The organism is Streptomyces sp. NRRL WC-3626 (genome assembly GCF_000718785.1).
Lineage (GTDB): Bacteria > Actinomycetota > Actinomycetes > Streptomycetales > Streptomycetaceae > Streptomyces > Streptomyces edwardsiae.
This window is the reverse complement of sequence record NZ_JOCA01000007.1, coordinates 172569-228818: the sequence shown is the minus strand read 5'-3', so window position 1 is coordinate 228818 and position 56250 is coordinate 172569. Positions and strand designations below refer to the sequence as shown.

Below are 56250 nucleotides of genomic sequence, written 5' to 3'. Positions count from 1 at the left end.
GGCGACCTCGACGCGCAGCCCGGCCAGCTCGACCGCCCGCTGCGGCAGCGGCAGCAGCGCGTTCTGCAGCCGGGCGACCAGGGTCCGCTCGGCCTGGAGCACGTCGTGCTGGGTGAGGATGGCCCGCTCGGACTCCACCAGGGCGAGTTCGGCCCGCCGTCGCGCGGTCAGGTCCTGGAGGAAGCCGTGCACCTCGAGCGGCGTGCCGTGCAGTTCGGCGGCCAGCCGCAGATGCCGGACACCGCGCGTGCCGCGTACCCGGAACGGGGCGTCCAGCGGCACTCCGTCGTCGAGCAGGGCTTCGACGGCCCGGCTCAGCGCGGGCCGGTCCTCGGGCACCGCGAGTCCGGGAAGGCCGGTGAGCCCCACCGGCCCGTCGGCGGGGTCCCGGCCGAGGATCGCGAAGACCTGGGGCGACCAGGACGCCTCGCGGCCGGCCAGGTTCCAGTTGGCCCAACCGAGATCGCCCAGTCGCTGCAGATCGGCGAGCCGCTGTTCCTGCCGGTCGAAGGAGGTGTGCCGGACCCAGATGAGGACCAGCGAGTCCTCCAGCCGGGTCACCTGTACGACGTAGGTGGTGGCCGGCTCGGTGACGCCGTCCACCATGTCCGGGAGGCCGAACGGCTCGCTCTCGTACGGTTCCCCGCCGGCGAGGGCGGCCAGACAGCCCCGCCACACGGGGGTGTCCGCGAGGTCGGGCCGTAGCTCGCGCAGCCGCCGCCCGGCCGGGTCGTCCCCGGTGCCGCCCAGGACGTCGGCCCCCTGCGCCGTCACGGCGTCGACCCGGAAGTCCTCGGTCGCGCCGGCCGGGCCGCGCACCGGGGTCAGCAGCATCGCCGGCACCGGCAGCGCGGCGAACAGCGCCCGCACGGCGTCCGGGAGCGTCCCGGCGGCCGGTTCCGGTGGCGCGGTGAAGCCGCACAGCCGCCCCGCGCACAGCAGGACGGCCTCGCGCAGCCGGTCGCGCTCGCGCGGGGTGAAGGGGCCGGGGCGGCCGCGCAGCACCCCGACGCGGATGTCGGGGCCGTCGCCGCCGGGCAGTGGCAGCCAGGCGTGGGACCACCGGCGCCCGGGCGGATCCCCGATCGGCGGCCGGCGCGGTTCACCGGCGGCGGGGGCGTCGGACACCTCGGCCCCGCCGAACGGCGGCCCATGGCGCCATTGGGCGGCGAGCCGGTCGTCGATCCCGGCGTGCCCGAGCAGTTCCAGGGTGCCGCCGTCCCGCCGGGCGTAGATCATCACCGCGTCCGCGGCCAGCTCCGGTCCGAGGTGGGCCAGCAGGCAGCGGGCCAGCTCCCGGGGCGAACGGCCGTGCGCGAGGGCCGGGGCGAGCCGGCGCGGGGCGTCGGGAAGCGGGTGCTCCGCCGGGGAATCGGCGGTGGTGTCCCCCTCGCCCAGGGTGATCCGGCATTCCTCGAGCAGGGTGCGGCGGCCCGCCTCGGCGCGCCGGAGCAGTTCCTCGCCGGCGGTGTCCGCGGAGCCGCCGGTCCGCGCCATCACGACGCCCTTGGCACGCTCCACGACGGCCGCCGTCGCGGCCTGCTCGCGCAACCGGTCCAGCTCGGCACGCTGCCGGGCGACGATCCCGGCGAGTTCCACCAGGTCCGGCGCGGCTCCGGACCCCACCGGGGCGACGGGCTCCCTCATCACGCCCTGAGCATCGCACACCTGCCGCGGTTCGTTGACCGGCTTGTTCGCATGATTGCGGTGAGCGGCCGTGGCCGGGGGAGGGGTGTGTGGCCCGGCCGGTGGGGGCTGCGGTCAGCGGCCGGACTCGGCCAGCGCCAGGGCGACCGCCCGTACGCTGCGGGCGATGTGCTGGAGCTGCGCGATCTCGGCCGCGTACAGCTTGATGGTGTGCTCGATGACCGTCTCGTGCAGTCCGGCCCGGGGCAGATCGGCGCGGGCGGTCTGCAGGGCGGTGCGGGCCACCCGGATCTCGTGCTCGACCTGGATCCGGGCGTGGCGGGCCAGCAGGACGGGATGCCGGATGAACGCCGGGTAGCCGGCGTAGCGCGCGGGAACCAGTTCGCGCAGCCACTTGGCGGCCGAGCGTTCCCAGTCGTAGCTGCCGGGGGTCTTGACCTGGCAGGGCCAGTCGGGGCCGAGGCGCGTGGTCGTCAGAGGCATGATCATCGCTCCGGGTGTACGGCGTCGCATGGGTGGACGACGGTGTGGGGCGGCCCCGGCCTAGGGGATGGCCGGAGCCGCCACGGGGTGGCCGGGCTGGAACGCCCGGCCGGAACACCCTCGCCGTCGGTGCGGGTAGGAGCCGACGGCCGCGGGTGCTCGCGGACGCCCGGTGCTGAGCGGCCGGGCTGTGATCCGTGAGCAGTATTTATATATGCCATCTGGTTTTCAAGACGTATGAAAACATTCATGCGTGCTTCGTAGGGGCGCACCCCGTGAGCCGGCCCCGGGCGCGGGTCAGTCCCGGAGGAAGAAGTGGTGCTCGTCGGCGACGCGCTCGTACTCGTCGAGCCGGGCCTGCGTACGCTCCGGGTCGGCGTCCGTCATGGCCTGCAGCAGCGCCGCGCACATCACGCCGGGGGCGGCGTAGGAGTCGAACACCAGCCGCGATCCGGTCCCGGTGGCGAAGGTGACGTCGGCCTCGTCCGCGAGCGGGCCCAGCGCCAGATCGGTGATCAGCGCGACCTTCAGCCCGGCACTGCGGGCGACCCGCACCGCCGTCAGGGTCTCCTGGGCGTGCCGCGGCATGGAGAACGCCAGCACCCAGGTGCCGCCCGCCTCCCGTGACTGCAGCAGCGCGTCGTAGGCGACACTGCCGCCCAGTGTCACGAGCCGTACGTCCGGATGGACGCGGCGCGCGGCGTAGGCGAAGTACTCGGCCAGCGAGACGGAGATGCGCAGACCGAGGACGGTGAGCGGAGTGGACGCGGCCAGCCGTCGGCCGGCCTCGATGAACCGGTCGGCGTCGGCGAAGTCCCGCCGCAGGTTCTCCAGGTTCTCGATCTCGGCGTCGACCGCCGCCTGCAGTTCGTTGCCCCGGACCTCCTCGGCGTCGCCGGCGGAGCGGGCGCCGAGCGTGATCGACTGCAGCCTCTCCCGCAGCGCCGGGTAACCGCTGAAGCCCACCGCCGAGGCGAACCGGGTCACCGAGGGCTGACTCACCCCGACCCGGTCCGCGAGATCCGTGATCGACAGGAACGCCGCCTCGGCGATGTGCTCGATCAGATACTGGGCGATGCGCCGCTGCCCGGGGGAGAGCCGGGGCCGGTCGAACAGCGTGCGGAGCTGGGCCGTGGGAGACACCTCCGGATCCCGGCCCGTCTTCCCCGAGGTGATGGTGGATGCCTGTGCGCGTGCCTGCTGCGGCGATCGCACCGGTGTGCCTCCTTCGTCTCCCACGAGGATTCAACATAGCCCACCCGCCCCGGTGACCGGTCCGCTCCGCGGAGCACACCGCACGCATCGGCGGGGATAGCCGCGCCGTCGGCGGGAACCCGTCGAACCGGCGAACACGAACCCATGACACACCAGGAGTCACCGGACATGACCGTCCCCGAGGAGAACCGGCCGAAGACCCGCGACACCGACCGCGTCGTCGGGCGGCACGACGGCAACGAGGCCCGCGCCCGCGGCGGCACCGGCCGCACCCTGCGCGAGGCGCTGGAGGAAGTGGAGATCAAGCCCGACGACTTCGAGGAACGCCGGACCGAATCGGACAGGTGACACATATGAGTGCCCTGAGCGCGCTGGAAGACGCTTTGGAGAACCGGTGGCAAGCGCTGCGGGCGCGGCTGTTCGACCGGGAACCGGTCGAACTCGTCGACGCCCTGCGCCGCGAGTGCGACAGCCACGCCGTGGTGTGCGGGGCCGGCCGGGTCATGGTCCCCAACGCCTACGACGTCGAACTCGCCGGGCCGGTGCACGACGAACTGTCGCGCCACGGCGCCGGGGTGGGGCAGGCCCTCACCGACCGCCTCGCCCGGCACGCCGCACGCCACGGCTACGAATGGGCGGGCCCGCTCGCGGTCCACGTCCGCCGTTCCGCCGAAGTCCCGGGCGGCCGCTACCGCGTGGCGAGCACCGTCATGCCGCACGTCAGCGCGGACGCCTTCCAGCGCGCGGGGGAGCGGACCCCGTAGCCCGCGATACGGCCGTCGCGGAGGCGGCCGCGGACGCGTCGCGGCGCCGGCATGACCAACACACGCGCCGCACCGCACAGTTCGCGGTCGGATGGGCAGACGGGCCCGGAACACCGGACGCCGCCCGGCCTGTGCAGCGACTGCCGCCTCGACGCGCCCCGACCGCCGTCGACTTCGGTATCGGGGTGCGCGTGCGGGTCCGGCGCAGGTCCGCCGTCGTGAGGTCCCTCGCCGACGTTTCTCAGCCCACCGCGGGAACCGCCCGTGCGGCGAGTGCCTCCAGCGGGGCGCCGGTCAGCCGGCACACCGTCCACTCCTTCAGCAGCTCCGCGCCGAGCGACTCGTAGAACGCGATCGCCGGCGCGTTCCAGTCCAGCACGACCCACTCGAAGCGCTCGAACCCCCGCTCCCGGCAGATCGCCGCGAGCCCGGCCAGCAGCGCCCTGCCGTGTCCGGCGCCCCGGGTGCCCGGGCGGACGTAGAGGTCCTCCAGATGCATCCCCCGCGTGCCGGTCCAGGTCGAGAAGCGCGGGAACCACAGCGCGAACCCCACGACGCCGCCGGTGCCGTCGTCCTCGGCGATCAGGACGGAGGCGGCGCGGTCCTCGCCGAACAGCGCCGCCCGCAACTGCTCCTCGGTGGCGCGGGCCTGGCCGGCAGCCTTCTCGTAGGCGGCGAGTTCACGGATCATCGCGCGGATCTCGGGGACGTCGTGCACGGTGGCTTCTCTGATCACGGTACGAGAGCCTGCGTCACCAGGCCGCACCCCGTCCACCCCGTTCCGGGGACCGGACCACCAGATCGGCCCGCTCCCGCGTCGACGCGACCAGCCCGGCGTTGCGCTGATCACTGCGCTCGACCCAGGACACCGCCTCCGCACGGCTCTTGCCGAACTCCACGTGCCGGGCGATCAGCCGCCGCAGCCGTTCCTCCTCGTCCAACTCGCAGAACCACACCTCGTCGAGCTGCGGCCGCACCCGCGCCCAGGCGCCGGACTCCAGCAGCAGGTAGTTGCCCTCCGTCACCACCAGCCGGGCCGCCGGCGGCACCGGCAGCGCGCCCGCGACCGGCTGCTCCAGCGCCCGCTCGAAACCGGGGGCGTACACGACGTCGCCGTACGCCTCCTCGCGCAGCCGCCGCAGCAGTGCCGTGTAGCCGGCCGCGTCGAAGGTGTCCGGGGCGCCCTTGCGGTCCCGGCGGCCGAGCCGGTCCAGTTCGGCGTCGGCGAGGTGGAAGCCGTCCATCGGGACGTGCGCGACCCACGGCTCCCCGCCGCCGTTCAGCTCCCGCACCAGCCGCTCCGCGAGCGTCGACTTGCCCGCGCCCGGACTGCCGGCGATACCGAGGATCGCGCGCCGGCCGCCTCGGGGGAGGGCACGGGCACGCCGGAGAAGCTCGTCGAAGGAGGGCGCCACAAGGGAGAGTGTGTCACCTGGGAAGCGGGCGTCCTGCCGCCATGTGGCCCGCGCCACCCACTGATCCGCGCCGTACGGGGAACGGTCTCCCCATGACGGATCTGGGTCTGCCCGATGACATCCTCGCCTGCCTCTTCGACCTCGACGGGGTCGTGACGAAGACGGCCGTCGTCCACGCGGCCGCCTGGAAGGAGATGTTCGACGACTTCCTCCGCGAACGGGACGGCGACGCCTTCCGGCCCTTCGGCGACGCCGACTACGGCCGGTACGTCGACGGCCGCCCCCGCGCCGACGGCGTCCGCACCTTCCTCGCCTCCCGCGACATCCGGCTGCCCGAGGGCGGCCCCGGCGACCCGCCCGACGCCCGCACCGTGCACGGCCTCGGCAACCGCAAGAACGAACTGCTGCTCGCGAGGATCCGCACCGACGGCGTGGCGGCCTACGACGGCACCCTGCGCTATCTGACGGCGGTCCGCGCCCGCGGACTGCGCACCGCGATCGTGTCCTCCAGCGCCAACTGCCGTGACGTCCTGCGCTCCATCGACGCCGAGGACCTCTTCGACGTACGGATCGACGGCGTCGTCGCCGCCGAACGCGGGCTGCCCGGGAAGCCGGAGCCCGACACCTTCCTCGCCGCCGCGGCCGACCTCGGCGTCGAACCGTCCCGGGCCGCCGTGTTCGAGGACGCGCTGGCCGGCATGGACGCGGGCCGCGCGGGGCACTTCGGATACGTCGTCGGTGTGGACCGGGTCGGACAGACCGACGCCCTGTACGCACACGGCGCCGACCGGGTCGTGACGGACCTGGCCGAACTCGGGGGAGCGAAGTGATCACACAGCGGGCGTACGCCGTCGAACCGTGGACCGTGCGCGAACACAGCCTGGACCTGGACGTCCTGGCCCAGAGCGAGTCGGTGTTCGCGCTGTCCAACGGCCATGTCGGCTGGCGCGGCAACCTCGACGAGGGCGAACCCCACGGCCTGCCCGGCGCCTACCTCAACGGCGTCCACGAACTGCACCCGCTGCCCTACGCCGAAGCCGGCTACGGCTACCCGGAGTCGGGCCAGACCGTCATCAACGTCACCAACGGCAAGGTGATCCGGCTGCTCGTCGACGACGAGCCGTTCGACCTGCGCTACGGACGCCTCGTCAGCCACGAACGGACCCTCGACCTGCGCCGGGGCGTCCTCGAGCGGGTGTGTGAGTGGACCTCCCCGGCCGGGTCCACGGTCCGGGTGCGCTCCACCCGGCTGGTCTCCCTCACCCAGCGGGCCGTCGCCGCCGTCGCCTACGAGGTCGAGCCCGTGGACGCCCGTACGCGTGTGGTGGTGCAGTCCGAACTCGTCACCAACGAGAGCCTGCCGGGACCCGACGGCGACCCGCGCGCCGCCCGCGCCCTCAAGTCCCCGCTGGAGGCCGAGGAGGACCTCGCCAAGGACCACCGGCTGCGCCTGGTGCACCGCACCCGCCGCAGCGGTCTGCGGGTCGCGGTCGCCGCCGACCACGTCATCGACGGCCCCGAGAGCACCACCACCGGCTGCGAGAGCAACGTCGACATGGCCAGGCTCACCATCACCTCCGTCCTGGAGCCGGGACAGCGGCTGCGCGTGGAGAAACTCGTCGCCCACGGCTGGTCCGGCGCACGCTCCCGGCCCGCGATGAGCGACCAGGTGGAGGCGGCGCTGGCCGCCGCCGCGCACAGCGGCTGGCAGGGCCTCCTCGACGAACAGCGCGCCCACCTCGACGACTTCTGGGCCCGCGCCGACGTCGAGGTCGACGGCGACGAGGAGATCCAGCAGGCCGTCCGCTTCGCCCTCTTCCACGTCCTCCAGGCCGGGGCCCGCGCCGAACGGCGCGCGATACCCGCCAAGGGACTGACCGGTTCCGGCTACGACGGTCACGCCTTCTGGGACACCGAGGTGTTCGTACTGCCCCTGCTGATCTGCACCGCGCCGGACGCCGCCGCCGAGGCCCTGCGCTGGCGGCAGACCACCCTGCCCGTCGCCCGCGAACGCGCCACCCAACTCGGCCTGCGCGGCGCCGCGTTCCCCTGGCGCACCATCGAGGGCTCGGAGGGCTCCGCCTACTGGCCGGCCGGTACCGCCGCCTTCCACGTCAACGCCGACATCGCCGACGCCGTGGTGCGCTACGTCCAGGCCACCGGCGACGAACGCTTCGAACACGACACCGGCGTGGAACTGCTGGTGGAGACCGCCCGCCTCTGGCGCTCCCTCGGCCACCACGACGACCGGGGCGTCTTCCACCTCGACGGGGTCACCGGACCCGACGAGTACAGCGCCGTCGCCGACGACAACACGTACACCAACCTCATGGCCCGGGCGAACCTGCTGGCCGCCGCCGACGCCTGCAAACGCCACCCCGACCGGGCGGCGGACCTCGGCGTCGACGAGGAGGAGAGCGCCGGCTGGCGGGACGCGGCCGAAGCCGTGCACCTGCCCTACAACGACGAACTCGGCGTGCACGAACAGCACGCCGGCTTCACCCGCTACCAGCGCTGGGACTTCGCCGGCACCCGCGCCGACCAGTACCCGCTGATGCTGCACTTCCCCTACTTCGACCTCTACCGCAAACAGGTGATCAAACAGGCGGACCTGGTGCTGGCGATGCACACCTGCGCCGGTTACTTCGAGGAGGTCTTCGGCGAGGAGCAGATCGCCCGCAACTTCACCTACTACGAGCCGCTGACCGTACGGGACTCCTCCCTGTCGGCCTGCGTCCAGGCCGTCCTCGCCGCCCGCACCGGCCACCTCGACCTCGCCCACGCCTACACCGCCGAAGCCGCCCTGATGGACCTCGCCGACCTGGAGCACAACACCCGCGACGGACTCCACATCGCCTCCCTGGCCGGTACCTGGACCGCCCTGGTCGCCGGGTTCGGCGGCATGCGCTGGGACGACGGCAGCCTCCGCTTCACCCCCCGGCTGCCGCCGCGGCTGCGCCGCCTCGCCTTCACCCTGCGGTTCCTCGGCCGGTGCCTGCGCGTGGAGGTCACCGCGGACCGGGCCACGTACACGCTCCGCTCCGGACCGCCGCTGACCATCCGTCACCACGGCGACGAGCTGACCGTGCGGGAGGACGCCCCCGCCGAACGCCCCGTCCCGCCGCTCGGGCCGCGGCCGGCCCCCGCGCAGCCACCGCACCGCCGCCCGCACGCACGCTGACCGGCGCGGTGGCCGGCTCCCGCCCTGCGGCCCCGGCGCACGCGGGTTAGTTTGTCGGTGATCTCCGGAACGCCGATTTCCTGGAACCCGTCCTCCACTGCAAGGACCCGTGGAACCCAGGGCCCCATGAGGGCGGAGTGAGGGACGGACGATGACCGACGGCACCGGTGCACTGCTCACCCGGACGCGGCGGCGCGTGCGGCGGCCGGGGCCGGGTCACCCGCCACGCGGCGACGCCCGCCCGCTCGCGGTGCTCGCCGCCGTCTTCACACTCGCCCAACTCGCCTTGGTCCGGCCCGGGCTGGGCCTGGGCTGGGACGAGATCGTCTACACCAGCCAGGTCACCTCCCACCACCCGGCCGCCTTCTTCAGCGCACCCCGCTCCCGGGGCGTCTCCCTGCTGGTGGCGCCCGTCGCCTCCTGGTCCGACTCCACCGCCCTGCTCCGCGTCCACCTGGCCGTCTGCTCCGGTCTCGGTCTCTTCCTGGCCCTGCGTGCCTGGCGCGGCCTGTTCCCCACCCGCGTCCTGGTCACCGCCGGCGCCTTCTTCGCCTCCCTGTGGGTGACGCTCTTCTACGGCCCCCAGGCCATGCCGAACTACTGGGTCGCCGTCGGCGCCCTGACCGCCGTCGGCTGCTTCCTGCGCCACCGCGCGGACCCCGCGTCCGGCGGACCGCTGTGGGGAGTGGTGGCCGGGGCCGCCCTGATGGCGTTGATGCGGCCCACCGACGCCGTCTGGACGACCGTCCCCCTGCTGGCCCTCACCCTCGCGGGCCGGCACTGGCGGGCCCTCCTGGCCCTCACCGGCGGTCTGCTGGCGGGCGCGGTCCCCTGGGTGGTCGAGGCGTACACCGCCTTCGGCGGACTGGGGGAGCGGTTGGAGGAGGCCTCCCGCATCCAGGGCGGCCTGGGCTGGCACATCGCCGTCGACGACCAGTTGCGCAGCCTCGGCGGACGCGCCCTGTGCCGCCCGTGCACCGGATCGATGCCCCACCCGGTGATCACCCTGTGGTGGTTCGCCCTGCCGCTGCTCGCCGTCCTCGCCCTGGCCGTCGCGGTGCGGGCCCGCCGTACCCTGCGCACCCTGCTGCCGCTGGCCTGCGCCACGACCGCCGCACTGCCGTACCTCTTCCTGATCGCCTACGCGGCACCCCGCTTCCTCCAGCCCGCCTACGCGCTGCTCGCGATCCCCGTCGCGGACGCGCTGTGGCACCTGGTCACCGCACCGCGCGGGAAGTGGCGGCCGGCGGTCAGGGCCCTGGCCGTACTCGCACTGGCCGGGCATCTGACGGCGCAGCTGACCGTCCTGGTGTACACCGTGGACCGCACCGCCGACAGCCGCCGCGACTGGGCCCGTACGGCCGACGCCCTGCACCGGCTCGGCGTCCGCCCGCCCTGCCTGGTCACCGGCTTCGAGGCGATTCCCATCGGCTACTACACCGGCTGCTCCTCCGGCGCGATCGCCGGGAACAACGAGAGCACCACGGCCGGCGAGATCCTGCGGACCGCGGACCGCGTCCCGGTCGCCGCCCTCACCGGGCCCGACGGCACCCCGCCCGGGTACGCCCGGCCCTGGCCGGTCCACCGGATCGGCGAGCTCGAGGCCCGTATCGCCCCGGCGCCAGGACCCGGAGCGCGAGGTTAGAGATCGCGTGACGGGAAACGCGGACCTGACACCGGACGAACGAGCCGACGCAGCGTGACAGGGAGGCAGCCCATGGGCACCGAACCGATGGGGGACGACGCGTACCAGCCCACCGGGAACAACGAGGAGCAGGCGGACGCCGCACCCCTCGACATGGAGGACGCGCTCGGCGAACGGACCTACGACGAGACCCTCGACGAGGGTTACTCCCCGCCGGAGAAGCCGCTCGGGGTGACCAAGTACGGCACCACGGCAGGTGAGCAGCACGACGGCGAGAGCCTCGACCAGCGGCTCGCCCAGGAGGTGCCGGACGCGGCCGGGCCCGCCGGGGACACGGTGGGCGACCTGCCCGGCGGTGAGGGCGAGCCGGTGGACCCGGAGGCCGGCACCGGCCGCGCCGGACGGCTGGTCGCCCCCGACGAGGGCGCCCGCGCCGACACCACGAAGGAGACCGTCGCCGAGGACGTCGGCGTCGACGGCGGGGCGGCCGGCGCGGAGGAGGCCGCGATGCACGTCGTCGAGGACGGCGACCGCGACGGAACCTGACCGTACGGGCCGGAGAACGGCGCCGCCGGGTCCGGTGCGCGAGCACCGGACCCGGCGGCGCCGGCCCGTACGAAGGCTCAGGGAAGGATCTTGTCCAGGGCGGAGGGTCCCTCCTCGTCCAGCTTCCGCCTGGCCCACTCGAGACTGTCCGGGGTGAGGTCCTTGCCGGAGGCGAGAACCAGGTCCTCCGGCGACACGTCGGTGCCGGTGCGGGCGTGCAGCAGGCTGTCCGGGGTGGCACGGTCCCCGGCCTGCCGGGACGCGTCGGGCTGGGACGCGTCGGGCTGGGACGTCGACATCTTCTGGCTCCTCGGGTCCGGATCGCTGTGGCGGCCCCGGTGCTGTCATCGGGTCCGATACTCACCATTCAACGCGGGAGCCCGCCGTGCATCCGGAACGCTCGCGGCACCGCGGTGAAGGGCCGCTCCTCCTGGCTGCCGGGGTACCTTCCCCGGCCCGGGGGAAACCTCCTCCCCGGGCCGCCGGACGGGCCCCGGCTAGAAGGCCCCGAGTGTCAGGCGCAGGCCCGTGGGGGCCGTGTCCTGGATGTACGAGGCGAAGTCGGCCACGTCGTCGAAGGCGAAGCCGTACGCCCTGCCGTCCTCGGTGGCCGTGTGGACGGCCTTCGCGTAGTGGTTGGTGAGCTCGGTGCCGTAGAAGTCCGGGGCGTTCGTCGTCGGCTGGTCGGGGTGGCTGAGCAGCGTCGAACGGTTGAAGCCCGCGCCCAGCACCGCGGCGACCGGGCCCGTCGTGCCGTCGTTGGGGGCGGCGAGGGCGCCGTCGCAGAAGAGGACGTCCCGGGTGGACGGCCTGCCGAAGGAGACCTGGGCGGGCCCGTCGAAGGTGAACCGCTCGCCGCGCACCCGGCCGGTGAAGGTACCGGCGTTCGTGGTGACCTTGAGGTCCCGGCCGGTGTACGTGCTCCACACCTCGTCGATGTACGGGGCGAGGTAGTCCTTCGCGAACAGTCCCGCGTCCAGACCGTGCCCGGGGGCGATGATCCGGGTGTCGTCCACGACGAGCCGGGAGAACGCCTCCACCTTCTCGACGGCGGCGAACGCGGCCGCCCGGCCGCCCTCGCGGACGGTGCCCGTGGTCTGGTCCTTGGAGCCGGTGAGCCGGATGCCCAGCGGCACGCTGAACATGTCGACCATCGTCGTGTTGCAGAACATGCCCGAGGAGTTGTACGTGAACTCCGCGCAGTCGTGCAGCACCCCGTAGTTGGGGTCCGAGGTGACCCAGCCGGCCGGGTACTGCAGCGCCGCGTTGCCGTTGCCGTCCTCGACGACCTTGAACTTGAGCTTCGCGCCGAGGGAGACGTAGATCCGGCCGGACATGTACGGCAGGGACAGCTTGGTCTCGCCGCTGCCGGCCAGGCCGATCGCGTAGTCGGTGAAGCCGTCGGAGCCGTTGTCGGAGGCCGCGACCGGGGCGACGGTGCCCTCCGGGGTGACCCGGACCTGACGGCCGTCCGCGTTGCCCACGATGTAGACGTGCACGTTGCCGTTGTCGAACGAGCCGCTGCCGTTGACGATCGTCAGCGGCAGGGCGCCCGCCGCGGCCGTGCCGGCCTTCCGCTCACCGGACTGGTCCGCGAGGGCGTGCGGGGCGATCGCCGCCGCCGCGGGGATCGCCACGGCGGCGCCGCCGAGGGCGAAGAGGAGCTTGCGGCGGCCGAGGTCGCGCTGGTGACGAGGAGTCATGTGGGGGGTCTCCCGGAGGCTCGTGCGGGTTCCTGACCACGCCGGCCGCCCGACGGGAGCAGCGCTGCTGAGAGCGCTCTCATGCGCTACGTCGGGACCGGCGCGCGGTAGTGATGCTAGGGACGGCCGGGGCTCCGGCCAACGGTCCGACTTGTCCGCACCACCACGCTGACCTGCGGATGTTCGAAGATCCGGCGCGGACCCGACGATCGCTTAACCGGCGTTTAAGGGCCGCTTAAGCCGGCCTGGGCCGGACGGCCACGGAGCGCGCCGGGAGTGCTCCGTTCCGCAGTCGTCCGGCGCGGCCGTCAGCGCGCCCCGCCGGAGGTCAGGGACTCCGCCGTGGCCAGGATCTCCGTCACCCGGAGGGCGAACGCCGCGTCACAGGGGTGGGGGACGCCGGTGCGGGCCGCGGTGAGCAGGGCGTCCGCGGCCCGGGCGAGGGCCGGCACCGCGCCCTCGGAGACCTCGGGGAGCGTCGTGACGCCCGCCGCGCCGCGCAGCTCGACCAGGGCACCGGACGCGGCCGGGGGTGCGGTCAGGCTCAGGGTGAGGCTGCTGGAGGCGCCGCCGGCGTGGTCGAGGACGAGATGGACGGTGTCGCCGGGGCCGTACGCCGCCGCCGTCACCCGGCGCGGATCGCCGAGCACCGGCAGCAGAACGGACAGGGCGTGCGGTCCGACGTCCCACAGGGCGCCCTTCTCCCGCCGCCACGGCGAGTCGGCGAAGGGACTGCCCTCGGAGGTGAACACCGCCCCCAGCCACTGCGCCCGCCCGGTGAACCAGCCGCCCGTACGTGCCTGCTCGGTGATCCACGCCTCCGGCTCCGGCTGGAAGCGGGTGGTGAAGAAGACGACGGAGGCGACGCTCGCCGCCCCGGCCGCCTCGACCACCGCCCGCCCCTGCGCGACGGTCGGGGCGAGCGGCTTGTCCAGCAGCAGATGGCACCCGGCCCGCGCCGCGCGCACCGCCAGGTCCGCCTGCACCGCCGGCGGCAGGGCCACGGCGACGGCGTCCACGTCGGCGAACAGCTCCTCGACGTCGTCGTACGCCCGGGTGCCGTGCAGCTCGGCCAGTTCCTTCGCCGCGTCGGGCCGGCGGCCCCACACGCCGGCGAAGTCGAGGTCCGGGTGCCCGCCGAGCGCGGGGGCGTGTGCCATCCGTGCCCAGGGGCCGGTACCGAGCAGTCCGATCCGCATGCCGCCGCCTCTCCAGGACCGGCGAGCGCCGCCGGACCGGTGTTCCGGCGCGCTCCGCGGGCGCGCCCCGGTCTGTACGGTGAGCCGCGCGCGAACGCCCTGTCAACGGACGCGGTGCTCAGTCCCCGGGCTGGTTGATGTTGACCATCCAGGGGACGCCGAAGCGGTCCGTGCACATCCCGAACACGTCGCCCCACATCTGCCTCTCCAGCGGTACGGACACCGAGCCCCCGGCGGACAGCTTGTCCCAGTAGCCGCGCAGTTCGGACTCGGTGTCGCCGCTGAGACTCACGGCGAAGGTGTTGCCCGGGGAGTACTCCGTGCCGGGCGGCATGTCGGCGCCCATGAGGGTGAGTCCGGAGGGACTCTCCAGCATGCCGTGCATGATCCTGTCGGCGTGGTCGCCGCCGGGCTGTCCGAACTCGCCGAAGGTGTTGAGGCGCAGCTCGCCGCCGAAGACGTCCTTGTAGAACTCCAGCGCCTGCCGTGCGTCCCCGTCGAAGCTCAGATAGGGGTTGAGGAGCGAGGCCATGATTCCTCCAGAAAAGTCCCGAAAGGGTCGGCTGCGCGCAGCGTAACGCCGCGCACCGGGCCTCGCGCGGCGGCGGGGATTCAGCACCCCGCCCACTGAATGCGTTCGCGTTCTTCTATTGGATTTCGGCCCGTTCGAGGACCAGGCTGGTACGCGCTTTCCGGGGCCGCCCGGCAGCGTCGACCCGCCCGTCTCAGGCGCTGGACGCCGGGGGCGGCCCTCCGTGCGCCCTGGTGTACTCCTGGCACACGGGTTTGGAAAGCGCTTGCTCAGGCGCTTGCGCCTGCTGATCAGAGCACACAGGGGAGGACCACCACCCATGGCGTCGTCGCCGGCACGACCGCTCGACCACCGCTACCGCGGCGAGCACCCGATCCGCACCCTCGCCTATCTGTTCCGCGCCGACCGCGGCCGGCTCGCCGCCGCGGTCGGCGTCTTCACGTTCAAGCACAGCCCGGTCTGGCTGCTGCCGCTGATCACCGCGTCCATCATCGACACCGTCGTACAGCACCGGCCGATAGCCGAGCTGTGGACCAGCACCGGCGTCATCATGTTCATCCTGCTGGTCAACTTTCCGCTGCACCTGCTCTACGTCCGGCTGCTCTACGGCAGCGTCCGCCGCATGGGCACCGCGCTGCGCTCCGCCCTGTGCACCCGGATGCAGCAGCTCTCCATCGGCTACCACTCCCGGGTCAGCGCCGGTGTGCTCCAGGCCAAGGTCGTACGGGACGTGGAGACCGTCGAGCAGATGGTGCAGCAGACCGCGGAGACCGGGCTCGGCGCGCTCACCGTCCTCACCGGCGGACTCGTCATCATCGGGATCCGCACCCCCGAGTTCCTGCCCGTCTTCCTGATCGTCGTGCCCGCCGCCGCCCTGCTGGTCGCCCGGCTCCGGTCCCGGCTGCGCACACACAACGAGCGCTTCCGCCACGAGGTGGAGACCCTGTCCTCCCGGGTGACGGAGATGACCCGGCTCATCCCCGTCACCCGCGCCCACGGACTGGAGGGCAAGGCGCTGCGGCGGATGGACGGCACCCTCAACCGGCTGCTCACCTCCGGAATGCGCCTGGACCTGGTCAACGGCCGGTTCGGCTCGCTGGCCTGGGTCGTCCTCAACGTCGTCGGCGTGTCCGTGCTGGCCGGCGCCGCGCTCATCTCGTACTACGGCGTCTGGAACGTCTCCGCCGGTGACGTGGTGATGCTCAGCGCCTTCCTGACCACGCTCACCAACTCCACGACCACCCTGGCGGGGCTGACGCCGGTCATCGCCAAGGGGCTGGAGTCCGTCCGCTCCGTCGGCGAGGTCCTCCAGGCTCCCGAGCTGGAGGACAACGAGGGCAAGGCGAAGGTCGACGGGCTGCGCGGCGCGATCACCTTCGAGGGCGTCGGGCTGGCGTACGAGAACGACGGGCGGCCCGCCGTCCGGGACTTCACCCTCGACGTCGCCCCGGGCGAGACCATCGCGCTCGTCGGCGCGTCCGGGGCGGGCAAGTCCACGGTGCTCAACCTGGTGATCGGCTTCATCCGTCCGACGTCCGGCCGGCTGCTGCTCGACGGGACCGACATGAACAGCCTCGACCTGCGTACCTACCGGCGCTTCCTGTCGGTGGTGCCCCAGGAGTCGATCCTGTTCGACGGCACCGTCCGGGAGAACGTCGCCTACGGCATGGACGACGCCGACGAGGAGACGGTACGGGCCGCACTGCGCGACGCCAACGCGCTGGAGTTCGTCGACCGGCTGCCCCAGGGCCTCGACACCCTCGTCGGCGAGCGCGGCGCACGCCTCTCCGGCGGCCAGCGCCAGCGGCTCGCCATCGCCCGCGCGCTGATCCGCGACCCCAAGGTCCTCGTCCTGGACGAGGCGACCTCCGCGCTGGACACCCGCTCGGAGGCCCTGGTCCAGCAGGCCCTGGCCCGCCTGCTGCGCGGCCGCACCACATTCGTCGTGGCCCACCGCCTCTCCACGGTGCGCGGCGCGGACCGCATCGTGGTCATGTCCGACGGCCGCATCCAGGAAACGGGCACCCACGAAGACCTCCTGCACCGCGGAGGCGCCTACACGGCCCTGCACACCGGCCAGGCGGCCTGACCGCCCGGTGAGGACGGGATCCGGCCAAGCCGTGTGGGCCGCGGGCCCGGGCCCGGGTGAGGTGCTCTGCCGTGCCCGGCCAGAGCCGCCGTCATGACGGAGTGCACTCCCGGGGGCGTGTCGGGGGTGTCCCGGCCTGCCCTCGGCTCCGGCCCCGGGCCTTCGCTCGGGGTCCGTACGGGGCCGGGGCGCAGCCCGGGGGCGGGACGGACGGGCTTCCGCGCCCACGCGGTCGGTGTGCGGGTGTTTTCGGTCAATTGTGGCTGCCGGGGCATACCGCGTGCGTGGTTTCGGCTGGTTCGGGCATACGGAGCGAAAACCAGAGAGGGGCGCTTCGTGCTCGTACCGGATCCGAAGGCCGTCAGACAGTTGCTGACGCTGTACGCGACGCTGCGGATAGCCCAGGCGGAGCGTTATTCGCCGGACGCGGCGCGTGAACTGGAAGCCGTCTGCGACACGCTCTGCGTGACGATGGGGGCGTCCGGCGTGCACGAGGCCATCGTCCTGGCCGACGCCCTGCTCGACCAGGCGCGGACCCCCGGCGCGGACGGGGAGGACGGTCTGTCCCTGGCCGTCTGAACCGGCCGGACGCTCACCGGGGCACCCGCTCCCCGTTCACCCGTCGTCCGTTGAACGTCGACCGGTACGCGTACGGCGTGGTCCCCACCACCTTGCGGAACCGCTCACGGAACGCCGTGGGCGAGCCGAACCCCGCCTGCTGGGCGATCCGTTCGACCGTGTAGTCGCTGTTCTCCAGCAGATACTGCGCCCGCCGCACCCGCGCCCGCAGCAGCCACTGCAACGGCGTGGTCCCCGTCTGCTCACGGAACCGGCGGCTGAACGTCCGCTCGCTCATGCTCACGCGCGCCGCCATCGCCCCGAGCGTGACCTCGTGCGCCAGATGGTCCTCGATCCAGTCCAGCAGCGGCTCCAGATCCGAGCCCCGGGGCACCGGCGGGTGCTCGTGCACGATGAACTGCGCCTGCCCGCCCTCCCGTTCCAGCGGCATCACCGACATCCGGGCGGCGTTCGCGGCCACGGCCGAGCCCAGGTCCCGGCGGATCATGTGCAGGCACATGTCCAGCGCGGCGGCGGCACCGGCCGAGGTGAGGATCTGCCCGTTGTCGACGTAGAGCACGTCCGGCCGCACATCCACGTCCGGGAACGCGCGGGCGAGCTGGTCGGCGGCCACCCAGTGCGTGGTGGCCCGCAGCCCGTCCAGCAGCCCGGCCTCCGCCAGCACGAACGCGCCCACGCACACCGAGGCGATCCGGGTGCCCGACCCGGCCGCCGCGCGCAGCGCCGCCAGCACGCCGGCGGACGGCGGGGGCGCGTCCTCGGCACGGCCCGGGACGATGACCGTGTCGGCGTCCGCCAGTGCCTCCAGCCCACGCTCGACCCGCAGGGTGAAACCGCCGTCCGCGAGCACCTCCGGCCGCTCGGCGCACAGCCGCACCCGGTACGCGCGCCGGCCGTCGGGCAGCCGCGTCCAGTCGAAGACCTGCATGGGCGCCGCCATGTCGAACGGCACGACCCCATCGAGAACCAGAATCGCCACGGAGTGCATGACCGCCACGATAGGCGGATTCCCGCCACCCGCCCGAACCGGGGGGAACAGCGGGACGACCGGGCGCCGGCCCAGGTGAGCGGTGTTGGCGGGAACCCGTTGGAAGCTGTCGTTCCAGCCCCTGGGTGATCACCGGGCGGGCTCCTAACGTGAGCCCGGCACCGCCGATCACACCATGGAAAGAGTTCCGGTGACCAAGCTCCTGCTGTCCCTCCACGTCCTGGCCGCCATCATCGCCGTAGGCCCCGTCACCGTCGCCGCGAGCATGTTCCCGCCCGCCGCGCGCCGCGCCGTCCCGGCGGGGGGCGACGGGCCCGTCGCGACGGCCGTGACCACCGTCACGCTGCTCCACCGCATCTGCGGGGTCTACGCCCGGATGGGGATCGCGGTGCCCGTCCTCGGTCTCGCCACCGCCCTGGCGATGGGCGTCCTGGGCGACGGCTGGCTCATCACCTCCATCGCCCTGACCGCGGCCGCCGCCGGCGTCCTGATCGCCTTCGTACTGCCCGCGCAGGAGGAGATCATCACAGAGCTGGACGAGCGCCGGCCCGTCGACCGGCGGAACACGGTACGACTCGCCATGTTCACCGGGGTGTTCAATCTGCTCTGGGCGACCGTCACCGTCCTGATGATCGTCCGCCCCGGCTCGACGACCGGAGCATGACCGTCCGGTTCCATCCGTGGCGTCCGAAGTGCGCCGCACTTCCGCGGCGTCCGTTCTGTATCCGCTTGTACCGGGGAATTCCCCCCTCGGGGGGTCCGGCCGCCTAGACTCTGCAATCGCGTCCCGCATCGGGGCCGACGAGCAGAAAGGCACGTTGACGGGTGTTCCAGGATTCCCCCATCTACGACCGACTCATCGCGGAGAAGGGCGACGTGCCCGCACAGGTGCGCCGCGAAGCCGAACGCGTGAGCAGGGAACTGGAGCTGGTCATGCGGCCCGCGCAGTCTCCCGGTTACGGCCCCGGCCTCGACCGCCCGCAGTCCCCGGGCAACGGCTGGCAGCGCACCGCCCTGCTGCCCGGACCGCGGCCGCACTGACCACCGGGCGGCCGACGGTCCCTCACCGGACCGTGCTGCCCGCCTCGTCCAGTTTCACGGGCTCCTCGGGAATGGGACGGGACAGCCAGTCGGCGATCGTCCGGGCGATCGGCTGTCCCGTCTCCACCTCCACGAACCCGAACTGCCCCGACTGGTTGCACTCCAGGAACCACCACGTCCCGTCGGCGTCCTCGGCGAAGTCGAAAGCGCCGTACGCCAGTTCGGCCCGGCGCAGATACGCGCGTACGGCGTCGGCGGTGCGCGCCGGGACCTCGACCGGCTCCCAGGGCGACCCGGGGGCGGCGAAACGCACATCCACCTCCTCCGGATCCGCGTCCGGCCGTACCGCCTTACGGGCCGCCAGCAGCGTCTCGCCCACCACGGTGAGCCGGATGTCGGCCCGCTTCGCGATCCGCCGCTGCAGCAGCGTCGGCCCGAAGGCGACGGCGGAGAAGTCGGTGTCCGGCGCCACCCTGCTGGTCGGCACCGCCCGCGGCGGGTCCTGCGGATGGGCTCCCGACACCGGCTTCACCACCAGGTCCGGGAAACGCTCCGCGAACTCCCGCGCCGCGCGCGGGAACGTGGTGATCACCGTGGCCGGCACGGGCAGGCCGCAGCGCTGGGCCAGCCGCAACTGCCACGGCTTGTGGCGGGCCTGCCGGGCAGCGTCCGGATGGTTCATCCAGCGCGCGTCACAGCCGCGCAGCATCCCGTAGAGCGCCTGCGACGCCTCCTCGGTCAGCCACGCGGACGGATGCGGCGCGTGCCCCGCCGGCGCACCCGGCCGGCGCACCCACACCGACCGCAGCCCGTTGATGCTCACCAGCCTGCCGCCGGCGGACAGATGGCCGCGGAAGCGGCCGTGGACATACTCGGCGGACAGTGAGACACCGTCCGTCAGATCGGCGGGATCGAGGCGCACCACCGGCACGCCGGAGCCGTTCAGATGGACGACCACCATGTCGGCGGTCACATCCTCCTCACCGGTGAGGATCAGCACGGTCATCGTCTACGGTCCGCGTTCAGTCGTCGAAGTGGGTCTTGGAGCCCGCGGTGGACGTCGTCGTCCCCACCTCGCGCAACAGCGCGTGGTCGCAGGCCGCGATCCGTCCGTCCCCGAGTACGTTCAACTGCAGTCCGGAGTCATACGCGTACGGAGTGGCAACGGCCAACTCCACCGCCGGACGTGCGTAGTTGAGCGCGAACGGTTGCATCGTCTCTCCCTCGTCGGTGCTGCGTCGAGCAGGCAACGGCCCTCTGTGCGCCGTCGCTTGGTCCGCCGACTTCATTTGGCTTTCAGAGACTTATACGAATCGAACGAGTGGTTGGTTTCCTCACGGAGCGTAATCATCGGCGGGGCGTCGGCCGCCCCGCCCGAGGTGCGTTCCGGGCGCCCGGGCGCCGGAGGAACCGCGCATGGTGCGCAGAGCGAGCAGAAGTACGCCCATGTCGTCCAAGTAGACGGGATCGGGCAGCAGATCGGCCGGCAGCACCAGATAGAAAACCGCCCCCCAGAACACCCAGCGGGGCCCCGTCGGCAGTCCGGCGTGACGCAACTCACGCCGGGTGCGCACCAGTCGGACCAGTACGGCGACCGCGCCGGCCAGCACCGCGGCCGCCAGGACCGCGGCGACGACGAGCACCACGGTGGTCGTCTCCATGGGACCGCCCTCCCTCCGTCGTCCGTGCCGCGGACCGCGGCGACGCAGCCCGCACAGACCGGATTCCCGTTCCCGGCGCCGGTATGACGTCCGGGACCAGCCATGCGCGCACGCCTCCGATGCCCGGCGCGATCCCCGTGCGACACCGGATCGCCGCAGGTCATCCCGGTGGCTCAACCAAGTGGCAGGGAAGGGTGGGGGCATCTAGTAATGGTCATCAGCCCTTCCCCTGGAGGCGATCATGACCACTTTCTCGTCCTCACGCACCCCGGCCGATTCGGAAATACCGGCCATACCGGCCGAGCCGCCCTCGCCGCCCCCCGCCACGACGGCCGCCGGGACCGGCACCCGCGGCTCGGACCGCACCGTCCTGACCACGACCCGACCGCTCGATCCGGGCCCTCCGTACGATCCCGTGGCCACCGTCGACCTCCTGGACCCGCTCGACCCCGCCCGTCCCCCCGCCCCGCCCGACCCTCCGGCCCCAGGAACGCCGTACCACGATCCGGTCGGCGACCTCGTGCGCACCGCCGTGGCGGACCGGCCCCTGGAGGAGGTCGTCGACCTCATCACCGCGCTGGAACGCTCGCCCGAGCACACGCGTGCCGTCGTCGACGCGCTGCGCGCCGCCGGGGTCGACCGTTCCGTGGAGGACGTCACCCGGCTCGTGGCCCTGCTGACCCGGCCGCCGCGCGACGCCACCAGCGCGGACGAGACGATCCGCGCGGCGGCGGCCCACCGTTCCGTCGACGACGTCACCCTCCTCGTCACGCTGCTGCACAGCGAACCGCTGGCGCCCCACTGCCGCGAAGAGGCGCTGCGGGCGGCGGCGATCGGCCGGACCGTCGACGAACTGGTCGAACTGATCGACCGTCTGGCCGCCCAGCGGCCGTTCACGGAGCCGCCCCGCACCGAGGGCGCCGACGCCGGCGTGAGCCGTCCGGTCAGGTCCGTGGTCCGATCTGGCCGGCTGGCCGCCGTGGCCCTCGCCGTGTGCGGGGTGACCCACTTCCCGCTGCGGCACGACGGTGTCTCACTGGGCCTGCACGCCTCCACCATCGGCCTGTCGGTCCTCTGCACGCTGCTGGCGCTGCTGCTGGTGGTGCGCCCCGGCGCGATGATCCTGGCGGGGGCGGTCGCGGTCTCGGCGTTCCTGACCACGGCCCACGCCTACCCGGGTTCCCTGCCGTCGTCGACCCTGTCCACCTTGATGGACCTCGCCCTGGCGCCGGCCTGGCTCGCGACGGCAGCCGCGGCGACAGCGGCGGTTCTCTCCCTGGCGGCGCTGATAACCCGCCTGGCCGCACCCCTCCCCACCCCGTGGCCGAACCCCCGAACACAGGCGCTATAACACCACGCCGCCCAACCGCGCGCCCCCGCCCCCGCGGCCAACCGAGGCCGCCCGCCCCCGCCCTCCGCGGCCAGCCGCGCGCCTCCGCGGCCGCGCGGGCAGTCGTGCCGCTGGGGCGGCACGGGTGGGCGCGACGGCACCCCGCAGGCGCCGGGCCGCGCGAACACCCCCCGCCCCACCCCCACCCGGGGCACCTCGCAGGACGCCGCGCCGCGGCCGCACCCGCTACTGGTCCGGCGCAGCCGGCGCAGGATCCTCGGGAGCGGAACGCCTCCCCCTGTTGCCGGCCTTCAGCCACTCCAACGTACGGGTGAGCCCCTGAAGGGGAGACGAGGGCGTCGAGACCTCCGCCGACACAGCAGGCTCCCCCGAACCCGCCCCCGCGGACTCCCGGAACACCGCCAACGCCTCATGCGCCCGCTCCGCCGCCTCCCGATACAGGTCCCGGGACTTGGTCATCGCATCCAGCGCCTCCGCATACCGCGCCACCAGCGCCCGTTCCCGATCGAGCTCCTCAACCAGAGTCAGCAGCCGCCACTCCTCCCGCAGCGCGGTCAGCGCGGCCTGCGCCCCCTCCGGCAGCGCACGCGGCAACGCGTCGTACCGAACCACCGCGTCCACGAGTTCAACGGGCTCCGTCCCGTCCAGATACACCGCGCGTACGGCGAAGGCGTCGGCCTCGTACCCCTCGGGAGCCGGAGCGCCCGGCAGCACCACCGCACCCCCGCGCGGAACCTCCACACCGAACTCCCGCAGCGCCCAGTTCGCCACGCGCGACTGCTGGGGCGCGGCCCGGTGCTCCACGACACGGTCCCGCAGCCCCGGCGGCAGCCAGCGCGTCAGCGGCAGCCGGCCGCGCTCGTCCGGCGTCATCGCCTCATGGACGACGACATGGATGTGCCACGCGTCGCGCGCGCAGTCCCGCAGCAGCCGCCGTACGGCCTTGTCGTCCTCGGGCAGCGGGTTGGCGGCGCCCGGCCGTACTCCCGTCACCGGGTCGGTGTTCCACTCGGCGTCCGGCGCCGGTTCCGCCGGCCAGAACATGGCGGCCGGGGACGGCCAGGAAGGGTCCCAGGGCTGCTCCGCCTCGGCGACCAGGATCCAGTCCCGGCCCGCGTCCGTGCCCGGCGCGAGGCTCAGCCGGGCGCGCACGGTGACCCCGTCGCCGACCCGGCTGCGGGCCTCGAACACCAGGTCGGGTTCCGTCTCGGGGGCGGGGAGTTCCAGGAAGTCGTCGATGTCCTGGCCGGCCTTGAGCCAGTGCAGGGTGTGCCGGAGCGCGGCGTCGGCTCTGCCGGTGTGGCGACCGCGGGCCAGCCGGACGGTGGGCGGGACGGTGGGGCGGCTTGAACGGGTGGTCGACATGGGTCCAGTCGTGAACGGGGGCGCGTGCTCCTGCCAGTATCGCCGCCGTCGCCCGACGGGGTGATCCCGGGCTCCACCGACGGCGTGTCGCACACGGGGTGTGCGCACCGCACACAAGCCGACCGCCCTCCACACGTGGTCCCACCCGCCCACGCCCACCACAATGTCCCCGGCGGGCGGGGGAGACCCACCATCCGCACCGGGGCCGCCCCCGCCCGCCCCGGGCCGGGCGGGCACGCACCCGCACCCGTCCCGAACGCTCACCCGCACCCCCGGCCCCTTCTCGAGCCACCGAGTCGGGTGGTGGGGTGGGCAGGGGCCGCCGACCGCGGGCCGGGAGGGACGGAGCCCCTTCACACCGGACAAAGGCCCGGACCCTACCAGCGCCGCACGGCCCACGTCGCATATTCCCCCGGAAAACGCCAAACCCCTCACCTCGCCCGTGCACACACCGTAGCGTCGACGTCACGTTCGCGGTACAGCCGTGCGAGAAGGGGGATCCGGCGTGCCCGGAATCGACGAGAGTCTGCTGGAAGCCATGCGACTGCCGGGTGCCCGCGGCGCCCTGGTCGTCGACTGGATCAGCGGACTCGCCCTGGGAGCGGTGGGCGAGGCCCCGGGCGAGGACGCGGAGGCCACCGCCGCGGAGACCGCCGAACTCGCCCGTCTGGCGATGGAGAGCGGCACGCTCGCCCCCGCCGACGGCGGCCACCCGAGAACCGGCAAGGAACCACCCGTCGACGACCTGATCCTCACCACCGCCGACGCCTACCACCTGATCCGCTTCGTCATCACCACGTTCGACAGCACCGTGTTCCTGTACCTCTGGCTCGACCGCGAAGCGGGCAACCTCGCCCTCGCCCGGATCCGGCTGGCCGAGATGGCGGACCGGCTGGTGCTCGGATGACCACGGCGTGCACCGACGGAACCGCGCCGGAACTGCTCGGCACCCTCGCGGCCGACCACGCCACCGGAGCGCTCTCCACGGAGTCCGGGATCTTCTACCTCTCGGCCGGACGCGTCGTCCACGTGGAGTCCGCGTACAGCCCCGACCTCGGAGACCTGCTCACCCGCAGCGGCGCCGTCGCCCCGGCCGGCTGGTGGGACGCGGTCGAACAGGCGGGGGCCGCGCACGGCGTCGGCCGCCGGCTGGTGGACAGCGGCCGCCTCACCACGGGCGCGCTGGAACTGTGCCATCTGGGCGCCCTGTTCGACGCCGCGTACTTCGCGCTCGTCCACGACGGCGCCACGCTCCGCTTCCGCCCCGGGGTCGCGCACTGGCTCGGCGCGGTCCGCCCCGTACCGGTGTCGACCGTCCTCGGCGAGTCACGGCGCCGCCGCGACCTGCTGCACCGCATCTGGCCCGACCCGTCCGTCGACACCGCCCCGCTCACCCGCGTGCCCGGCACCGGCCCCGCCGAACTGCCGCCCCGCCGCGCCCGCACCCTCGCCCAGGTCGACGGCGCCCGCACCGCCGCACAGATCGCCTCCGCCCTCGCCCACCGCACCTTCCACACCCTCGTCGAACTGCGCCGCCTGGCTGCCGGCGGACTGGTCACCCCCGCGCCGCCCCCGCCCGCCACGCCCGTCCACGCCGTCCCCGACACGGGCGGCGCGGCGTGGGACGAGCCCGACACAGCCCTGCTGAGACGGCTCCTGGACGCCTTGGAGGCCCTGTGATCCGCGCGCGCCGGCAGCGTGCCGAAAGGAGACTGCTCATGGCCGTCGAGACCGACGTGCTGGACGAACTGCGTCGGCTCCGTACCCGGATACCCAAACTGACGGGCTCCCTCGCCGCCACCGTCGACGGACTCGTCCTCGCCCACGACGTCCCCGACGCCGAACCGGAGGGGCTGGCCGCGCTCACCGCCGCCGCGCTCGGGGTCGCCCACCGGATGACGGACGCCGCCGCCCGCGGCGACTTCCGCGAACTGCTGGTGCGGGGCGGCAAGGGCTATATCGCGACCTACGCGGCCGGCACCACGGCCGTTCTCACCCTCCTCGCCGACGACAGGGTCAACGTGGGCCGGCTGCATCTGGAGGGACGGCGCAGCGGCGCCCGGATCGCGGAGCTGGTGGACACCCACAGCGGCCCGGGCGGCGGGCGGCACGCCGACCGGCTCGCGCTCCGCGAGCAGACCCCCGAGCCGGGGGAGATCCCGGCCCGGCCCATCGGCACCCTCCCGGTGCGGACCCCGCAGCGGCCCGCACACCGGCCCCGGCCCCAGCCCGGCGGCTGACGCCTGCTTCTCTCCCACGGCCGGACGCCCTCGCAGGACCCGGCGGCCGGCCCGGATCACCCATCACGACAGAAGGGACACCCACCCATGGCCAACACCGAGACCGCGCTCAAGGAATGCCTCAGCTCCATCGACGGCGCGACGGCGGCCGCACTCGTCGACTACACCAGCGGCATGGCCCTCGGCACGCTGGGCGGCGGCAAGGACTTCAACCTCGAGATCGCCGCCGCCGGCAACACCGACGTCGTACGGTCCAAGCTGCGCACCATGGAGCACCTGGGGCTGAACGACGAGATCGAGGACATCCTGATCACCCTGAGCAGCCAGTACCACCTCGTCCGCCTGCTCAAGGGACGGGGCGGGAACGGCCTCTTCCTGTATCTGGTGCTCGACAGCACCCGGGCCAACCTGGCGATGGCGCGGCACCAGCTGCGCCGTATCGAAGCCGACCTCGAGGTCTGACCCGGTGCCCGGGCCCTTCGCGCCCCCGGGTGCGAAGGGCCCGCCGGCGGCCGGGGCGTGTGTGCGGGGCACCCGCCAGGGGTACTCCGGTGGTCGACCGCCTGCCGTCGGCGGGAGGAGCGGCGCAGTGACGGGCTGGACCTGGGAGAACGAGGGGTACGACCCCGACGGGGCGCGGCTGAGGGAGTCACTGTGCACCCTCGGCAACGGATACTTCGCCACCCGCGGGGCGCTGCCGGAGTGCTCCGCCGACGAGGTGCACTATCCCGGCACGTACGCCGCCGGTATCTACAACCGGCTGGTCTCCGAGGTCGCCGGACGGCATGTCGAGAACGAGGACATGGTCAACCTGCCCAACTGGCTGCCGCTGCGCTTCCGGCTCCCCGGCGAGCCCTGGCTCACCCCCGACACCGCGGCCGTGCTCGACCACGGCGAGACGCTGCATCTGTCGTCCGGGCTGCTGGAGCGCCGGACCCGGTTCGGCCTCGGCGCGGGACGGACGCTGCTGGTGCGCCAGCACCGGTTCGTGCACATGGCCGCCCCTCATCTGGCGGGCCTGCGCACCGAGTTCACCGCCGAAGGCTTCTCCGGCCCGCTCGAGACCGAGGCCGCGCTCGACGGCGACGTCACCAACACCGGTGTGCCGCGCTACCGGGACCTGGACGGCCGTCACCTCACCCATGTGCTCACCGGGACGACCGCCGCGGACACCGTGTGGCTGCGCTGCCGCACCCGCACCTCGGACATCCGGATCGCGCTCGCCGCCCGGCTGACCTCGCCCGCGCCCGTCGTCAACCGGCACGACCGCCCGCGCGCCCTGCAGACCACCCGCCTGGAGCTCGCCGCCGGGGAGACGGTCACCGTCGACAAGATCGTCGCCCTGCACACCTCCCGCGACCCCGCGATCAGCGACCCGCTGCACGCCGCCGTGGACCGGGTGACCCGGGCGGGCGGCTTCGACGAGCTGCTGCCGCCGCATCTGACGGCCTGGGAGCAGCTGTGGCGCCGGGCCGAGCTGGACGTTCCGGGTGAGGCGGGCCGCATCCTGCGGCTGCACCTCTTCCACGTCCTGCAGACCCTCTCCCCGCACACCGCCGACCTGGACGTCGGGGTGCCGGCCAGGGGGCTGCACGGCGAGGCGTACCGGGGCCATGTCTTCTGGGACGAGCTGTTCGTCCTGCCGTACCTCAACCTGCACTTCCCCGAGGTGTCCCGCGCGCTGCTGCACCACCGTCACCGCCGTCTGGAGCGCGCCTGCACCGCCGCCCGGGACGCCGGGCACCGGGGCGCGATGTATCCGTGGCAGAGCGGCAGCGACGGCCGGGAGGAGACCCAGCAGCTGCACCTCAACCCCCGCTCCGGCCGCTGGCTGCCCGACCACTCCCGTCTCCAGCACCACGTCGGATCGGCGATCGCGTACAACGTGTGGCAGTACTGCGAGGCCACCGGCGACCAGGAGTTCCTGCAGACCAAGGGCGCCGAGACGCTGCTGCAGATCTCCCGCTTCTGGGCGGACACGGCCGCCTACGACGACCATCTGGGCCGGTACCGCGTCAAGGGCGTGGTCGGTCCCGACGAGTACCACGACGCCTACCCGGACGCCGCCGAGCCGGGCCTCGACGACAACGCGTACACCAACGTCACGGCCGCCTGGGTGCTCGCCCGCACCCTGGACGTACTGCGCGCTCTTCCCGAGCCGCGCCGCCGTGAACTCGCCGAGCGGACGGGACTGGACGCGGCGGAACTCGAGCGGTGGGAGGAGGTCTCACGCACCCTGTACGTCCCCTTCCACCACGGTGTCATCAGCCAGTTCGAGGGCTACGGCGAACTCGCCGAGCTGGACTGGCGGGGCTACCGGCACCGGTACGGAGACATCCGGCGCCTGGACCGGCTGCTGGAGGCCGAGGGCGACACCGTCAACCACTACCAGGCGTCCAAGCAGGCGGACGTCCTGATGCTGGGCTACCTCTTCTCGCCCGCCGAACTCCAGTCCGTCTTCCGCAGACTGGGGGTGAGCCTGGACGAACGGACCTGGCGGCGCACCGTCGACCACTATCTGCACCGCACCAGCCACGGCTCCACCCTCAGCGGTCTGGTCCACGGCTGGGTGCTGGCCCGGGCCCGGCGGGCGGACGCCTGGAAGTTCTGCCAGGAGGCCCTCCAGGCGGACATCGCCGACATCCAGGGCGGTACCACCGGGGAGGGCATCCACCTCGGCGCCATGGCCGGCACACTCGACCTCGTCCAGCGCGGGCTGACCGGCCTGGAGACCCGAGGCGGGGCCCTGTGGCTCGACCCCGTCCCCCTGCCCGAACTCTCCTCCTACGGCTTCACCCTGCGCTACCACGGACACTGGGGCGTCCGGCTCCGGCTGGAGCACGACCTGCTGGAGGTCGCCGTACCGGCCTCCGGCCGCACCCCGATCGAGGTCCACCTCCCGGACCGCACGGTCCGTCTCCGCCCGGGCGAGACGGACCGCCTGACCCTCCCGGACTGACCGCCGGCCGGCCCGCGGGCGGACCCGCCGTGGACGCCCGGGCGCCCGTCCGGTCCGCGTACGGACCGGACGGGCGCTCGGAACCGGGCCCTTCGGCGGGTCAGGCGCCGCTCTCGCGGAGCATGTCCTCACGTTCGACGAGCTTCACACGCTCGCGGCCCTGCGCTTCGCCCAGCGCCTTCTCCGCGGCGTCCAGGCGGTACCAGCCGTCCCAGGTGGTGAAGCGGATGCCGCGCTCGGCGAGGAACGCGTCGACGGCCTCCGGGGCGGGGGCGCCGGGAGCGGCGAGCCGGCCCGCCGCGTAGTCCTCCAGCAGGTTCGCCACCGTCTCGTTGGCGTCGCCCTTGGTGTGGCCGATCAGGCCCACCGGACCGCGCCGGATCCAGCCGGTGACGTACGTGGACTCCAGGTGCTCACCGGACTCCTGGAGGACGCGCCCGCCCCGGTCCGGGACCGTGCCCGAGTCGAGGTCCCAGGGCAGCTTGGGCAGCTTGTCGGACAGATAGCCCACGGCCCGGTAGACCGCGCTGACGTCCCAGTCCTTGAACTCGCCGGTGCCCTTCACATTGCCGGTGCCGTCGAGTTCGGTGCGCTCGGTGCGCAGGCCGACGACCCTGCCGTCCTCGCCGAGGATCTCCGTCGGCGACTCGAAGAAGTGCAGGAACAGCTTGTGCGGACGGTCGCCGGCGTCGCGGATCGCCCAGTTCTCCAGGGTCTTGGCGACCATGTCGGCCTGCTTGTTGCCGCGCCGGGTCGCGATGGAGCCGTCGTCGTAGTCGATGTCCTCGGGGTCGACGATGACCTCGATGTTGGGGGAGTGGTCCAGCTCCCGCAGTTCCATCGGGCTGAACTTCGCCTGCGCCGGGCCGCGGCGGCCGAAGACATGGATCTCCAGCGCCTTGTTGGCCTTCAGGCCCTCGTACACGTTCGCCGGGATCTCGGTCGGCAGCAGTTCGTCGGCCGTCTTGGCCAGCACACGGGCCACGTCGAGCGCGACGTTGCCGACGCCCAGCACGGCGACCTTCTCGGCCTCCAGGGGCCAGGTGCGCGGCACGTCCGGGTGGCCGTCGTACCAGGAGACGAAGTCCGCGGCGCCGTAGGAACCGTCCAGGTCGATGCCCGGGATCGAGAGCGCGCGGTCCGCGGTGGCGCCGGTGGCGAAGATCACACCGTCGTAGAAGGCGCGCAGATCGTCCAGGTGGACATCGGTGCCGTAGTCCACATTGCCGAACAGCCGGATCTGCGGCTTGTCGAGCACCTGGTGCAGGGCGGTGATGATGCCCTTGATCCGCGGGTGGTCGGGGGCGACACCGTAGCGGATCAGTCCGAACGGCGCCGGCATGCGCTCGAAGATGTCGATGGACACGCCGGGTTCGGCGGCCACGCTGGACTTGAGCAGGGCGTCGGCGGCGTAGATCCCGGCGGGGCCGGATCCGACGATGGCTACCCGCAGGGGGCGGGGCATGGTCAGGTTCCCTTCGAGCGATGACAGGCGACTCGATGGGAAGCCTAAACTGAGGCATGCCTTACCTGGTACGCGGGTCCGGTCTATGGGCTCATAAGCCTCACTTATGAGGTGCCCCTGCCTCGCCTTATGGCTCAGGGAACGGGCTGTGCGGCCCAGATGACCTTGCCGGCCGGCAGATAGCGGGTGCCCCAGCGCTCGGCGAGCTGGGCGACCAGGAACAGCCCGCGCCCGCCCTCGTCCGTCATCGTCGCGTACCGCAGATGCGGCGAGGTGCTGCTGCTGTCGTACACCTCGCAGATCAGATGGCGTTCGCACAGCATCCGCACCCGGATGGGGGAGCCGCCGTAGCGCAGCGCGTTGGTGACCAGCTCGCTCAGGATCAGCTCCGTGCTGAACGCCAGCTCGTCCAGCCCCCACTCGGCCAGCTTCCGGGTGACCGCGGCCCGCACCTCGCCGACGGCCGCCGGATCCGCCGGCACCGTCCACTCGGCGATCCGGTCGGCGGGCAGCGCCCGCGTCCGCGCCACCAGCAGCGCGATGTCGTCGACGGCCCGGGCCGGCCGCCGCGACTCCAGTACGACCCTGCACGTCTCCTCGGGGGAGTCGCCGGCCCGGGACAGCGCCTCGCGCAACTGCTCCAGGCCTACGTCGATGTCGTGCTCCCGGTCCTCGACCAGCCCGTCGGTGTACATGACGAGCCGGCTGCCCTCGGGAAGCTCCAGGTCGGCCGACTCGAACGGCAGACCGCCGAGCCCCAGCGGGGGACCGGCGGGCACGTCCACGAACTCCACACTGCCGTCCGGCCGCACCAGGGCGGGCGGGGGATGACCCGCGCGGGCGACGGTGCAGTGCCGGGAGACCGGGTCGTAGACCGCGTACAGACACGTCGCTCCCGTCACCGGGGCGCTCTCGTCGTCCTGTGCCTCGTCCTGGTCGATACGGCCGACCAGCTCGTCGAGCAGCGCGAGCAGCTCGTCGGGCGGAAGGTCGAGCGAGGAGAAGTTGTGCACCGCCGTACGCAGCCGCCCCATCGTGGCCGCGGCGTGCAGCCCGTGTCCGACGACATCGCCGACCACCAGCGCGACCCGGGCCCCGGACAGCGGCAGCACGTCGAACCAGTCCCCGCCGACACCGGCCTGCGCGGGAAGGTAGCGGTAGGCGATCTCCAGGGCGCTCTGGTCGGGCAGCGTGCGCGGCAGCAGGCTCTGCTGGAGCGTCACCGCCATGCCGTGCTCGCGCGTGTAACGCCGCGCGTTGTCGATGGAGACCGCGGCCCGCGCGACCAGTTCCTCCGCCAGCGCCAGCTCGTCGGTGTCGAACGGCTCGTCCTTGCGCGAACGCCAGAAGCTGACCACCCCCAGCACCAGCGCCCCGGCCCGCAGCGGCACGGTGATCAGCGAGTGGATGCCGTACTCCATGACCTGCCCGGAGCGCTCCACGTCCTGCGCGTGCCAGCCCGGAGCCTCGCTGAGCCGGGGCTCCAGGACGGGCCGGCCGGTGGCCAGGCTGACGCCCTGCGGGGACGACTCGACGAAGCGGATCTGCTGGTCGGTGGGGTAGAGCGGGGCGTCCTCGCCGCCCCCCGTCGACGCCGCACGCCGCAGGACGCCGCCCGCGTCCGGATGACCGCCCGCCAGTACCGCCTCGAAGAGGTCCACCGTGACGAAGTCGGCGAACCGCGGCACGGCCAGCTCGGCGAGCTCCTCGGCCGTGCGGGTGACGTCCAGGCTCGTACCGATGCCCACACCGGCGTCGTACAGCATGTTGAGCCGCTCGCGTGACTCCTCCGCCCGGCCGGACAGGGCGCGCAGCTCGGTGGAGTCGCGGACCGTGGCCACACTGCCGCGCGGACCGCCCACCCGGTCGGTGGGCCGCTGGTTGACGGCCAGCAGCCGGTCGGCGACCAGGTGCACCTCGTCCGTGGCGACCCGGCCCGAGGACAGCAGCTCGGCCGTGCCGGGATCCAGCCCCAGGTCCAGCACGTGCCGGCCCTCGGCGTCCTCGGGCAGGCCCAGCAGCCGGCGTGCCTCGTCGTTGGCGAGCATCAGCGTCCCGTCGCCGTCGACGATGATCACGCCCTCGCGCACCGCGTGCAGCACCGCGTCGTGATGTTCGTACATCCGGGTCATCTCGTGCGGACCCAGGCCGTGGGTCTGGCGCAGCAGCCGTCTGCTGACCAGGGCCGCGCCCCCGGTCGCCAGGGCCAGCGCGGCCAGTGCCGCGCCCAGTACGAGCGGCAGCTGGTCCTCCGCCGCCCCGCCGACGTGCTCGGTCGTGATGCCCGCCGACACCAGGCCCACCACCCGGCCGCCGGAATCCTTCACCGGCACCACGGCCTGCACCAGCTGCCCGATGGTGCCCTTGATCTCCTCCACCACCGGCTGCCCGGCCAGCGCGGGCCCGAGGGTGCCGACGAACTTCTTGCCGATGCGGTCCGGCTTGGGATGCGTGTAGCGGATGCCGTCGGTGTTCATGACCACGACGAAGTCGACCCGCGCCTGCTCGCGCACCGCCTCGGCATGCGGCTGGAGCACCGCCGTGGGATCGGGGGACTCCAGCGCCTCGACCATGCCCGGCGCGTTCGCGAAGGTCTCCGCGACGGCGAGGGAACGGTTGCGGGCCTCCTGGGTGCTGTCGCGCCGGACCTGGAGCACCAGCGCCACGACGGCGGCCACCACCAGCAGCAGCACGATCACCAGGTGCAGGACGAACACCTGGCCGGCGACGCTGCGCCCGCTCAGCACCGACCGCAGTCCCGCCGCCGGACGCCACCGGGAGCGGCCGTCTGCGTCCCGCCGGCGCCGTACGGACGCCGCGGCACCGGGCCGCAGGGACGACCGGGCCTGGGATCGACCCTTGAGTCGGACCATGTGCCATGTCTACACTGCCGCGCCGTGCGAGGCGAGAGGCGCCACCCGCCCGACCGGCGGGTCGTCACCGATCCGTCACAGGATTTCCGGGTCGCGCGCGGCCGTCCCCCCGTTGACCGCGCGCGACCCTCCCCCCAGCGCGCGGCTCGTCCCCCGAAGGGCCGCGCGCGTTCTTCGACCGGGCCACCCCGGCGGCCGTGCTCCGCGGCCTCAGTCGGCCAGGGCGCGGGCCAGCTCCGTGGTGGCGCGGGCGATCTCGGTGTCCGGCTCGGCCAGCAGCCGGTTCAGGTCGCCGCGCCGGGCGCGCACCGCCTGCCGGGCGGCCCGCTCCCACACCACCGGGTTCTCGCGGCGGTTGAGCAGCTTGGGGTAGGCGGCGGCGGTGCTCTCCCACTGCCGGGCGTCGGCGATGGCCTTGAGCAGCTGGATGATCCGGACCCGGCAGGTGATGTGCGGCAGCTGGGCCAGCTCCCAGAGGAAGGGGACCGTGGCGGCGGTCGCCTGTTCCGTGACGAAGCCGTACTGGCAGATCCGCTTGCGCAGATCCTCCAGGGCGGTGCGGGCCGTGCGGGCGTCCCCCCAGGCGATGCCGTTCAGCAGCAGCGGGATGGCGGCCGCCGATCCGGTGGAGTCCTGCATGTCCGCCCACGGCACGCGGGACACCGCGGTGAGGGGCGTGGTACGGGCCACTTTGGTGGGGGACGTGTGGCGCACAGGGCGCTCGCTGCTCGGTTGTTCCGTAGAAGCGCTGCGCATGGCGTGGATGCCTTTCCGCGGCAGTCGTGTCAGATGGGCGGGCGGGTCGACAACTGGACCCACACCGTCTTGCCCCGGCCCTCGGCCGGGGCGTCGACGATGCGCGGTCCCCGGCCGTGCTCCGCCGGGCCGGAGCCGGCGCCGGGGGTGCGGACGGGCGGGTGGTCGTCGGAGTCGGTGGCGCTGGGCAGCGGGTGCGTGGGCTCCCGGCAGGACCTCGGCCGGACGTCCGGCGCACCCGCGCGCCGCGGTGCCGTGTGGGTCACGGCGTCGGCGATGAGCTCGGTGATCAGCAGGGTGGCGTCGGCGCGGCGGTCGCCCGGCGGCCGGGCGCACAGGGTGTCCGGGGTGAAGGCCCGCGCCCGCGCGGGCCCCTCCCGGCCGCACCCGGTGCGCAGGCCGGCCGAGGGGGACACGGGGCGGGCCGTCTCCGGCACCGGGCGGGCGGGCGCCACGCGGGCGCCCGCCGTCCGGATCACCGTCCCGGCCGGTGGCCGGAGCGGTGGAAGCGCAGGTGATGACACGGCATCTCCCCGATGCGACGTCAGGACGGGGCGTCAACACGGGGGTTGACGCCACGGCTATTATCCACGCTGAGAGCGCTCGTGTGCAATTGCACGAGAAATTGCGCGAGATTTTTCGCCGATGCGCGTCCGGACCCCCGAACGGCGCGCACCGGCGGACCGGGACAGCAAGGAGACAGCGGTGGCAGGAGTGCGGAACGGAGTGCGGGCCGGCCAGTTGGGCGCCCGCTGGATCAAGAGCCGGCACAGCAACGCCGAGGGCAACTGTGTCGAGGTGGCCCCGCTGCCCGACGGGAGCGTCGCGATGCGCAACTCCCGGGACCCCGACGGCCCGGCACTCGTCTATACGGCGGCGGAGCTGGCGGCGTTCCTGGCCGGCGCCAAGGACGGCGAGTTCGACCACCTGGTCTGAACGCCCGCGGCGAACCGGCGCGGGCCTCCCGGGCCGGTGCCGGGAAGCGGAGCACCGTTCACTACTTCCGCTCGGCTTTCGCACGTGGATGCGGTGAGGGACAGTCAGATGCGATAGTGTGAATCGCCCTTGTGCCGGTCTGCTGGGAGTCAGGATGTCCGCCGCGTCGCCTCGAATCTCCCGTCTGGAACCCTATCTGGACAGGTCCGAGCCCGCTCCGACCCTGCTGAAGATGCTGGTCGGTGTGCAGCTGGCCGGTTTCCGTGACGATGCCGGACTGTCCCAGGAGCAGGCGGCCCGCTCCGTCGGCTTCAGCCCGGCGAAGCTCTCCCGCATCGAGTCCGGCAAGGGCCGGCGCCCGCCGACCGAGGCCGATGTCCTCGCACTCCTGACGCGGTACGGCACCGACGAGTACGAGGCCTCGGTGCTGCTGAAACTGCTCCGGCGGGCCGGTGAGCCGGGCTGGTGGCAGCGGTACGACAAGCGGCTGATGCCCGAGTGGTTCGACCGTCTGGTCGGCCTCCAGGAAGCCGCCGCCACCATCCGTACGTTCGAGATCCAGTACGTCCCCGGACTGCTGCAGACCGCCGCCTACACCCGCGCGGTCGTCGAGCGGGGCCTGCCGAACGTCCCGTCCGGCGAGGTGCGGCGCCGGGTCGAACTGCGGATGCGCCGTGCCGAACTGCTGCAGCGCGAGGACGCCCCGCAGATCTGGGCCGTCATCGACGAATCCGTTCTGCTGCGCGTCCTGGGCAGCCGCGCCGTGATGCGCGAGCAGCTCGAGCACCTGGTGACGCTGGCCGGGCGCACCAATGTGACGGTGCAGATCGTCCCGCTGGACGTGACGAACGCGTCCGCTCCCGCCATACCCGTCACCTATCTGCGCTTCGGCGGCCTCGACCTGCCCGACGTGGTCTACCTGGAGCACATCAGGAGCGCCAACTTCCTCGAGGACCGCGACGAGACGGAGGAGTACCGGATCGCGCTGGACCGCCTCGCCGACGAGGCCCTCAAGCCGCGCGAATCGGTGGATCTGCTGCACCGGACGATCAAGGAGCGCTACGCCACGGTGTAGCGGCGGGCCGACGCGCCGACGCCCCCGTGGGACCCGAACGGTCCGGCGGGGGCGTCGTGGCGTCGGCGGCTACAGCGGAAGCCGCCCCACACCGCCGAACTCGATCCACTCCTTGGTGAGCTGACGGGGCGCCACCTCCGTGTCGGGCCGCCAGGTGGAGACCTCCACCAGACCCGGCTCCAGCACCTCCAGGCCCTCGAAGTACGACACCACGTCCCGCTCCCTGCGTACGCGCCCCCAGTGCCCCTGGGTCGCCTGGTCCATGAAGTCGGTGACGGCCCTGCGGACCTCGGCGTCCTCGCTGACGAGCTGGCACATCACCATGAAGCTGCCCGGAGCCAGCCGTTCCCGCACCCGGCGGGCCAGGGCGAGCGGGCCGTCGGCGTCGTCGTCCGGGATGCAGTGGAAGACCGAGTTGAACAGCACGCAGACCGGCTCGGAGAAGTCGATCAGACGCTCGGTCTCCGGATGGCCGAATATCCCGTCGGTGTCGCGCAGGTCGGCCTGGATCACCACCGTGCGCTGGTCCTGCTCCAGCAGGGCGCGGCCGTGCACCAGCACCATCGGGTCGTTGTCGGCGTACACCACGTGGGCGGTCGGGTCGATGCGCTGGGCGACCTGGTGGACGTTGTCCTGGGTGGGCAGACCGGAACCGTGGTCGACGTACTGCCGTATCCCGTACTCCTCGCTGAGGGTGCGGACCACCCGCTGGAGGAATCGCCGGTTGTTCAGCGCCAGCCGTCGGGTGCTGGGGACCACCTTGTCGAGTTCCTCGACCGCCGCCCGGTCCGCCGCGTAGTTGTCCTTGCCGCCCAGGTAGTAGTCGTACATGCGCGCCGCCGTCGGCACGGACGCGTCGATCTCGGTGGACAGCTGCTTACCGGTGTGCATCGTTCCCCCTGCGGGCCGCGCCAACTGGACTGGCTGGACAGGGAGTACATCCTAGGGAGACGCGCGGTCCCCGTGCCAGCCCGTCGGCGAACCCGGCCCGGAACGGACCCGGCGGTGACGTAGGGTGTTCGTTCGGGCGCCCGGTGTGAGCGTAGGAGTGGCGGCCCCCTCAGGTTGCCTGCGCACGCGCTTGTGCCCCGCTATCGTCGGGTTCGTCCCCTACGGACGTTCGTCGCCGGCGTCACCCGCGGCCGGCCATCCGCTGCCCCGGGAGGCACGCATGGACGACTACTACGACCTCGGCGACCACCGCCGGCCCGTGACGACCGTCTCCGCCGAGGCGCAACTCTGGTTCGACCGCGGACTGATGTGGACGTACGCGTTCAACCACGAGGAGGCGGTCGCCTGTTTCGAGCGCGCCGCCGAGGCCGACCCCGACTGCGCCATGGCGCACTGGGGCATCGCCTACGCCCTCGGCCCCAACTACAACAAACCCTGGGAGGCCTTCGACGGCGACGAACTCGTCCACACCGTCGCCCGCACCCACACCGCCGTCGAGCGGGCGCACGACAGGGCCGCCCACGCCACTCCCGTCGAGCGGGCCCTCATCGAGGCCCTGCGCGCCCGCTACCCCCGCGCGCAGGCCGCCGAGGACTGCTCGGTCTGGAACGAGCCCTACGCGGACCGGATGCTCGAGGTGTACGAGGACGCCCCCGGCGACCCGGACGTGGCCACCCTCTGCGCCGACGCCCTGATGAACCTCACGCCCTGGCAGCTGTGGGACCTGCGCACCGGCCGTCCCGCCGACGGCGCCCGCACCCTGGAGGCCAAGGCGGTCCTCGACGGCGCGCTCGCCACCGAGGCGGGCGCCCGGCACCCCGGCGTCCTCCACCTGTACATCCACCTGATGGAGATGTCCCCCACGCCCGAGGCAGCCCTCACCGTCGCCGACCGGCTGCGCGGCGCCGTGCCCGACGCCGGGCATCTGCACCACATGCCCTCACATCTGGAAGTGCTCTGCGGCGACTACCGCCGGGTGGTGTCGGACAACACCCTCGCCGTCGCCGCCGACGAGAAGTACCTCCGGCGGGCCGGCGCCATGAACTTCTACACGCTCTACCGCGCCCACAACCACCACTTCAGGATCTACGGCGCCATGTTCGCCGGCCAGTCGGCGATCGCGCTGGACGCCGCCGCCCGGCTCGAGGCCGCCGTTCCCGAGGAACTGCTCCGTGTGCAGAGCCCGCCCATGGCCGACTGGCTCGAGGGGTTCCTCGCGATGCGCGTCCACGTCCTGATCCGCTTCGGCCGCTGGGGCGACATCCTGGACCTGCCGTTCCCCGCCGACCCGGAGTTCCACTGCGTGACCACGGCCATGCTGCACTACGCCCGTGGCGTCGCCCTGTCCGCGACCGGCGCCGTCGACCGGGCCGAGGCGGAACGGGACGGCTTCCGTGCGGCCGTCCGCCGCGTCCCCGGCACCCGGATGCTGTTCAACAACACCTGTCTGGACATCCTCGCCATCGCGTCGGCGATGCTCGACGGTGAACTCGCCTACCGCAAGGGCGAGTACGACACCGCGTTCGCCGCGCTGGAGCGGGCCGTCGCCCTCGACGACGGCCTGCCCTACGACGAACCCTGGGGCTGGATGCAGCCCACCCGGCACGCCTACGGGGCGCTGCTGCTGGAACAGGGCCGGGTCGAGGAGGCCGAAGCGGTGTACCGGGCCGACCTGGGCCTCGACTCCACCCTGCCCCGCCCGCTGCAGCACCCGAACAACGTCTGGGCACTGCACGGGTTCCACGAGTGCCTGCTGCGCACCGGGAGGACCGGGGAGGCCGCGATCGTCGCCCGCCAGCTCAGGCAGGCGGCCGCGCTGGCGGACGTACCCATCGAGGCGTCCTGCTACTGCCGGCTCGAGACGGACCCGGGGGCGGCCGTGCGGGCGGCTCCGGAGACGGGTCGCCCCTGCCACTGAACCGGCCCGGGACGGACCGGCTCGGCGGCAGGGACGGGGTACCGTCTCAGCTCGCCTCGACGACGGACTGGAACGTTCTCATGCAGGAGAAGCAGTGCCGGTCGGTCGCGTGCCGATGCGTCGACTCGTTCTGCTTCTCCACTCCGCAGAGCGTGGATGACTTGTCCGACGTGAGGACATGCCACACCAGCTCCCCCGAGGTGTCTGCACCGCACCACATCTCGTGCATTCCCAGCTCCCTCCGGGTAGGCATGGAGGCCGCTTCCATACGAGCACGGGCCGGGTCCGGACGGCTCGTCCGGCGCGGCAGTCGGGTGACGTACCGGGCCGGGATGCATGGCGGCGGCACCGGCCGGATCCTGGAGGGATGAGGAAACCGCCGATCGTGGTGCACCCCCCGCTCGGGTCGGGCGGCCGCCGGGTGACCGTGCGCGGTGAGATCGTCGGCCTCGCGAACTCCGACCGGGACGTGGTGGAGTTCCTGCGCCGGGCAGGACTGCCCGAGGCCGAACGGCTGCTGGACGATCCCGCCTGGGTGAAGTGGGCCGGCGGCCGGGCCCACGTCTACGACGCGGCGTGACGGTCCCCCTCTGACGCACCGCGGCCACCGTCGGCGCCGACTCCGACGGTGACCGCGTCTGTCCCCGTACCCCCGCGTCCCTGTCGCATGCCGGGCGCCCCGGCCCGTCCGCTCCGCACCCGGCGCCGTATACGAGACCGGTGAGATTGCCGGTCCGCACCGGCCCCCTCCTCTCCGACAGTGGCACCGCCAGTCCATCGGCGGCGCCCCCGGCCGGGGCACGGCCCCAACCGTGCCGTGAACCATGTGCACCGACCGGCCGGGCGGTCCGCCGCGACAGAGAGGACCACTCGTCGTGCAGCAGCACCCCCACACCCGCAGGCGCCGGACCGGCCGGCTCGCCGGACTGACCGCGGCCCTCGCCGCCGCCGTCGCGCTCACCACCCTCACCGGCCCCGGCGCCCAGGCGGCCGACAACCCGTACGAGCGCGGCCCGGCACCGACCGAATCGAGCATCGAGGCGCTGCGCGGCCCGTACGCCGTCTCGGAGATCTCCGTCTCCTCGCTGTCCGTCACCGGCTTCGGAGGAGGCACCGTCTACTACCCGACCAGCACCGCCGACGGCACCTTCGGGGCGATCGCCATCGCTCCCGGCTTCACCGCCTACCAGTCCTCCATCGCCTGGCTGGGCCCGCGCCTGGCCTCCCAGGGGTTCGTGGTGTTCACCATCGACACCAACACCACCCTCGACCAGCCCGCCTCCCGCGGCGACCAGCTGCTCGCCGCGCTGGACTACCTCACCCAGCGCAGCGCGGTCCGCGGCCGGATCGACAGCGGCCGGCTCGGCGTCATGGGCCACTCGATGGGCGGCGGCGGCACCCTCGAGGCCGCCAAGGACCGGCCCTCCCTCCAGGCCGCGATCCCCCTGACCCCCTGGAACCTCGACAAGACCTGGCCCGAGGTCAGGACCCCCACCCTCCTGTTCGGCGCCGACGGCGACACCGTCGCCCCGGTCTCCACCCACGCCGAACCCCTGTACACCGGCCTGCCGTCCTCCCTGGACCGGGCCTATCTGGAGCTGAACGGCGCCACCCACTTCACGCCCAACTCGTCGAACACGACGATCGCGAAGTACAGCGTTTCCTGGCTGAAGCGGTTCATCGACAACGACACCCGGTACGAGCAGTTCCTCTGCCCGCTGCCCCGGCCGAGCCTGACGATCGAGGAGTCCCGCGGCAACTGCCCGCACACCTCCTGATCCCCCGACCCGGTGGCGGTCCGCGAACGGCGCGGGCCGCCACCGGCGTTGTGCGCGCGCACCGCCGGGCGCCGGGCGCCCTGGGCCCCGGCACACTCGTGGACGCACCCCCTCCACCCGGCCTTACGCGTGAGTAACGTCGATGGAATGACCGGACAGACGACTCCGCGACGGCAGACGGACCACCGGCTGCCGGACCATGCCGCGCGCGCCCACCGCTACACCGCCGCCGCGGCACGGGCGCTCCTCGCCGGGCACTCGCCCGCGGCCCTGCGCCTCCTCGACGCCGCCCGCAGCCGGCCGGCCCCCGCGTCGGTACGCGGCGGCGCGGAACTCCTGCGCGGCTCGGTACTCCTCACCGACGGCCCGGTGGCGGACGCCCACGCGTCCCTCCTCCTCGCCGCGACGCTGCTGGCCGCCACGGACCGGACCGCCGCCGACACGGCGACCCTGGCAGCGGCGGAAGCGGCCTGGTCCGCCGGTGATCCGACGGCCTGCCTCCACGCCCTCGCCCTCCACACCGCCCCCACGCCGGCCACGCCCACGCCCGGCACCGTCCCCGGCCGTGGAGCACCGGCCACCGGGCCGCCGCCTCCCGGCACCGCCGTCCGCCCGACGGCCGAAGCCGGCACCGGGGCGGCGTCACCGTCCGGCGTCCCCCGGCCGCCGGGCCTTCCCTCCGGCTCGGGGCCGGACGTGCCGGTCGCGGCCGTCGGGCCCGAGCCGGAACCGTCGGCCGGCGGTCCCCGGCCGCCCTGCGCGTCCACCCGGTCGGGGGTGTTCGCGGGCCCCGGTGCCCGGTCGGTGGCCGGGGGCGGTTCCGGGGCGGACGTGCGGGCAGGGCTCTCGTCGCCTTCCGGCCCCGGTCTTCGGTTCGTCGCCGGTGACGGCCCGGAGGTGCCGCCATGTGAGCACCCGCCGTCCGGATCTCCCGGCCCGGGCGGGGCCGAGACGGAAGCGGCCGCCGGGGGTGGGGGCCCGGGGGCCGGTGGTGACGTGTGGAGCGCCGTTGAGGGGCGTTCCGCGGTGTTGCGTGATCACCGGGACGGGATGCGGGATGTGCTGCTGGGGCGGTTCGACCGGGCGGCCGGGCCGTTGCGGCGGGTGGTCGCGTACGAGCAGGGCGGCGACGGGGCCGAGTCGCTGCTGCGGGCCGCCTCCGCCGCACTCATGCTCGGCGACGTGGCCGCCGCCCGCCGCGCCGGCGCCCGGGCACTCGCCGCGGCCCGCGTCCACGGCTGCGCCGCCCTCGAACCACGGGCCCTGGAGTACCTCGCCTACGCCGAACTGCGTGCCGGACGCCACCAGCTCGCCCGCACCCACGCCGAGGAGGGGCTGCGCACCGCGTCCCGGACCGGGCAGCGCAACACCGCCGCCCACCACCACGCCGTACTGGCACTCGCCGCGTCCATCGAGGGGGAGCGGGACGTCGTCGCCGAACATGTCGAGGCGGCCCTGCGCACCGCCCGCCGGCACGGACTGGCCCAGGCCGCGACGCTCGCCCAGTGGGCCGCGGCCCGTGCCGACCTCGGTGCCGGCCGCCCCCGCGAGGCCGCGGACCGGCTCGGCCCGCTGGTGCGCCCCGGTGCGCGCCGCGGCCACTTCGCGGTGTGGATGCTCGCCGTCCCCTGCTTCGTGGAGGCCACCGCGCTCACCGGCCGCCCCGAACTCGCGGCCTCGGCGGTCGAGGACTTCGCCGTCTGGGCCGGGTGCCGGGCGGACCCGCAGGCCCCCGCCCAACTGCTGCGCTGCCGCGCCCTGCTGGCCGCCCCGGACGAGGCCGACGCCCTGTACCGGCGCGCCCTGGACCGCCACGAGGAGACCGCCGGCGACTTCGAACGGGCACGCACGGAACTGCTCTACGGCAAATGGCTGCGGCGCCGGCGCCGGCTGCGCGAGGCACGGACCCGGCTGGGGGAGGCCCTGATGGGCTTCGAACGCTGCGGCGCGCACCTCTGGGCGGAGCAGGCCGCCGCCGAGTCACGGGCCGGCGGCGCGGCCCCCGGCCGGACAGGTGCCGGGGACCTCTCCGCGCTGACCCCGCAGCAACTGCGTATCGCACGGTGCGTCGCCGAGGGCGCCACCAACCGGGAGGTGGCCCTGAGCCTGTCCGTCAGCACCCGCACCGTCGACTACCACCTGCGCAACATCTTCGCCACCCTGGGCGTCCGCTCCCGCGTCGAGCTGGTCCGACTGGTCGAACAGGCGGAAAAGACCGGTGCACGGCTCTAGGGACCGACCGGACGGTATGTCATCCTTCGGGACAGGACGAGTCCGATGGCGGCCGGCCCACGGGCTCCCCCGTACCGGCCGGGCGCCGATACGGGGACCCGCCGCACGGGCACCGCCGGGAAGCCGACCCTGGGGGAGACGCGCGATGCGACACGCCGTACGGCCACGAACCCTGCCGCGCCCTGGACCCGAGCCCGCACCGCCGCCCAGGACACCGCGCGTGCGGTCGCTGATCGACGCGGACGCGCTGCGCGTGCTGCACCGGGCCGCCCGCGTCCTGCTGGACGACCTGCCCCAGCACACCGACGGGCTGCTCGCCGTCCTGCAGGAGCAGGAGCCCGCCTACAGGGCCGCCGTGGAGGCGGACGCCACCACGACCTGGCAGGAGGTGCACCGCTCGCTGCGGCACAGCATCTCCTCGCTGCTCGACCCGCGGGGCGCCCGCGACGCCGCGCGGCGCTGCACCTGGAAGATCGGTGCCGTGCGCGCCGAACAGGGGCTGCCGCTCGACGCCCTGCTGCACGCCTTCCGGCTGGGCGGCTCCCTCGTCTGGCAGGGCCTGGTCGACGAGACGTCCCGGTCGGCGCCCGAGGACGTACGGCTGCTGGTGCACGTGGCGTCCGACGTGTGGGACTTCGTCGACGAGCACTGCACCCTCGTGGCGGACGCCTACCGGCAGACCGAGCGTCAGCTGGCGTGGCGCAGGGAGAACAGGGTGCGGCTGCTGGCCGCGGCCCTGCTGGACGGTACGAGCAGGATCGCCGACCTGCCGGAGGCGGCGCAGGCGCTGGCGCTGCCGGAGCACGGGCGGTACGTGGTCGTCGCGGTCGCCGGCGGCGCTGCTCCCGGTTGTTCCGGTGCCCAAGCGGCCCTCGCCCCGGGTGTGCGCGTGCACTGGCACACCGGCGTGGACGCGGACTACGGCATCGTCCTGGCCGGGGACGGTACGGAGCCCGTGGTCCCCGAGGAACAGGCGGCCGGGGCACGGATCGGCGTCAGCAGCGCGGTCCGGGGACTGTCCGCGGTGGGGGAGGCACGGCGGCTGGCGGACACCGCGCTGAGCCTGTGCCCCGGGGAGGGCGGCACGATCCGGCTGACCGAGCATCTGCCGGCCGCGCTGGTGGTGTCGAGCCCGGGACTCGGCGCCGCGCTGGTCGAGCGGCTGCTGGGCCCGCTGGCCCACCTCGAACCGGCCGACGCGGAGGTCCTGCTGGACACCCTCGCCACCTGGCTGGCCTGCGACGGCTCGGCCCAGCGTGCGAGCCGCCGCCTCTACTGCCACCGCAACACGGTCCTCAACCGCCTGCGCCGCTACGAACAACTGACAGGCCGCTCCCTTTCCCGCCCCACGGACCTGACGGAGACGACCCTGGCCCTGACAGCCAGAACCTTCCTGACGTAGCACCGGACACCCCACCCGCCCCGAAAAGCAGAGGGGCCCGGCAACGGGCCCGCCTGGGCACCGGCACAACCCCCGCCCACCCCCATTGGTACGCCGCAGCGTACGACCCCCAAAACCTGTACCCCCCGCCCGCCCCCATGCTGTCGTGAGGCACCCCTGCCCCCCGAAGCCGCCGCGCCCCGCGCCCCGGCCCCGAGGAGTCGCGATGCCCGAAGCACCACCGGACAGCTCACCCACGCTGCGCGTGGAGACCGTGGACGTCACCTACGGCCGCGCCCTGTCCGCCCTCCGCTCCGTGTCCCTGACCGTCCCGCCCGCCACCGTCGTCGCCCTCCTCGGCGCCAACGGCGCGGGCAAGACGACCCTCCTGCGGGCGGTCTCCGGCACCCTGCGCCTGCACCGGGGCGCGATCACCGCCGGCACCATCCGCTACGGCGACACGGTCCTCGACGGCGGGGACCCGGTCGCCGCGGTCCGCGCCGGAGTAGTCCAAGTCCCCGAAGGGAGGAGGGTGTTCGCCGGCCTCTCGGTCGACGAGAACCTCCGCTCCGGCGGCCTCGGCCTCAGCCGCCGCACCCGTACCGCCCAGATCCAGGAGTCCCGCGACCGCGTCTTCACGCTCTTCCCCCGTCTCGCCGAACGCACCCACCAGGCAGCCGGCCTGCTCTCCGGCGGCGAGCAGCAGATGCTCGCGATCGGCCGCGCCCTGATGGCCGCCCCGCGCCTGCTGCTCCTCGACGAGCCCTCCCTGGGCCTCGCCCCGCAGATGGTGCAGCGCATCGCCGAGGTGATCCGCGAGATCAACGCCCAGGGCACCGCCGTACTTCTCGTCGAGCAGAACGCCGGGATGGCGCTCTCCCTCGCCGACCACGCCCACGTCCTGGAGGTGGGCGAGACCCGCCTCGAAGGCCCCGCCGGCGAACTCGCCCGCACCGACGCCGTACGCCGCCTCTACCTGGGCGAGTCGGCCGAGGACCAGGGGGCGGCGTGACCGACCGCACCGCCGCCGCGCCGCCGCCCGTGCTCGACGTACGGGACGTCACCGTGCGCTTCGCCGGGCTCACCGCCCTCGACGGCGTCTCCTTCACCGTCACCCCGGGCTCGGTGCACGCGCTCATCGGACCCAACGGCGCCGGCAAGTCCACCTGCTTCAACGTGCTGTCCGGCCTGTGCCGCCCGGCCGCCGGCACGGTGACACTCGGCGGCACCGAGCTGACCCGGCTCGCCCCGCACCGTATCGCCGCGCTCGGCGTGGCCCGCACCTTCCAGAACATCGTCACCACCCACGGCACCGTCGCCGACAACCTGATGCTCGGCCGCCACGCCCTCACCCGCGCCGGTTTCGCGGCCACCGCGCTGCGCCTGCCGAGCGCCGTGCGGGAACAGCGCGAGCACCTCGAAAGGGCCCGCGAGATCGCCGAACTCACCGGCCTCGGCGCCCACTTCGACAGCCCCGTCGCCCTGCTGCCGTACGGCGACCGCAAGCGCGTCGAACTCGCCCGCGCCCTCTGCCTGGAGCCCCGTGTGCTGCTCCTCGACGAACCGGTGGCCGGAATGAACGCCGCCGAACGCGCCCGTACCGCCGAGGCGGTGGGCGAACTCCGCGCCGAACTCGGCCTGTCCATCGTCCTCGTGGAGCACGACATGGGTCTCGTCATGCGTCTCGCCGACGACGTCACCGTGCTCGACTTCGGCAGACGCATCGCCCACGGCACCCCCGACGAGGTCCGCCAGGACCCCGAGGTGCTGCGCGCCTACCTCGGCACCGACGCGCCCGGGGAGGACGCGGCATGACGGCATTCCTCGACAACATCCTCGGCGGGCTGGCCCTCGGCTCGGTCTACGCGCTGGTCGCGCTCGGCTTCGTCGTCATCTTCAAGGCCTCCGGCGTCCTCAACTTCGCCCACGGCTCCCTGCTGCTGTTCGGCGGCTACCTCACCGCCGTCCTGCACGACGACCTCGGATTCGCCGGGGCACTCGCGCTGGCCGTCCTCGCCACGGCCGCCCTCGCGGGCGTACTCGACCGGTTCCTGCTGCAACGCGGCGGCCAGGACGCCCACTCGGCGCATGTGCAGACCATCGTCACCATCGGCGTCGACATCGTCCTGCTCACCGATCTGTCCCGGCGCATCGGCGGTGACCTGCTGTCCCTGGGCGACCCGTGGGGCGACTCGGTGACCGAGCTGGGGCCGCTGACCGTCGCCGACAGCCGGCTCGCCGCGATCGTGGTGTCGGCGCTGGTCATCGGCGCGGTGTTCGCGCTCTTCCGGTTCACCGCCTGGGGCCTGTCGCTGCGGGCGGCGGCGGAGGACCTGGAGGCGGCCGCCCTCATGGGCGTACGGCTCAGCAGGGTCCGCGCCGGCGCCTGGTGCCTGGCGGGCGCGCTCGCCGCGCTGGCCGCCGTGTTCCTCGCCGCGTTCCCCGCCCCCGGACTGGAGCGCACCACCGGTCAGATCGCCCTCAACGCCTTCCCCGCCGCGATCCTCGGCGGCCTCGCCTCCCCGGCCGGAGCCCTGGCGGGCAGCATGATCATCGGCCTGACCGAGGCGCTCGTCGTCGGCTACCAGTCCGATCTGCACGTCCTCGGCGAGGGCTTCGGCGACGTCGCCCCGTACGCCGTGATGCTGCTCGTCCTCCTGGTGCGGCCCACCGGGCTGTTCGGCGCGAAGGGAACGGCCCGTGTCTGACCGACTCCCCGGCATGCTCACCCGACGCCGCGCCTCGCTCCTGCTGGTCGCCGTCGTCCTGTGCCTGCCACCGTTCTACCTGGACGCGTTCTGGCTGCGCATCGGCCTGTTCTCCATGGCGGCGGCCATCGGCGCCATCGGCCTCGCCCTGCTCAGCGGCACCGCCGGACAGCTCTCCCTCGGACACGCCTTCTTCCTCGCCGTCGGCGCCTACGGCTACGCCTGGCTCGCGGGCGAACCCGGCCCGGGACTGCCCCCGGCCGTCGCCGCGCTCCTCGCGGTCCTGCTCGCGGGGGCGGCCGGCGGACTGTTCAGTCCCGTCGCCGCCCGGGTGAAGGGCATCTACCTCGGCATCGCCACCCTCGCGCTGGTCTTCCTCGGCCACCATGTGCTGCTCACCGCGGACTCCGTCACGGGCGGCTTCAACGGCCGCTCCGTGCCCCCGCTGACCCTCGGCGGTTTCACCTTCGCCGAGAGCGACCCCGAACTGACCGTACTCGGTGTGCCGTTCGGCGCCGAGGAACGGCTGTGGTTCCTGGGCCTGACCCTGTTCGCGTTCACCTGGTTCACCGCCCGCGGCCTGCTGCGCGGACGCCCCGGCCGGGCGCTGGCCGCCCTGCGCGACAGCGAGACCGCGGCCGCCGTGATGGGCGTGGACGTCGCCCGTCACCGCTCGGCCGCCTTCGTGGTCTCGTCGATGTACGCGGGCCTCGCGGGGGTGCTGCTGGCGCTCGCCTTCCGCCGCGTCGTCCCGGACTACTTCTCCCTCGCGCTCTCCGTCGACTACCTCGCCATGATCGTCATCGGCGGCCTCGGATCCGTCGCGGGAGCCACCGCCGGCGCCGTCTTCGTCACCGCGCTCCCGCTGCTGATGACCCGCTACGCCGACCAGCTCCCGCTGGTGACCGCGCCCGGCTCCGCGGAGGGGGCGGTGGGCCCCACCGAGGCGGCCCGCTACCTCTACGGCGCGGCGATCGTCCTGGTCCTGCTGTACGCCCCCGACGGCCTGCACGGTCTGACACGCCGGCTCCGGGACCGCGTACGGCGCCACCGCCCCCGTACCCCCACCCCGGAAACCGTCCCTTCGCCACCGCAACCGGCCGCACGACCCAAGGAGCACACCCCGTGAACACCACGCACCCCAGGCGCCGCAACCGGCACCGCACCGCCGGGACCGTCCTCGCCGGCGCCCTCGCCCTGCTGCTCGCGGTCAGCGGATGCAGCTCCAAGGCGGACGGCGGCGACAAGGGCGGAGAGGCCGCCGACGGCCTCCGCACCGGACCCGGTGTCGGCGCCGACACCATCAGACTGGGCGCCCTCACCGACCTGACCGGCCCCTACGCCACGCTCGGCAAGAGCATCGTGCAGGCCCAGCAGATGTGGGCCGACGAGACCAATGCCAAGGGCGGCATCTGCGATCGCAAGGTGGAGATCGTCGTCAAGGACCACGGCTACGACGTACAGAAGGCGGTCACCGCCTACGCCGACATCGCCCCGGACGTCGTGGCGCTGCCCCAGGTCATCGGCTCCCCGGTGGTCGCGGCCCTGCTCGACGACATCGAGCGGGACAAGATGCTCACCTTCCCGCAGGCCTGGGCGGCCTCGCTGCTCGGCAAGGACGCCGTCCAGGTGCTCGGCACCACCTACGACGTCGACATGATCGCGGCCGTGGAGTTCCTGACCCGCACCAAGGGCCTGAAGAAGGGCGACACCATCGGCCACGTCTACTTCGAGGGCGACTACGGCGCCAACGCGCTGGAGGGGTCCACCTGGGCGGCTCAGAAGGCCGGCATGAAGGTGGCCGGGCAGAAGATCCAGGCGACGGACACGGACCTCTCGGCCCAGGTGTCGGCCCTGCGCAAGGAGGGCGTGAAGGCCATCCTGATCAGCGCCGGACCCGCGCAGACCGCGTCCCTCGTCGGGGTCGCCGCCTCCCGCGGGCTGAAGGTCCCCGTCGTCAGCAGCGCCCCCGGCTTCGCGCCCCAGCTGATGAAGACCCCCGCGGCCCCGGCCCTGGCGGCGATGCTCAGCATCGTGAGCGCCGCACCGGCGGTCAGCTCCGATCTGCCGGGCGTGAAGAGCATGGTCGCGGCGTACCGGAAGAAGTACCCGGACTCGCCGGTGGACTCCGGGGTGCTGTCCGGGTACAACGCGGCGGAGCTGATGGGCGCCGACCTGAAGGCGGCCTGCGAGGCGGGCGGCCTGACCCGTGAGGACGTCGTCAAGGCACACCGCGCGCAGACCAAGGCCGACACGGGCCTCGGCACCGCGCAGAACTTCTCGGACGTGAACCGTCCCGCGAGCGTCGAGACGTATGTGCTCAGGCCCGACGCCGACGCGGTCGGCGGAGTGGTGAACGCGGAGGAGGCGCACGCGGCTCCGGGAGTCGAGGACTATCTGTCCGCCCGGTGACGGCCGGACACACCGCCGGGCCCCGGCGCACCCCAGGAGGGGGCGCCGGGGCCTTCGTGTACCCGTCCTTCAATAAATAAATTAGGAATAATTATTGACAGGGGTTCCGTGTGGCGCCACAGTCTTCGCCGTGACACCCGCCGTCACGCCGAACCCAGTGCAAATAAATTAGTAATTATCCTTGACGTGGCGCGTCCGCCACGCGAACCTGGATCCGCCGCGAGCGGGTGCCGGCCGTACGAGGGCCGGCCGCCGGCCGCGCGGATCCCCAGGGAGTGCTCCATGACGAACCACCAGACCAGCCGACGCCGCTTCCTCGCCGGGCTCGGCGCCGCCGGTACGGCCGCCCTGCTCAGCGGCTGCGTGACCTCCGGCTCCTCCGGAAAGAGCGCCTCCGGGGGAGCGGTGACCCTCCAGTCCAACCTGTCCGCCCCGCAGGCGAAGGCCGCGATGGAGGACCTCGTCGCCGCCTACGTCAAGAAGGGTACCGGCGAGGTCAGCCTGAACACCGTGGCCGCCGAGACCTTCCGCACCCAGCTGCCCACGTACCTCACCTCGGCCAACCCGCCGGACGTGTACACCTGGTACCCCGGCTCGGTCGCCGACGCCTACGCCCGCAAGGACCTGCTGCTCGACCTCGGAGAGGTCTGGGAGTCCCCCGAGCTCGCGGGCTACTCCAAGGCGCTGAACAGCCTGTGCACGGCGACCTCCGGCAAGAAGGTCTTCGTCCCCACCACCTCCTACTGGTGGGGCATGTTCTACCGGAAGTCCCACTTCGCCAAGTGGGGCGTGAGCGAGCCGAAGAGCTGGGACGACTTCCTCGACCTGTGCGACAAGCTCAAGAGCAAGGGCATCAGCCCCATCGGGCTCGGCGCCGGCGGCAACACCGCCTGGGTGGCCTCCGCCTGGTTCGACTACCTGAACATCCGCATCAACGGCGCCGACTACCACCGCGGGCTTCTCGCCGGTGAGCACCGCTTCGACGACCCCGAGGTGCGCAAGGTGTTCGACCGCTGGCAGGAGGTGCTGCCGTACTTCGACCCGGACGGCACCGCCGTCGCCTTCCAGGACGCGTCCACCTCCATGCTCAACGGCCGCAGCGGCATGATGCTGATCGGCACCTTCTTCGCCGACGCGGCCCCGAAGGACGCCCTGGACGACATCGACTTCTTCCGCTTCCCGGTCATCGACCCGAAGGTCCCGCTCGCCGAGGAGGCCCCCACCGACGGGTACTTCGCCGGTGCCCGCACCGGCCGCCACGACGAGGTGATCGACCTGATGCGCTACCTGGGCACCGCCGAGGCGCAGGAGATCTACATCAAGGGCTCCTCCGGTACGGTCCTGCCCTGTCACCCCGACGCCGGGGACGCCGGCACCCCGCTGGTCGTCAAGGGGCGGGCGCACATCGAGGAGGCGGCGGAGATCACCCAGTTCTTCAACCGGGACTCCAGCGACGCCCTCCAGCCCACCGCCGACAACGCGCTGACCCGGTTCATCGCCGAGCCCAAGTCGATCGGCTCGATCCTCACCACCTGGCAGCGCGACGCCGAGAAGATCTGGAACGCCTGACGTGGCCGTCCTGACCACCACCAAAAGCACCTCCCCGGCCCCCGCACCGCCCCGCGGCAGGCGGGGCCGGGGCGCCCGCCGCACACCCCCGCTGGTGCTCGCCTTCGTCCTCATCCCGCTCCTCGCCGAGGCGGTGTGGGTGTTCTGGCCCGCCCTCCAGGGCTTCTACCTCTCCCTGACCAGCTGGGACGGGGTGTCCGCGCCCACGTTCGTCGGCCTGGACAACTTCCGCGAGATGGCCGGCGACGCCACGTTCCGCGACGCCACCTGGAACACCGTGCTCTGGCTGGTCCTGTTCGGCGGTCTGTCCGCCGTCCTCGGCCTGGCCACGGCACTCCTGCTCCAGCAGGAACGGCGCGGCATCGGCTTCTACCGGGCCGCCCTGTTCCTGCCCGTCGTCTTCTCCCTGGTCGCCACCGCCCTGGTCTGGCAGGCGATCTACCAGCCCGACGGAGTCCTCAACCAGGTCCTCGAGTCCGTCGGCCTGGAGAGCCTGCGGCACGCCTGGCTCGCCGACCGGGACACCGCCCTGTACGCGGTGATCGTGCCCGCCCTGTGGCGGCAGATCGGTTATGTCATGGTGCTGTACCTGGCCGGCCTCAAGGGCATCGACCCCGCCCTCCACGAAGCCGCCAAGGTCGACGGCGCCGGACCCTGGCAGCGCTTCCGCCATGTCACCCTGCCCCAGCTGCGCAGCGTCAACGCCGTCGTCCTGTCCGTCATCGTCATCGACTCGCTGCGCTCCTTCGACGTGGTGTGGTCGCTGACCCGCGGCGGCCCCTACCACTCGTCCGAGCTGCTGAGCACCTACATGTACTCCACCGCCTTCCAGTCCCTGCGCCTCGGCTACGGCTCCGCCCTGGCCGTCGTGATCTTCGTCCTCGCGTTCGGGGTCATCGCCTCCTACCTCGTCCGCGCCTTCCGGGAGGCCGACTGATGGCGACCGTCCACACCCCGTCGGCCCCGCGCCGCAGGCGCCTCGCGACCGCCGGGTTCCACCTCGGCGCCGGCACCCTCGCCGTGCTGTGGCTGCTGCCCATCGCCCTGGTCCTGGTGACCAGCGTGCGCTCCTTCGACGACATCGCCGCCCACGGTCTGGGCAGCCGGCCGCACTCCTTCACCCTCGGTAACTTCGCCCAGGCCTGGGTCGACGGCGGCCAGCAGCGCGCCCTGATCAACAGCCTGCTGGTGACCGTCCCGACCGTTCTGGTCACCCTGGCGCTGGCCGCCATGGCCGCCTTCGCCCTCAGCCGCTACGAACTGCCCTTCCGGCGCTCCCTGCTGCTGCTGATGCTCGGCGGCAATCTGCTCCCGCCGCAGATCCTGCTCATCCCGGTGTCCAAGCTCAGCGAACTCATGGGCGTCTACGACACCCTGCCCGCCCTGATCGGCGTACAGATCGGCTTCGGCGTCGGCTTCTACGTCTTCGTCCTGCACGGTTTCATGCGCGCCATCCCGCCCGAGATCCAGCAGGCGGCCGTCGTCGACGGCGCGGGGCCCTGGCAGATCTTCTGGCGGATCATCCTCCCGCTCACCCGGCCCGCGCTGGCCGCCCTCAGCGCCCTGTCCTTCACCTGGATCTTCAACGACCTGCTGTGGGCCATCACCGTGCTGCGCAGCGACACCAAGATGCCCATCACCGCCGCCCTCATCGGACTCCAGGGCCAGTACGTCTCCATGTGGAACGTCATCGCCGCCGGATCCGTCATCGCCGCCGCGCCCACCGTCGCCGTGTTCCTGCGCTTCCAGCGGCACTTCGTGGCCGGCCTCAACCTTGGAGCGGTCAAGTGACGCATCACCGCTGGACCCTGCGCACCGACCGCACGAGCTACACGGTGCGGCTCTCCGAGGACGGCCCCTGGGCCGAACTCGACGCCTGGGGACCGCACGGCAGCGAGGACGGCCCGTCCGCTTTCGACCGGTCCCGGCGTACCCACTTCATCACCCCCGCCGACACCGCCCCGGCCGAGTATCTGCCGTCCGGCCTGCGCCCGTTCACCGGCGCCGACCTCATCGCGTCCCGCCCCGGCGGCGACCGCGGGGTGTGGTGGGAGTTCGCGGGCGCCGAGGAGGGCGAGGACACACTGAGGCTGGCGTTCACCGACGACGTCCTCGGGCTGCGCACCGTCCTGTGCTACGACACCGTGCCCGGCACGGACGTGGTACGGCGCTGGACCGAGCACACCTGCACCGGCGGCGAACCCCTGCGCCTGGAGCGGTTCGACTCCGCCGCCGTCAACGTCCCCGCGGGCGACGGCGTACGGCTGACCTGCCTCGCCGGACAGTGGTCGCAGGAGTTCCAGCGCACCCAGGTCGACCTGACCCGGGGCACCTTCACCATCGGCAGCGTCCAAGGGGTGCCCGGACACGCCTACGCGCCCTGGATCGCCGTACAGGACCGCACGGCACCGCACGACGGCCCCGCGCCCACCTACGGCCTGGCCCTGGAGTGGCCCGGCAACTGGCACATCACCGCCGAGGCCGAACCGGGCGGAGCCGTACGGGTCCGCGCCGGACGCGTACCGCACGAGGGCGCGGTGCTCCTCGCTCCCGGCGACACCCTCACCACCCCCAAGCTGGCCTGCGTGTTCAGCCCCGACGGGCTCGACGGACTGGCCCGCGGCCAGCACCGCTACGAACGCCTGCTGACCGGCGAGCGGATCCACCGCACCCGCAAGGTCCTCTACAACTCCTGGGAGGCCACCGGCTTCGACGTCGACGCCGCCGGGCAGCTGGAACTCGCCGAGGCCGCCGCCGGTATCGGCGCCGAACTGTTCGTCGTGGACGACGGCTGGTTCACCGGCCGCGCCGACGACACCGGGGGACTGGGCGACTGGTACCCGGACCCCGCCGCCTTCCCGCAGGGCTTCGACCGCTTCATCGGCCAAGTGCGGGCACTGGGACTGGACTTCGGCCTGTGGGTGGAGCCGGAGGCGGTCAGCCCCGGCAGCCGCCTGCACGCCGAACACCCCGAGTGGGTCTACCGCGTCGAGGACCGGCCCGCTCGCCTGGTCCGCAACCAGCTCCTGCTGGACCTCGGCCGCGAGGACGTCCAGGACTTCGTCACCGGCACCCTCGACCGGCTGCTCACCACCTACGACATCTCCTACCTCAAGTGGGACATGAACCGCCCGCCCACCGAACGCGGACGCCCCGGCGCCGGGCCGGCGGGCGAGCTCGACCTGGACGCCGCACACGTCCGCGGCTACCTCCGCGTCCTGGACCATCTGCGCACCGCCCACCCGCACGTCACCGTCGAGGGCTGCGCCGGCGGCGGCGGACGCGTCGACCACGCCACCATCGCCCGCACCGACGTGGTCTGGCCCAGCGACAACACCGCGCCCCTGGACCGGCTGCGCATCCAGTACGGTTTTCTGCACGCCCACGCCCCGCATGTGATGAGCTCCTGGGTCACCGACGCCCCCGGCCTGTTCGACCCGCGCCCGCGCAGCCTCGCCTTCCGCTTCGTCACCGCCATGTGCGGAGTCCTCGGCATCGGCGCCGACCTGCGCGCCTGGGGACCCGGACAGCGTGCGGAGGCGGCCCGGTGGACCGCCCGCTACAAGGAGGTGCGCGAGGTGATCCACCACGGCGAGGCGCGTCTCCTCGGCACCCCGGACGACCCCACCTGCGGCGTCCAGTACGACGCCCCGGACGGCCGGCGCACCGTCGTGGCCGCTTTCAGCACCGGACGGCTCGACGGCGCCCCGCTCGTCCCCGGCCGTCCCGCGCGGCTGCGGCCGCGCGGCCTCGACCCCGCCGCCCGCTACCACGACACCGCGACCGGCACGACGTACGGCGGAGCCCATCTGCTCCACTACGGCCTGCCGTTCGCGTGGAGCGCCGGCCACGACGCCGAACTGGTCGTCCTGACACGCCAGTAGCCCCGGCCCGGCATATGTTGCCCACACCGAGTCACCGACACCGCGAAGGAGCCCCACCCCACGATGGACCAGCCCGCACCACGCCAAGGCGCCCGCTACCACGGCCGTACGGCCGTGGTCACCGGAGCGGCCTCCGGCATCGGCGCCGCCACGGCCGAGCGCCTCGCGCAGGAAGGAGCCGCCGTGGTGCTCGCCGACATCTCCGAGACGGCCGGCCGGGCCGTCGCCGGGCGGATCACCGACGGCGGCGGCCGGGCCGCCTTCGTCCGCGCCGACGTCACCGCCGAGGCGGACTGGGACCGCGTCGTGGAAGCCGCCCACGGCTACGGTCCCGTGGACCTGCTGGTCGGCAACGCCTACACGGTCGATGTCGCCCCCGCCCACGAGCTGTCCCTCGACTCCTGGCAACGGCAGCTCTCCGTCAACGTCACCGGCAGCTTCCTCGGCTTTTGCGCCGTCCTGCCCGATCTGCGCGCCCGGCGCGGCGCCGTCGTGCTCACCTCCTCCGTCCACGCCCACAAGGGCATCCCCGGCCACCCCGCCTACGCCGCCTCCAAGGGCGCCCTGCTCTCCCTGTGCGGACAGCTCGCCGTGGAGTACGGGCCCGAGGTGCGCGTCAACGCCGTACTGCCGGGGCCGATCCTCACCGCCGCCTGGGACAGGGTCCCGCCCGCCGACCGTGAACGCAGCGTCGCCGAGACCGCCGCCCGGCGCTTCGGCACCCCCGCGGAGGTCGCCTCCGCCATCGCGTTCCTCGGCAGCGACGACGCCTCCTTCGTCACCGGCTCGCACCTCCTGGTCGACGGCGGCTGGAGCGTCGTCAAGGCCTCCGCATGACCACCACCGCCGTCCCGAAGCAGAAAGGCTCTCCGACATGACGCGCTACGCCCGCCGCGGTGTGCACGGCCAGACCGTGGAAGCCCTGGCCCGCCGCATCCTGGGCGGGGACATCCCCGAGGGCGCGACCCTCGACCTGGTGGCCCTGCAGAGCGAACTCGACGTGAGCCTCACCGCCCTGCGCGAGTCCCTGAAGGTCCTCGCCGCCAAGGGCATGGTCGACGCCCGGCAGAAACGCGGCACCTTCGTCCGCGCGCGCGGCGACTGGAACCTGCTCGACGCCGACGTACTGCGCTGGCAGTTCGAGGGCGGCCGCACCACCGACGCCGACCGCGCGCTGCTGCGCAACCTCGCCGAGGTGCGCGCCATCATCGAACCGGCCGCCGTCCGCCTCGCCGCGCAGCGGCGCACCGAGAGCGACCTCGTCGCCCTCGACGAGGCGCTGCGGGCCATGGGGGAGGACCACAGCGACGCCGGCCACGCCGTCGAGGCGGACCTCGCCTTCCACCGGGCGCTGCTCGACGCCACCCACAACGAACTGCTCGAACGCATGGAGATGGTCATCGAGTCCGGACTCGCCCACCGCGACCGGATCGTGCACAGCTCCCCGCACAGCGAGAACCCGGTACCGGCCCACCGGGCCGTGCTGGACGCCGTACGCGAGCAGGACGCCGACGCCGCCGAGGCGGCCATGCGGGCCCTGCTCGAACAGGCCGGCCGTGACCTGGACCGGATCGACGACGGCGACGACGACACGAAAGGCCCCGGCGCGCAGTGAAGATCGCCCGTATCGAAACGTTCCTCGTGCCGCCGCGCTGGCTGTTCTGCCGCGTCGAGACCGACGACGGCCTCGTCGGCTGGGGCGAGCCGGT

The 56250-nt window shown here is 73.3% G+C and carries 54 protein-coding genes and 1 pseudogene (2 of these 55 running past the window's edge); 35 read left to right on the top strand and 20 right to left on the bottom strand.

Annotation, left to right across the window (positions count from 1 at the left end; all coding sequences use genetic code 11):
* The 3 genes from IF28_RS0114140 to IF28_RS0114130 all read right to left on the bottom strand — a co-directional run.
* Positions 1-1647 carry the 5' portion of a SpoIIE family protein phosphatase gene (locus tag IF28_RS0114140; RefSeq protein WP_051713747.1) on the bottom strand. Its footprint begins 630 nt before the window's first position, so 1647 of the gene's 2277 nt are visible here — the first part of the coding sequence; it begins with the start codon at positions 1645-1647; the stop codon falls past the left edge of the window.
* Between the two features lie 114 nt (positions 1648-1761).
* The gene (locus IF28_RS0114135) at positions 1762-2136 is read right to left on the bottom strand and encodes a hypothetical protein (protein ID WP_030218966.1); all 375 of its coding nucleotides are present in this window, start codon (positions 2134-2136) and stop codon (positions 1762-1764) included.
* A 291-nt stretch (positions 2137-2427) separates the two neighbouring features.
* Entirely contained in the window at positions 2428-3345 is a 918-nt protein-coding gene (locus IF28_RS0114130; RefSeq protein WP_030218963.1) for a MurR/RpiR family transcriptional regulator, read from the bottom strand.
* Positions 3346-3513: 168 nt separating this feature from the next.
* On the opposite strand from IF28_RS0114130, the gene IF28_RS0114125 reads away from it, so the two are divergent.
* Positions 3514-3693 (top strand): hypothetical protein, encoded by a 180-nt coding sequence (locus IF28_RS0114125; RefSeq protein WP_030218953.1) that lies wholly within the window; start codon positions 3514-3516, stop codon positions 3691-3693.
* A 5-nt stretch (positions 3694-3698) separates the two neighbouring features.
* A complete protein-coding gene (locus IF28_RS0114120; RefSeq protein WP_030218950.1) occupies positions 3699-4109 on the top strand; it encodes a DUF3662 domain-containing protein in 411 nt (136 codons plus the stop codon).
* Positions 4110-4350: 241 nt separating this feature from the next.
* Here the strand turns inward: IF28_RS0114120 and IF28_RS0114115 are convergent, their stop codons facing one another.
* Positions 4351-4845 (bottom strand): GNAT family N-acetyltransferase, encoded by a 495-nt coding sequence (locus tag IF28_RS0114115; protein ID WP_030218947.1) that lies wholly within the window; start codon positions 4843-4845, stop codon positions 4351-4353.
* A gap of 16 nt (positions 4846-4861) precedes the next feature.
* Positions 4862-5524, bottom strand: coding sequence for a nucleoside/nucleotide kinase family protein (locus IF28_RS0114110; RefSeq protein WP_030218944.1), 663 nt, complete (start codon positions 5522-5524; stop codon positions 4862-4864).
* Positions 5525-5616: 92 nt separating this feature from the next.
* Between IF28_RS0114110 and IF28_RS0114105 the strand changes: the two genes are divergently transcribed.
* The 4 genes from IF28_RS0114105 (at position 5617) to IF28_RS0114090 (ending at position 10896) form a co-directional block, all read left to right on the top strand.
* On the top strand, positions 5617-6354 hold the full coding sequence (locus IF28_RS0114105; protein ID WP_030218941.1) for a beta-phosphoglucomutase family hydrolase: 738 nt from the start codon (positions 5617-5619) through the stop codon (positions 6352-6354).
* Positions 6351-8705 (top strand): glycoside hydrolase family 65 protein, encoded by a 2355-nt coding sequence (locus tag IF28_RS0114100; protein WP_030218938.1) that lies wholly within the window; start codon positions 6351-6353, stop codon positions 8703-8705. The genes IF28_RS0114105 and IF28_RS0114100 overlap by 4 nt, the downstream gene beginning before the upstream one ends.
* A 151-nt stretch (positions 8706-8856) precedes the next feature.
* On the top strand, positions 8857-10350 hold the full coding sequence (locus tag IF28_RS0114095; RefSeq protein ID WP_030218935.1) for a hypothetical protein: 1494 nt from the start codon (positions 8857-8859) through the stop codon (positions 10348-10350).
* Positions 10351-10422: 72 nt separating this feature from the next.
* Positions 10423-10896 (top strand): DUF5709 domain-containing protein, encoded by a 474-nt coding sequence (locus IF28_RS0114090; protein WP_030218932.1) that lies wholly within the window; start codon positions 10423-10425, stop codon positions 10894-10896.
* Between the two features lie 77 nt (positions 10897-10973).
* On the opposite strand, the gene IF28_RS0114085 is transcribed toward IF28_RS0114090, so the two are convergent.
* The 4 genes from IF28_RS0114085 to IF28_RS0114070 form a co-directional block, all read right to left on the bottom strand.
* Complete coding sequence (locus IF28_RS0114085) at positions 10974-11195, bottom strand: hypothetical protein (protein ID WP_030218929.1); 222 nt, start codon at positions 11193-11195, stop codon at positions 10974-10976.
* 198 nt (positions 11196-11393) lie between these two features.
* Positions 11394-12599, bottom strand: coding sequence for a glycoside hydrolase family 64 protein (locus IF28_RS0114080; RefSeq protein WP_030218926.1), 1206 nt, complete (start codon positions 12597-12599; stop codon positions 11394-11396).
* 308 nt (positions 12600-12907) lie between these two features.
* Positions 12908-13798 (bottom strand): Gfo/Idh/MocA family protein, encoded by an 891-nt coding sequence (locus IF28_RS0114075; RefSeq protein WP_030218924.1) that lies wholly within the window; start codon positions 13796-13798, stop codon positions 12908-12910.
* Positions 13799-13916: 118 nt separating this feature from the next.
* Complete coding sequence (locus tag IF28_RS0114070; RefSeq protein ID WP_030218922.1) at positions 13917-14330, bottom strand: VOC family protein; 414 nt, start codon at positions 14328-14330, stop codon at positions 13917-13919.
* A gap of 319 nt (positions 14331-14649) precedes the next feature.
* Between IF28_RS0114070 and IF28_RS0114065 the strand changes: the two genes are divergently transcribed.
* Both IF28_RS0114065 and IF28_RS0114060 read left to right on the top strand, forming a co-directional pair.
* Entirely contained in the window at positions 14650-16419 is a 1770-nt protein-coding gene (locus IF28_RS0114065) for an ABC transporter ATP-binding protein (RefSeq protein ID WP_030218920.1), read from the top strand.
* Positions 16420-16755: 336 nt separating this feature from the next.
* Positions 16756-16998, top strand: coding sequence for a DUF5133 domain-containing protein (locus IF28_RS0114060; protein ID WP_030218918.1), 243 nt, complete (start codon positions 16756-16758; stop codon positions 16996-16998).
* A gap of 13 nt (positions 16999-17011) precedes the next feature.
* Here IF28_RS0114060 and IF28_RS0114055 read toward each other — a convergent pair whose 3' ends face one another.
* Positions 17012-17986 carry a GlxA family transcriptional regulator gene (locus IF28_RS0114055; protein ID WP_037893232.1) on the bottom strand — a complete coding sequence of 325 codons (975 nt, stop codon included), beginning with the start codon at positions 17984-17986 and terminating at the stop codon, positions 17012-17014.
* Between the two features lie 190 nt (positions 17987-18176).
* Between IF28_RS0114055 and IF28_RS0114050 the strand changes: the two genes are divergently transcribed.
* On the top strand, positions 18177-18650 hold the full coding sequence (locus IF28_RS0114050; RefSeq protein WP_030218911.1) for a membrane protein: 474 nt from the start codon (positions 18177-18179) through the stop codon (positions 18648-18650).
* 161 nt (positions 18651-18811) lie between these two features.
* Positions 18812-19027, top strand: a complete 216-nt coding sequence (locus tag IF28_RS0114045) for a hypothetical protein (protein ID WP_030218908.1) — start codon at positions 18812-18814, stop codon at positions 19025-19027.
* A 22-nt stretch (positions 19028-19049) separates the two neighbouring features.
* Here IF28_RS0114045 and tgmB read toward each other — a convergent pair whose 3' ends face one another.
* The 3 genes from tgmB to IF28_RS0114030 form a co-directional block, all read right to left on the bottom strand.
* Positions 19050-20033, bottom strand: a complete 984-nt coding sequence (tgmB, locus tag IF28_RS0114040) for an ATP-grasp ribosomal peptide maturase (protein WP_030218905.1) — start codon at positions 20031-20033, stop codon at positions 19050-19052.
* A 16-nt stretch (positions 20034-20049) separates the two neighbouring features.
* On the bottom strand, positions 20050-20241 hold the full coding sequence (gene tgmA / locus IF28_RS0114035; RefSeq protein WP_004935783.1) for a putative ATP-grasp-modified RiPP: 192 nt from the start codon (positions 20239-20241) through the stop codon (positions 20050-20052).
* 120 nt (positions 20242-20361) lie between these two features.
* The gene (locus IF28_RS0114030; protein WP_030218898.1) at positions 20362-20688 is read right to left on the bottom strand and encodes a YkvA family protein; all 327 of its coding nucleotides are present in this window, start codon (positions 20686-20688) and stop codon (positions 20362-20364) included.
* A 241-nt stretch (positions 20689-20929) separates the two neighbouring features.
* Between IF28_RS0114030 and IF28_RS0114025 the strand changes: the two genes are divergently transcribed.
* A complete protein-coding gene (locus IF28_RS0114025; RefSeq protein WP_051713746.1) occupies positions 20930-22039 on the top strand; it encodes a hypothetical protein in 1110 nt (369 codons plus the stop codon).
* A 225-nt stretch (positions 22040-22264) separates the two neighbouring features.
* Here IF28_RS0114025 and IF28_RS0114020 read toward each other — a convergent pair whose 3' ends face one another.
* Positions 22265-23404, bottom strand: a complete 1140-nt coding sequence (locus IF28_RS0114020) for a hypothetical protein (RefSeq protein WP_037893204.1) — start codon at positions 23402-23404, stop codon at positions 22265-22267.
* Between the two features lie 505 nt (positions 23405-23909).
* Here IF28_RS0114020 and IF28_RS0114015 point away from each other — a divergent pair.
* The 5 genes from IF28_RS0114015 to IF28_RS0113995 all read left to right on the top strand — a co-directional run bounded on the left by IF28_RS0114015 (position 23910) and on the right by IF28_RS0113995 (position 28603).
* The gene (locus IF28_RS0114015; RefSeq protein WP_030218887.1) at positions 23910-24311 is read left to right on the top strand and encodes a hypothetical protein; all 402 of its coding nucleotides are present in this window, start codon (positions 23910-23912) and stop codon (positions 24309-24311) included.
* The gene (locus tag IF28_RS0114010) at positions 24308-25084 is read left to right on the top strand and encodes a hypothetical protein (protein WP_030218882.1); all 777 of its coding nucleotides are present in this window, start codon (positions 24308-24310) and stop codon (positions 25082-25084) included. Before IF28_RS0114015 ends, IF28_RS0114010 begins: the two co-directional genes overlap by 4 nt.
* A 38-nt stretch (positions 25085-25122) precedes the next feature.
* Positions 25123-25644, top strand: coding sequence for a roadblock/LC7 domain-containing protein (locus IF28_RS0114005; protein ID WP_030218879.1), 522 nt, complete (start codon positions 25123-25125; stop codon positions 25642-25644).
* Between the two features lie 87 nt (positions 25645-25731).
* On the top strand, positions 25732-26106 hold the full coding sequence (locus tag IF28_RS0114000) for a hypothetical protein (RefSeq protein WP_030218876.1): 375 nt from the start codon (positions 25732-25734) through the stop codon (positions 26104-26106).
* A 127-nt stretch (positions 26107-26233) separates the two neighbouring features.
* Complete coding sequence (locus IF28_RS0113995; protein ID WP_030218873.1) at positions 26234-28603, top strand: glycoside hydrolase family 65 protein; 2370 nt, start codon at positions 26234-26236, stop codon at positions 28601-28603.
* Positions 28604-28703: 100 nt separating this feature from the next.
* On the opposite strand, the gene IF28_RS0113990 is transcribed toward IF28_RS0113995, so the two are convergent.
* The 4 genes from IF28_RS0113990 to IF28_RS0113975 form a co-directional block, all read right to left on the bottom strand.
* The gene (locus IF28_RS0113990) at positions 28704-30068 is read right to left on the bottom strand and encodes an FAD-dependent oxidoreductase (RefSeq protein ID WP_030218872.1); all 1365 of its coding nucleotides are present in this window, start codon (positions 30066-30068) and stop codon (positions 28704-28706) included.
* Between the two features lie 134 nt (positions 30069-30202).
* Positions 30203-32941, bottom strand: a complete 2739-nt coding sequence (locus IF28_RS0113985; RefSeq protein ID WP_030218870.1) for a SpoIIE family protein phosphatase — start codon at positions 32939-32941, stop codon at positions 30203-30205.
* Positions 32942-33151: 210 nt separating this feature from the next.
* Positions 33152-33697: a hypothetical protein gene (locus IF28_RS0113980; RefSeq protein WP_030218867.1), complete on the bottom strand. Its 546-nt coding sequence runs from the start codon at positions 33695-33697 to the stop codon at positions 33152-33154.
* A gap of 29 nt (positions 33698-33726) precedes the next feature.
* Positions 33727-34221 (bottom strand): ATP-binding protein, encoded by a 495-nt coding sequence (locus IF28_RS0113975; protein ID WP_234325162.1) that lies wholly within the window; start codon positions 34219-34221, stop codon positions 33727-33729.
* Between the two features lie 181 nt (positions 34222-34402).
* Here IF28_RS0113975 and IF28_RS0113970 point away from each other — a divergent pair, with 181 nt between their 5' ends.
* Both IF28_RS0113970 and IF28_RS0113965 read left to right on the top strand, forming a co-directional pair.
* Complete coding sequence (locus IF28_RS0113970) at positions 34403-34633, top strand: DUF397 domain-containing protein (RefSeq protein ID WP_030218861.1); 231 nt, start codon at positions 34403-34405, stop codon at positions 34631-34633.
* A 154-nt stretch (positions 34634-34787) separates the two neighbouring features.
* Entirely contained in the window at positions 34788-35708 is a 921-nt protein-coding gene (locus IF28_RS0113965) for a helix-turn-helix domain-containing protein (protein ID WP_030218858.1), read from the top strand.
* 69 nt (positions 35709-35777) lie between these two features.
* Here the strand turns inward: IF28_RS0113965 and IF28_RS0113960 are convergent, their stop codons facing one another.
* A complete protein-coding gene (locus tag IF28_RS0113960; protein WP_030218855.1) occupies positions 35778-36599 on the bottom strand; it encodes an SAM-dependent methyltransferase in 822 nt (273 codons plus the stop codon).
* A 280-nt stretch (positions 36600-36879) separates the two neighbouring features.
* On the opposite strand from IF28_RS0113960, the gene IF28_RS0113955 reads away from it, so the two are divergent.
* The gene (locus IF28_RS0113955; protein ID WP_051713745.1) at positions 36880-38577 is read left to right on the top strand and encodes a tetratricopeptide repeat protein; all 1698 of its coding nucleotides are present in this window, start codon (positions 36880-36882) and stop codon (positions 38575-38577) included.
* 46 nt (positions 38578-38623) lie between these two features.
* On the opposite strand, the gene IF28_RS0113950 is transcribed toward IF28_RS0113955, so the two are convergent.
* Positions 38624-38830, bottom strand: a complete 207-nt coding sequence (locus IF28_RS0113950) for a hypothetical protein (RefSeq protein ID WP_030218851.1) — start codon at positions 38828-38830, stop codon at positions 38624-38626.
* Between the two features lie 114 nt (positions 38831-38944).
* Here IF28_RS0113950 and IF28_RS0113945 point away from each other — a divergent pair, with 114 nt between their 5' ends.
* The 16 genes and pseudogenes from IF28_RS0113945 to dgoD all read left to right on the top strand — a co-directional run.
* Complete coding sequence (locus IF28_RS0113945) at positions 38945-39157, top strand: hypothetical protein (RefSeq protein WP_030218849.1); 213 nt, start codon at positions 38945-38947, stop codon at positions 39155-39157.
* A 295-nt stretch (positions 39158-39452) separates the two neighbouring features.
* Complete coding sequence (locus tag IF28_RS0113940; RefSeq protein ID WP_030218848.1) at positions 39453-40355, top strand: alpha/beta hydrolase family protein; 903 nt, start codon at positions 39453-39455, stop codon at positions 40353-40355.
* 192 nt (positions 40356-40547) lie between these two features.
* A pseudogene (locus tag IF28_RS39825) lies at positions 40548-42587 on the top strand (LuxR C-terminal-related transcriptional regulator); the annotation flags it as partial.
* 145 nt (positions 42588-42732) lie between these two features.
* Positions 42733-43989 (top strand): PucR family transcriptional regulator, encoded by a 1257-nt coding sequence (locus IF28_RS0113930; protein WP_030218844.1) that lies wholly within the window; start codon positions 42733-42735, stop codon positions 43987-43989.
* 205 nt (positions 43990-44194) lie between these two features.
* Positions 44195-44980 carry an ABC transporter ATP-binding protein gene (locus tag IF28_RS0113925; protein WP_030218840.1) on the top strand — a complete coding sequence of 262 codons (786 nt, stop codon included), beginning with the start codon at positions 44195-44197 and terminating at the stop codon, positions 44978-44980.
* Positions 44977-45783 carry an ABC transporter ATP-binding protein gene (locus IF28_RS0113920; RefSeq protein WP_030218837.1) on the top strand — a complete coding sequence of 269 codons (807 nt, stop codon included), beginning with the start codon at positions 44977-44979 and terminating at the stop codon, positions 45781-45783. The genes IF28_RS0113925 and IF28_RS0113920 overlap by 4 nt, the downstream gene beginning before the upstream one ends.
* Entirely contained in the window at positions 45780-46676 is an 897-nt protein-coding gene (locus IF28_RS0113915) for a branched-chain amino acid ABC transporter permease (RefSeq protein WP_030218834.1), read from the top strand. Before IF28_RS0113920 ends, IF28_RS0113915 begins: the two co-directional genes overlap by 4 nt.
* Positions 46669-47805: a branched-chain amino acid ABC transporter permease gene (locus IF28_RS0113910; protein ID WP_030218831.1), complete on the top strand. Its 1137-nt coding sequence runs from the start codon at positions 46669-46671 to the stop codon at positions 47803-47805. The genes IF28_RS0113915 and IF28_RS0113910 overlap by 8 nt, the downstream gene beginning before the upstream one ends.
* On the top strand, positions 47802-49088 hold the full coding sequence (locus IF28_RS0113905; protein ID WP_030218828.1) for an ABC transporter substrate-binding protein: 1287 nt from the start codon (positions 47802-47804) through the stop codon (positions 49086-49088). The genes IF28_RS0113910 and IF28_RS0113905 overlap by 4 nt, the downstream gene beginning before the upstream one ends.
* Before the next feature lie 282 nt (positions 49089-49370).
* The gene (locus IF28_RS0113900; protein WP_030218824.1) at positions 49371-50657 is read left to right on the top strand and encodes an ABC transporter substrate-binding protein; all 1287 of its coding nucleotides are present in this window, start codon (positions 49371-49373) and stop codon (positions 50655-50657) included.
* A gap of 1 nt (position 50658) precedes the next feature.
* Positions 50659-51594 carry a carbohydrate ABC transporter permease gene (locus IF28_RS0113895; RefSeq protein ID WP_030218821.1) on the top strand — a complete coding sequence of 312 codons (936 nt, stop codon included), beginning with the start codon at positions 50659-50661 and terminating at the stop codon, positions 51592-51594.
* Positions 51594-52448: a carbohydrate ABC transporter permease gene (locus IF28_RS0113890; protein WP_030218819.1), complete on the top strand. Its 855-nt coding sequence runs from the start codon at positions 51594-51596 to the stop codon at positions 52446-52448. The genes IF28_RS0113895 and IF28_RS0113890 overlap by 1 nt, the downstream gene beginning before the upstream one ends.
* Positions 52445-54541 (top strand): alpha-galactosidase, encoded by a 2097-nt coding sequence (locus IF28_RS0113885; protein ID WP_030218816.1) that lies wholly within the window; start codon positions 52445-52447, stop codon positions 54539-54541. Before IF28_RS0113890 ends, IF28_RS0113885 begins: the two co-directional genes overlap by 4 nt.
* Before the next feature lie 63 nt (positions 54542-54604).
* Positions 54605-55378: an SDR family NAD(P)-dependent oxidoreductase gene (locus IF28_RS0113880; protein ID WP_030218813.1), complete on the top strand. Its 774-nt coding sequence runs from the start codon at positions 54605-54607 to the stop codon at positions 55376-55378.
* Between the two features lie 37 nt (positions 55379-55415).
* Complete coding sequence (locus IF28_RS0113875; RefSeq protein ID WP_030218810.1) at positions 55416-56156, top strand: FadR/GntR family transcriptional regulator; 741 nt, start codon at positions 55416-55418, stop codon at positions 56154-56156.
* A protein-coding gene (dgoD, locus tag IF28_RS0113870) for a galactonate dehydratase (RefSeq protein ID WP_030218807.1) crosses the window boundary here: on the top strand, positions 56153-56250 show its 5' portion. Its footprint extends 1048 nt past the window's final position; 98 of the gene's 1146 nt are visible here — the first part of the coding sequence; the start codon lies at positions 56153-56155; its stop codon lies beyond the right edge, outside the window. The genes IF28_RS0113875 and dgoD overlap by 4 nt, the downstream gene beginning before the upstream one ends.

Excerpts from the sequence above, each read along its gene's own strand:
- IF28_RS0114135 (WP_030218966.1), bottom strand. The coding sequence starts at position 2,136 with ATGATCATGCCTCTGACGACCACGCGCCTCGGCCCCGACTGGCCCTGC.
- IF28_RS0114125 (WP_030218953.1), top strand. The coding sequence starts at position 3,514 with ATGACCGTCCCCGAGGAGAACCGGCCGAAGACCCGCGACACCGACCGC.
- IF28_RS0114120 (WP_030218950.1), top strand. The coding sequence starts at position 3,699 with ATGAGTGCCCTGAGCGCGCTGGAAGACGCTTTGGAGAACCGGTGGCAA.
- IF28_RS0114105 (WP_030218941.1), top strand. The coding sequence starts at position 5,617 with ATGACGGATCTGGGTCTGCCCGATGACATCCTCGCCTGCCTCTTCGAC.
- IF28_RS0114095 (WP_030218935.1), top strand. The coding sequence starts at position 8,857 with ATGACCGACGGCACCGGTGCACTGCTCACCCGGACGCGGCGGCGCGTG.
- IF28_RS0114090 (WP_030218932.1), top strand. The coding sequence starts at position 10,423 with ATGGGCACCGAACCGATGGGGGACGACGCGTACCAGCCCACCGGGAAC.
- IF28_RS0114085 (WP_030218929.1), bottom strand. The coding sequence starts at position 11,195 with ATGTCGACGTCCCAGCCCGACGCGTCCCAGCCCGACGCGTCCCGGCAG.
- IF28_RS0114080 (WP_030218926.1), bottom strand. The coding sequence starts at position 12,599 with ATGACTCCTCGTCACCAGCGCGACCTCGGCCGCCGCAAGCTCCTCTTC.
- IF28_RS0114075 (WP_030218924.1), bottom strand. The coding sequence starts at position 13,798 with ATGCGGATCGGACTGCTCGGTACCGGCCCCTGGGCACGGATGGCACAC.
- IF28_RS0114070 (WP_030218922.1), bottom strand. The coding sequence starts at position 14,330 with ATGGCCTCGCTCCTCAACCCCTATCTGAGCTTCGACGGGGACGCACGG.
- IF28_RS0114065 (WP_030218920.1), top strand. The coding sequence starts at position 14,650 with ATGGCGTCGTCGCCGGCACGACCGCTCGACCACCGCTACCGCGGCGAG.
- IF28_RS0114055 (WP_037893232.1), bottom strand. The coding sequence starts at position 17,986 with ATGCACTCCGTGGCGATTCTGGTTCTCGATGGGGTCGTGCCGTTCGAC.
- tgmB (WP_030218905.1), bottom strand. The coding sequence starts at position 20,033 with ATGACCGTGCTGATCCTCACCGGTGAGGAGGATGTGACCGCCGACATG.
- tgmA (WP_004935783.1), bottom strand. The coding sequence starts at position 20,241 with ATGCAACCGTTCGCGCTCAACTACGCACGTCCGGCGGTGGAGTTGGCC.
- IF28_RS0114030 (WP_030218898.1), bottom strand. The coding sequence starts at position 20,688 with ATGGAGACGACCACCGTGGTGCTCGTCGTCGCCGCGGTCCTGGCGGCC.
- IF28_RS0114025 (WP_051713746.1), top strand. The coding sequence starts at position 20,930 with ATGACCACTTTCTCGTCCTCACGCACCCCGGCCGATTCGGAAATACCG.
- IF28_RS0114020 (WP_037893204.1), bottom strand. The coding sequence starts at position 23,404 with ATGTCGACCACCCGTTCAAGCCGCCCCACCGTCCCGCCCACCGTCCGG.
- IF28_RS0114010 (WP_030218882.1), top strand. The coding sequence starts at position 24,308 with ATGACCACGGCGTGCACCGACGGAACCGCGCCGGAACTGCTCGGCACC.
- IF28_RS0114005 (WP_030218879.1), top strand. The coding sequence starts at position 25,123 with ATGGCCGTCGAGACCGACGTGCTGGACGAACTGCGTCGGCTCCGTACC.
- IF28_RS0114000 (WP_030218876.1), top strand. The coding sequence starts at position 25,732 with ATGGCCAACACCGAGACCGCGCTCAAGGAATGCCTCAGCTCCATCGAC.
- IF28_RS0113990 (WP_030218872.1), bottom strand. The coding sequence starts at position 30,068 with ATGCCCCGCCCCCTGCGGGTAGCCATCGTCGGATCCGGCCCCGCCGGG.
- IF28_RS0113985 (WP_030218870.1), bottom strand. The coding sequence starts at position 32,941 with ATGGTCCGACTCAAGGGTCGATCCCAGGCCCGGTCGTCCCTGCGGCCC.
- IF28_RS0113980 (WP_030218867.1), bottom strand. The coding sequence starts at position 33,697 with ATGCGCAGCGCTTCTACGGAACAACCGAGCAGCGAGCGCCCTGTGCGC.
- IF28_RS0113965 (WP_030218858.1), top strand. The coding sequence starts at position 34,788 with ATGTCCGCCGCGTCGCCTCGAATCTCCCGTCTGGAACCCTATCTGGAC.
- IF28_RS0113960 (WP_030218855.1), bottom strand. The coding sequence starts at position 36,599 with ATGCACACCGGTAAGCAGCTGTCCACCGAGATCGACGCGTCCGTGCCG.
- IF28_RS0113955 (WP_051713745.1), top strand. The coding sequence starts at position 36,880 with ATGGACGACTACTACGACCTCGGCGACCACCGCCGGCCCGTGACGACC.
- IF28_RS0113950 (WP_030218851.1), bottom strand. The coding sequence starts at position 38,830 with ATGCCTACCCGGAGGGAGCTGGGAATGCACGAGATGTGGTGCGGTGCA.
- IF28_RS0113945 (WP_030218849.1), top strand. The coding sequence starts at position 38,945 with ATGAGGAAACCGCCGATCGTGGTGCACCCCCCGCTCGGGTCGGGCGGC.
- IF28_RS0113930 (WP_030218844.1), top strand. The coding sequence starts at position 42,733 with ATGCGACACGCCGTACGGCCACGAACCCTGCCGCGCCCTGGACCCGAG.
- IF28_RS0113925 (WP_030218840.1), top strand. The coding sequence starts at position 44,195 with ATGCCCGAAGCACCACCGGACAGCTCACCCACGCTGCGCGTGGAGACC.
- IF28_RS0113915 (WP_030218834.1), top strand. The coding sequence starts at position 45,780 with ATGACGGCATTCCTCGACAACATCCTCGGCGGGCTGGCCCTCGGCTCG.
- IF28_RS0113900 (WP_030218824.1), top strand. The coding sequence starts at position 49,371 with ATGACGAACCACCAGACCAGCCGACGCCGCTTCCTCGCCGGGCTCGGC.
- IF28_RS0113890 (WP_030218819.1), top strand. The coding sequence starts at position 51,594 with ATGGCGACCGTCCACACCCCGTCGGCCCCGCGCCGCAGGCGCCTCGCG.
- IF28_RS0113880 (WP_030218813.1), top strand. The coding sequence starts at position 54,605 with ATGGACCAGCCCGCACCACGCCAAGGCGCCCGCTACCACGGCCGTACG.
- IF28_RS0113875 (WP_030218810.1), top strand. The coding sequence starts at position 55,416 with ATGACGCGCTACGCCCGCCGCGGTGTGCACGGCCAGACCGTGGAAGCC.